Origin of the sequence: Modicisalibacter luteus DSM 23508 (genome assembly GCF_000378505.1) — a bacterium.
GTDB classification, from domain to species: Bacteria; Pseudomonadota; Gammaproteobacteria; order Pseudomonadales; family Halomonadaceae; genus Modicisalibacter; species Modicisalibacter luteus.
Window position 1 is genome coordinate 115,344 of the sequence record NZ_KB900000.1, and the last position, 56,311, is coordinate 171,654.

Annotated in this window: 57 protein-coding genes and 1 tRNA gene (2 of these 58 only partly in view); 17 read left to right on the forward strand and 41 right to left on the reverse strand. The window is 61.5% G+C overall.

Going from position 1 to position 56,311, the window contains the following annotated elements; genetic code table 11:
- A protein-coding gene (locus tag F568_RS0117135; protein WP_019019992.1) for a leucyl aminopeptidase crosses the window boundary here: on the reverse strand, positions 1–110 show its start. It extends 1,411 nt beyond the left edge of the window; only the first 110 of its 1,521 coding nucleotides appear in the window; it begins with the start codon at positions 108–110; its stop codon lies off the left edge, out of view.
- A 240-nt stretch (positions 111–350) separates the two neighbouring features.
- Here F568_RS0117135 and lptF point away from each other — a divergent pair, with 240 nt between their 5' ends.
- The 5 genes from lptF (at position 351) to bfr (ending at position 3,988) form a co-directional block, all read left to right on the forward strand.
- Positions 351–1,430: an LPS export ABC transporter permease LptF gene (gene lptF, locus F568_RS0117140; protein ID WP_019019993.1), complete on the forward strand. Its 1,080-nt coding sequence runs from the start codon at positions 351–353 to the stop codon at positions 1,428–1,430.
- Positions 1,430–2,494 carry an LPS export ABC transporter permease LptG gene (gene lptG / locus F568_RS0117145; protein ID WP_019019994.1) on the forward strand — a complete coding sequence of 355 codons (1,065 nt, stop codon included), beginning with the start codon at positions 1,430–1,432 and terminating at the stop codon, positions 2,492–2,494. Before lptF ends, lptG begins: the two co-directional genes overlap by 1 nt.
- Before the next feature lie 42 nt (positions 2,495–2,536).
- A complete protein-coding gene (locus F568_RS0117150; protein ID WP_019019995.1) occupies positions 2,537–2,995 on the forward strand; it encodes an RDD family protein in 459 nt (152 codons plus the stop codon).
- A 127-nt stretch (positions 2,996–3,122) separates the two neighbouring features.
- Positions 3,123–3,326 (forward strand): bacterioferritin-associated ferredoxin, encoded by a 204-nt coding sequence (locus tag F568_RS0117155; RefSeq protein WP_019019996.1) that lies wholly within the window; start codon positions 3,123–3,125, stop codon positions 3,324–3,326.
- 182 nt (positions 3,327–3,508) lie between these two features.
- Positions 3,509–3,988, forward strand: coding sequence for a bacterioferritin (bfr, locus tag F568_RS0117160; RefSeq protein WP_019019997.1), 480 nt, complete (start codon positions 3,509–3,511; stop codon positions 3,986–3,988).
- Positions 3,989–4,067: 79 nt separating this feature from the next.
- Here the strand turns inward: bfr and F568_RS0117165 are convergent, their stop codons facing one another.
- The 5 genes from F568_RS0117165 to F568_RS0117185 all read right to left on the reverse strand — a co-directional run bounded on the left by F568_RS0117165 (position 4,068) and on the right by F568_RS0117185 (position 7,669).
- The gene (locus F568_RS0117165; protein WP_019019998.1) at positions 4,068–5,159 is read right to left on the reverse strand and encodes a 5-(carboxyamino)imidazole ribonucleotide synthase; all 1,092 of its coding nucleotides are present in this window, start codon (positions 5,157–5,159) and stop codon (positions 4,068–4,070) included.
- A 2-nt stretch (positions 5,160–5,161) separates the two neighbouring features.
- Positions 5,162–5,668, reverse strand: coding sequence for a 5-(carboxyamino)imidazole ribonucleotide mutase (gene purE / locus F568_RS0117170; protein ID WP_019019999.1), 507 nt, complete (start codon positions 5,666–5,668; stop codon positions 5,162–5,164).
- A 124-nt stretch (positions 5,669–5,792) separates the two neighbouring features.
- The gene (locus tag F568_RS0117175; RefSeq protein WP_019020000.1) at positions 5,793–6,026 is read right to left on the reverse strand and encodes a DUF1653 domain-containing protein; all 234 of its coding nucleotides are present in this window, start codon (positions 6,024–6,026) and stop codon (positions 5,793–5,795) included.
- Positions 6,016–6,846 carry a tRNA cyclic N6-threonylcarbamoyladenosine(37) synthase TcdA gene (tcdA, locus tag F568_RS0117180; protein ID WP_156817479.1) on the reverse strand — a complete coding sequence of 277 codons (831 nt, stop codon included), beginning with the start codon at positions 6,844–6,846 and terminating at the stop codon, positions 6,016–6,018. The genes F568_RS0117175 and tcdA overlap by 11 nt, the downstream gene beginning before the upstream one ends.
- Before the next feature lie 10 nt (positions 6,847–6,856).
- On the reverse strand, positions 6,857–7,669 hold the full coding sequence (locus tag F568_RS0117185; protein ID WP_019020002.1) for a pseudouridine synthase: 813 nt from the start codon (positions 7,667–7,669) through the stop codon (positions 6,857–6,859).
- Between the two features lie 118 nt (positions 7,670–7,787).
- On the opposite strand from F568_RS0117185, the gene F568_RS0117190 reads away from it, so the two are divergent.
- The 3 genes from F568_RS0117190 to F568_RS0117205 all read left to right on the forward strand — a co-directional run bounded on the left by F568_RS0117190 (position 7,788) and on the right by F568_RS0117205 (position 10,500).
- Positions 7,788–8,513 carry an SIR2 family NAD-dependent protein deacylase gene (locus F568_RS0117190; RefSeq protein WP_019020003.1) on the forward strand — a complete coding sequence of 242 codons (726 nt, stop codon included), beginning with the start codon at positions 7,788–7,790 and terminating at the stop codon, positions 8,511–8,513.
- A gap of 137 nt (positions 8,514–8,650) precedes the next feature.
- On the forward strand, positions 8,651–9,601 hold the full coding sequence (locus tag F568_RS0117200) for a bile acid:sodium symporter family protein (protein ID WP_019020005.1): 951 nt from the start codon (positions 8,651–8,653) through the stop codon (positions 9,599–9,601).
- Between the two features lie 92 nt (positions 9,602–9,693).
- Positions 9,694–10,500 carry a tRNA-uridine aminocarboxypropyltransferase gene (locus F568_RS0117205; protein ID WP_019020006.1) on the forward strand — a complete coding sequence of 269 codons (807 nt, stop codon included), beginning with the start codon at positions 9,694–9,696 and terminating at the stop codon, positions 10,498–10,500.
- On the opposite strand, the gene F568_RS0117210 is transcribed toward F568_RS0117205, so the two are convergent.
- The 7 genes from F568_RS0117210 to def form a co-directional block, all read right to left on the reverse strand.
- Complete coding sequence (locus F568_RS0117210) at positions 10,492–11,712, reverse strand: TraB/GumN family protein (RefSeq protein ID WP_040476549.1); 1,221 nt, start codon at positions 11,710–11,712, stop codon at positions 10,492–10,494. The genes F568_RS0117205 and F568_RS0117210 overlap by 9 nt on opposite strands.
- Before the next feature lie 68 nt (positions 11,713–11,780).
- The gene (locus F568_RS0117215; protein ID WP_019020008.1) at positions 11,781–13,229 is read right to left on the reverse strand and encodes a TrkH family potassium uptake protein; all 1,449 of its coding nucleotides are present in this window, start codon (positions 13,227–13,229) and stop codon (positions 11,781–11,783) included.
- Between the two features lie 51 nt (positions 13,230–13,280).
- A complete protein-coding gene (gene trkA, locus F568_RS0117220; protein ID WP_019020009.1) occupies positions 13,281–14,654 on the reverse strand; it encodes a Trk system potassium transporter TrkA in 1,374 nt (457 codons plus the stop codon).
- A gap of 113 nt (positions 14,655–14,767) precedes the next feature.
- Positions 14,768–14,974 (reverse strand): dodecin, encoded by a 207-nt coding sequence (locus F568_RS0117225; RefSeq protein ID WP_019020010.1) that lies wholly within the window; start codon positions 14,972–14,974, stop codon positions 14,768–14,770.
- 94 nt (positions 14,975–15,068) lie between these two features.
- The gene (rsmB, locus tag F568_RS0117230) at positions 15,069–16,388 is read right to left on the reverse strand and encodes a 16S rRNA (cytosine(967)-C(5))-methyltransferase RsmB (protein WP_019020011.1); all 1,320 of its coding nucleotides are present in this window, start codon (positions 16,386–16,388) and stop codon (positions 15,069–15,071) included.
- Complete coding sequence (gene fmt / locus F568_RS0117235; protein WP_019020012.1) at positions 16,385–17,374, reverse strand: methionyl-tRNA formyltransferase; 990 nt, start codon at positions 17,372–17,374, stop codon at positions 16,385–16,387. Before fmt ends, rsmB begins: the two co-directional genes overlap by 4 nt.
- A 139-nt stretch (positions 17,375–17,513) precedes the next feature.
- Positions 17,514–18,023, reverse strand: a complete 510-nt coding sequence (gene def, locus F568_RS0117240; RefSeq protein WP_019020013.1) for a peptide deformylase — start codon at positions 18,021–18,023, stop codon at positions 17,514–17,516.
- Between the two features lie 235 nt (positions 18,024–18,258).
- Between def and F568_RS23125 the strand changes: the two genes are divergently transcribed.
- The 5 genes from F568_RS23125 (at position 18,259) to aroE (ending at position 22,909) form a co-directional block, all read left to right on the forward strand.
- Complete coding sequence (locus F568_RS23125) at positions 18,259–19,356, forward strand: LysM peptidoglycan-binding domain-containing protein (RefSeq protein ID WP_189459656.1); 1,098 nt, start codon at positions 18,259–18,261, stop codon at positions 19,354–19,356.
- Between the two features lie 3 nt (positions 19,357–19,359).
- Positions 19,360–20,463 carry a DNA-processing protein DprA gene (dprA, locus tag F568_RS0117250; protein WP_019020015.1) on the forward strand — a complete coding sequence of 368 codons (1,104 nt, stop codon included), beginning with the start codon at positions 19,360–19,362 and terminating at the stop codon, positions 20,461–20,463.
- A 58-nt stretch (positions 20,464–20,521) separates the two neighbouring features.
- The gene (gene tsaC / locus F568_RS0117255; RefSeq protein ID WP_019020016.1) at positions 20,522–21,079 is read left to right on the forward strand and encodes an L-threonylcarbamoyladenylate synthase type 1 TsaC; all 558 of its coding nucleotides are present in this window, start codon (positions 20,522–20,524) and stop codon (positions 21,077–21,079) included.
- A 68-nt stretch (positions 21,080–21,147) separates the two neighbouring features.
- On the forward strand, positions 21,148–22,086 hold the full coding sequence (gene hemF, locus F568_RS0117260) for an oxygen-dependent coproporphyrinogen oxidase (protein ID WP_019020017.1): 939 nt from the start codon (positions 21,148–21,150) through the stop codon (positions 22,084–22,086).
- A 10-nt stretch (positions 22,087–22,096) separates the two neighbouring features.
- A complete protein-coding gene (aroE, locus tag F568_RS0117265; protein ID WP_019020018.1) occupies positions 22,097–22,909 on the forward strand; it encodes a shikimate dehydrogenase in 813 nt (270 codons plus the stop codon).
- Between the two features lie 109 nt (positions 22,910–23,018).
- Here the strand turns inward: aroE and F568_RS0117270 are convergent, their stop codons facing one another.
- Positions 23,019–23,813, reverse strand: coding sequence for a M48 family metallopeptidase (locus tag F568_RS0117270; protein WP_019020019.1), 795 nt, complete (start codon positions 23,811–23,813; stop codon positions 23,019–23,021).
- Positions 23,814–23,922: 109 nt separating this feature from the next.
- On the opposite strand from F568_RS0117270, the gene F568_RS0117275 reads away from it, so the two are divergent.
- Entirely contained in the window at positions 23,923–24,831 is a 909-nt protein-coding gene (locus F568_RS0117275) for an ATP-binding protein (RefSeq protein ID WP_019020020.1), read from the forward strand.
- On the opposite strand, the gene F568_RS0117280 is transcribed toward F568_RS0117275, so the two are convergent.
- The 15 genes from F568_RS0117280 to F568_RS0117350 all read right to left on the reverse strand — a co-directional run bounded on the left by F568_RS0117280 (position 24,791) and on the right by F568_RS0117350 (position 39,193).
- The gene (locus F568_RS0117280) at positions 24,791–25,420 is read right to left on the reverse strand and encodes a hypothetical protein (RefSeq protein WP_019020021.1); all 630 of its coding nucleotides are present in this window, start codon (positions 25,418–25,420) and stop codon (positions 24,791–24,793) included. The two genes, F568_RS0117275 and F568_RS0117280, sit on opposite strands and share 41 nt — an antisense overlap.
- 123 nt (positions 25,421–25,543) lie before the next feature.
- A complete protein-coding gene (gene der, locus F568_RS0117285; RefSeq protein ID WP_019020022.1) occupies positions 25,544–26,947 on the reverse strand; it encodes a ribosome biogenesis GTPase Der in 1,404 nt (467 codons plus the stop codon).
- A gap of 148 nt (positions 26,948–27,095) precedes the next feature.
- Positions 27,096–28,250, reverse strand: coding sequence for an outer membrane protein assembly factor BamB (bamB, locus tag F568_RS0117290; RefSeq protein ID WP_019020023.1), 1,155 nt, complete (start codon positions 28,248–28,250; stop codon positions 27,096–27,098).
- Positions 28,247–28,906, reverse strand: a complete 660-nt coding sequence (locus F568_RS0117295) for a YfgM family protein (protein ID WP_019020024.1) — start codon at positions 28,904–28,906, stop codon at positions 28,247–28,249. Before F568_RS0117295 ends, bamB begins: the two co-directional genes overlap by 4 nt.
- A 75-nt stretch (positions 28,907–28,981) precedes the next feature.
- Positions 28,982–30,298: a histidine--tRNA ligase gene (gene hisS / locus F568_RS0117300; RefSeq protein WP_051087990.1), complete on the reverse strand. Its 1,317-nt coding sequence runs from the start codon at positions 30,296–30,298 to the stop codon at positions 28,982–28,984.
- Positions 30,299–30,325: 27 nt separating this feature from the next.
- Positions 30,326–31,438 (reverse strand): flavodoxin-dependent (E)-4-hydroxy-3-methylbut-2-enyl-diphosphate synthase, encoded by a 1,113-nt coding sequence (gene ispG / locus F568_RS0117305; protein ID WP_019020026.1) that lies wholly within the window; start codon positions 31,436–31,438, stop codon positions 30,326–30,328.
- Positions 31,439–31,446: 8 nt separating this feature from the next.
- Complete coding sequence (locus F568_RS0117310) at positions 31,447–32,553, reverse strand: RodZ domain-containing protein (RefSeq protein ID WP_019020027.1); 1,107 nt, start codon at positions 32,551–32,553, stop codon at positions 31,447–31,449.
- A gap of 28 nt (positions 32,554–32,581) precedes the next feature.
- Positions 32,582–33,331: a type IV pilus biogenesis/stability protein PilW gene (pilW, locus tag F568_RS0117315; protein ID WP_019020028.1), complete on the reverse strand. Its 750-nt coding sequence runs from the start codon at positions 33,329–33,331 to the stop codon at positions 32,582–32,584.
- Between the two features lie 120 nt (positions 33,332–33,451).
- A complete protein-coding gene (rlmN, locus tag F568_RS0117320; RefSeq protein WP_019020029.1) occupies positions 33,452–34,579 on the reverse strand; it encodes a dual-specificity RNA methyltransferase RlmN in 1,128 nt (375 codons plus the stop codon).
- A gap of 85 nt (positions 34,580–34,664) precedes the next feature.
- Positions 34,665–35,090, reverse strand: a complete 426-nt coding sequence (gene ndk / locus F568_RS0117325) for a nucleoside-diphosphate kinase (protein WP_019020030.1) — start codon at positions 35,088–35,090, stop codon at positions 34,665–34,667.
- Positions 35,091–35,263: 173 nt separating this feature from the next.
- Positions 35,264–35,590 (reverse strand): HesB/IscA family protein, encoded by a 327-nt coding sequence (locus F568_RS0117330; RefSeq protein WP_019020031.1) that lies wholly within the window; start codon positions 35,588–35,590, stop codon positions 35,264–35,266.
- A gap of 30 nt (positions 35,591–35,620) precedes the next feature.
- A complete protein-coding gene (locus F568_RS0117335) occupies positions 35,621–36,769 on the reverse strand; it encodes an aminotransferase class V-fold PLP-dependent enzyme (RefSeq protein WP_019020032.1) in 1,149 nt (382 codons plus the stop codon).
- Positions 36,770–36,806: 37 nt separating this feature from the next.
- Positions 36,807–37,277: a Fe-S cluster assembly transcriptional regulator IscR gene (gene iscR / locus F568_RS0117340; protein ID WP_019020033.1), complete on the reverse strand. Its 471-nt coding sequence runs from the start codon at positions 37,275–37,277 to the stop codon at positions 36,807–36,809.
- Between the two features lie 119 nt (positions 37,278–37,396).
- Positions 37,397–38,287, reverse strand: coding sequence for a serine O-acetyltransferase (cysE, locus tag F568_RS0117345; protein WP_019020034.1), 891 nt, complete (start codon positions 38,285–38,287; stop codon positions 37,397–37,399).
- A gap of 126 nt (positions 38,288–38,413) precedes the next feature.
- Entirely contained in the window at positions 38,414–39,193 is a 780-nt protein-coding gene (locus tag F568_RS0117350) for an RNA methyltransferase (protein ID WP_019020035.1), read from the reverse strand.
- 157 nt (positions 39,194–39,350) lie between these two features.
- On the opposite strand from F568_RS0117350, the gene F568_RS0117355 reads away from it, so the two are divergent.
- Entirely contained in the window at positions 39,351–40,151 is an 801-nt protein-coding gene (locus F568_RS0117355; protein WP_019020036.1) for an inositol monophosphatase family protein, read from the forward strand.
- Between the two features lie 65 nt (positions 40,152–40,216).
- Here F568_RS0117355 and F568_RS0117360 read toward each other — a convergent pair whose 3' ends face one another.
- The 6 genes from F568_RS0117360 to speB form a co-directional block, all read right to left on the reverse strand.
- Positions 40,217–41,665 carry an aldehyde dehydrogenase family protein gene (locus F568_RS0117360; RefSeq protein WP_040476554.1) on the reverse strand — a complete coding sequence of 483 codons (1,449 nt, stop codon included), beginning with the start codon at positions 41,663–41,665 and terminating at the stop codon, positions 40,217–40,219.
- A gap of 17 nt (positions 41,666–41,682) precedes the next feature.
- Positions 41,683–42,417 (reverse strand): MBL fold metallo-hydrolase, encoded by a 735-nt coding sequence (locus tag F568_RS0117365; RefSeq protein ID WP_019020038.1) that lies wholly within the window; start codon positions 42,415–42,417, stop codon positions 41,683–41,685.
- The gene (locus tag F568_RS0117370) at positions 42,414–43,733 is read right to left on the reverse strand and encodes a purine-cytosine permease family protein (RefSeq protein ID WP_019020039.1); all 1,320 of its coding nucleotides are present in this window, start codon (positions 43,731–43,733) and stop codon (positions 42,414–42,416) included. The genes F568_RS0117365 and F568_RS0117370 overlap by 4 nt, the downstream gene beginning before the upstream one ends.
- A 31-nt stretch (positions 43,734–43,764) precedes the next feature.
- Positions 43,765–45,375, reverse strand: coding sequence for a 5-guanidino-2-oxopentanoate decarboxylase (locus F568_RS0117375; RefSeq protein WP_019020040.1), 1,611 nt, complete (start codon positions 45,373–45,375; stop codon positions 43,765–43,767).
- Positions 45,376–45,387: 12 nt separating this feature from the next.
- Entirely contained in the window at positions 45,388–46,773 is a 1,386-nt protein-coding gene (locus F568_RS0117380) for a YjiH family protein (protein WP_019020041.1), read from the reverse strand.
- A gap of 61 nt (positions 46,774–46,834) precedes the next feature.
- Entirely contained in the window at positions 46,835–47,794 is a 960-nt protein-coding gene (gene speB / locus F568_RS0117385) for an agmatinase (protein WP_019020042.1), read from the reverse strand.
- Between the two features lie 188 nt (positions 47,795–47,982).
- On the opposite strand from speB, the gene F568_RS0117390 reads away from it, so the two are divergent.
- Positions 47,983–49,386, forward strand: coding sequence for a sigma-54 interaction domain-containing protein (locus tag F568_RS0117390; protein ID WP_019020043.1), 1,404 nt, complete (start codon positions 47,983–47,985; stop codon positions 49,384–49,386).
- Between the two features lie 56 nt (positions 49,387–49,442).
- Here the strand turns inward: F568_RS0117390 and secF are convergent, their stop codons facing one another.
- The 5 genes from secF to queA all read right to left on the reverse strand — a co-directional run bounded on the left by secF (position 49,443) and on the right by queA (position 54,896).
- A complete protein-coding gene (gene secF, locus F568_RS0117395; protein WP_019020044.1) occupies positions 49,443–50,351 on the reverse strand; it encodes a protein translocase subunit SecF in 909 nt (302 codons plus the stop codon).
- 12 nt (positions 50,352–50,363) lie between these two features.
- Positions 50,364–52,214, reverse strand: a complete 1,851-nt coding sequence (gene secD / locus F568_RS0117400; protein WP_019020045.1) for a protein translocase subunit SecD — start codon at positions 52,212–52,214, stop codon at positions 50,364–50,366.
- 67 nt (positions 52,215–52,281) lie between these two features.
- Positions 52,282–52,611: a preprotein translocase subunit YajC gene (gene yajC, locus F568_RS0117405; protein WP_019020046.1), complete on the reverse strand. Its 330-nt coding sequence runs from the start codon at positions 52,609–52,611 to the stop codon at positions 52,282–52,284.
- Positions 52,612–52,699: 88 nt separating this feature from the next.
- A complete protein-coding gene (tgt, locus tag F568_RS0117410; RefSeq protein ID WP_026300630.1) occupies positions 52,700–53,818 on the reverse strand; it encodes a tRNA guanosine(34) transglycosylase Tgt in 1,119 nt (372 codons plus the stop codon).
- A 31-nt stretch (positions 53,819–53,849) separates the two neighbouring features.
- The gene (gene queA, locus F568_RS0117415) at positions 53,850–54,896 is read right to left on the reverse strand and encodes a tRNA preQ1(34) S-adenosylmethionine ribosyltransferase-isomerase QueA (RefSeq protein WP_019020048.1); all 1,047 of its coding nucleotides are present in this window, start codon (positions 54,894–54,896) and stop codon (positions 53,850–53,852) included.
- 152 nt (positions 54,897–55,048) lie between these two features.
- Here queA and F568_RS0117420 point away from each other — a divergent pair.
- Positions 55,049–55,135, forward strand: a tRNA-Leu gene (locus F568_RS0117420).
- Positions 55,136–55,526: 391 nt separating this feature from the next.
- Here the strand turns inward: F568_RS0117420 and F568_RS0117430 are convergent.
- Positions 55,527–56,311, reverse strand: the 3' portion of a protein-coding gene (locus F568_RS0117430; RefSeq protein WP_019020050.1) for a M20/M25/M40 family metallo-hydrolase. The gene runs 472 nt beyond the window's last position; 785 of the gene's 1,257 nt are visible here — the last part of the coding sequence; its start codon lies beyond the right edge, outside the window; the stop codon is at positions 55,527–55,529.

Below are 56,311 nucleotides of genomic sequence, written 5' to 3' on the forward strand. Positions count from 1 at the left end.
TCGTCGAGCTTGGCCGCTGCCGGTAGCAGGTCACCCTCCTTGAACACCGGGACCACGAAGCAGGCCGTCTCGACCTTGGCCGGATTGACGGTGAGAACAGGAAATTCCATGTCGTCTCCACTGGACAAAGGGCTTCTCCTCCACAAGACAGAGGTCTCTTGACGAGACAAGGGTCTGGGGAATCTGGATAATGCCGGCACTAGGCCGAACTTCCCCCAGTGTACGCAAAGGCGAGCGCCATTGCATGGGCCACGACTCGGTACCGAACACGTTCATGGAAGGGCATATCGCACCGGTATCAGGCATTGTCGAGGTGCGGTGCGTGGAGCCAGCCACATCGGGAGACCGTCTTGCTCATCTTTCGTTACCTGACACGCGAAATCCTGGTCACCATGGCCGCCGTTGCCGGCGTGCTGTTGCTGGTGATCATGGGGAGTCGTTTTATCCGCTATTTCTCCAACGCGGCCGAAGGCGACATTCCAGCCAGTATTCTCGGCACCCTGATGCTCTTTCACCTGCCGGGCTTTCTGGAGCTGATCCTGCCCCTGGCGTTTTTCCTCGGCATCCTGCTGGCCTACGGGCAACTCTATCTCAATAGCGAAATTACCGTACTTGTCGCATGCGGCACGAGTCCCAATCGGCTTCTACAGGTCACTATGTTGCCTGCAGTGTTGGTAGCGTTCATGGTGGCATTGTGCAGCTTATGGCTGACGCCTGCCGGGGCGCGCCACAATGAGATCCTGCTCGAGGAGCAACAGAGCCGGCTGGATTTCTCGGCGCTTGCACCGGGGCGTTTCCAGGACATCGGCAATGGACGCACAGCCTATACCGAGCGTTTGAACGACGATCAGAGCCGCATGCAGGGCGTGTTCATCAGTGAGCGCCAGCGCCGCTCCGATGGTACGCCGCAAACGGTGGTTACGCGTGCCACCAGTGGCTATCAGACCGTCGATGCAGAGACCGGCAGCCGCTTCCTGGTACTGGCCGATGGAGAACGCTACAGCGTCGACCCGGGGCGTGCGATGGCCGAACGTCTCGAGTTCGACACCTATGCGGTTCGCCTGTCACGAGCCATGGAAAGTAGCGAACTCGACGATCCTGAATATGCGTCCACACAGTTGCTGCTCGAAACGGGAACCCCCGAGGCCTTGGCTCAGTTGCAATGGCGGATCAGCCTCCCATTGATGGTGCCGATCCTGACACTGCTGGCGTTGCCGCTGTCCCGCGTCAACCCGCGGCAGGGACGTTTCGCCAAACTGCTGCCGGCAATCTTTCTGCATATCAGCTACTTGAGTCTGCTATTGGCGGGGCTGGATGCCATCGCCGGTGGTGCGCTGCCGGCAGCGGTCGGTATGTGGCCGATCCACCTCATGTATTTGCTGCTGGGCGTGTGGATGACCCGGCGGGCGCAATTGGGAGGGGGGCGCTAATGTTGATCGACCGTCTCGACCGCTATATCGCGCGCAACGTCCTTGCCGCCATCGTGGTGGTGCAACTGGTGCTGCTGGGGCTCGACCTGGTCATCGCCTTCATTAACGATCTCAAGGATGTCGAGGGCGAGTACGGAGCACTCGACGTCCTGCTCTACTTGGGAATGCGCCTGCCGTGGCGTTTTTACCAGTATGCACCAGTAGCGGTGCTGATCGGGGCGCTGATCGGGCTGGGGGCAATGGCCTCGAGCAACGAACTTACCGTGATGCGGGCGGCGGGCCGTTCGCTGACCCGCATCCTGTGGGGTGTGATGAAGCCGATTGGCTTGGTTATCGTAGCCGTGCTGCTGATTGCCGAATTCGTCAGCCCGCGAACCGAGCAGTTTGCCGAGGCCTGGCGACTTGAGCAGATGGCTGGGGAGGGCGCCGTGTTGACCCAGCGCGGTGGCTGGCAGCGCGAAGGCGAAAACTTCTACCGTTTCGGCGCGATTCGTGCGGATGACACCGTCATCGACCTGACTCGCTATCAGTTCGATGGCCAGCGGCTGGTCGAAGCCACGCATGCGGCACGCGCTGTCTGGGTGGAGGATCAATGGGTGCTTGAAGACGCCGATGTCACCCGTTTTCTGGAGCAGCGCACCGAGTCAGAGCACCTCGAGCGCATGACTTGGGAGACGCAGCTGACACCGGCGCAGCTTAATCGCCTGCTGCGCGACGTCGATAGCCAAGCGCCCAGTGAGCTGTGGGCCTACGCCACCTATCTGCGCGAACAAGGGCAGGCTGCCACCCAGCCGTTACTGTACTTTTGGCAGAAGGTATTAATGCCGTTGACCATGGCCTCGCTGGTGCTGGTTGCTGCTTCGTTCGTGTTCGGCCCGCTGCGTAGTGTGGCGGCGGGCACTCGGGTCTTCTATGGCGTGATCGTGGGCCTCACCTTCAAATACCTTCAGGACCTGCTGGCGCCGGCCTCGACCGTGTTCGGCTTCTCCCCGGTATGGGCAGTGCTGGCACCAACGCTGGGCTGCGTGCTATTGGGGTTATATCTGCTACGCCGAAGCGGCTAGCGCCTGCCAGGGTGTCACTCGCCCCGATGATGGATATCTTTCATGCGCTCTTTTACCGACCTCGATAATGTCTGGCCGGCTGGGCTTCTGCGCCGCCTGATGGCCATGGTTTACGACGCCTTGGTACTGCTTGCGGTGTGGATGCTGGTGGGGTTCATTGCCGTTGCCCTGAACGGGGGCGAGGCGAACGAGTCGCCGCTGTTTCACAACATCCTGTTCGTGGTGACATTCGTCTTCTTTGCTTACTTCTGGATGCGGGCCGGCATGACCTTAGGCATGCAGGCTTGGCGGCTGCGCGTCCAGAGTCTCGAGGGCCGCCCCATCACGCTTCAACAGAGTCTGATCCGATTCGTCGTTGCCATCATCTCGTTTGCAGCCTTCGGACTAGGCTACTGGTGGATATTCTTCGATAGGGAACAGCGTAGCTGGTCCGATATTGCCTCTCGCTCTCGTGTCGTCGTCCTGCCCAACGCTGTACGGCGCAAGCGCAAGTCAGCGTAACGCCTTAATTTCTTGCCTTTTGTTGGTTGTATATTTCTATCGTAGCTATTGAGTTACACAATTCTGCTTGCGGTACATTATGCGAATCATTTACATTTGACTTCGCGATAGCAAGCGGGGTGATGCAATGTACGTATGTTTATGCAAGGGCGTATCCGACAAGGCAATCCGTCAGGCCGTGGAAGATGGGGCACGCAGCTGGCGTGAAGTACGCGAACAGACCGGTTGTGGCACCCAATGCGGTAAGTGCGCCTGCATGGGCAAGACCATCACTCGTGACGCCGTGGCACGGGAGCTCGTCTCCGGTGCGGACCTCGCTTACGCCGTCTGACAATTCGCAAGCCATGTCCGAGGTGGACATCAATTGGCATTCGTCAATTTTTCCCAAATGCGACTAAGATTCGTAACTCACTGGCGTAATTAGACTTTTTCTTGTCTATGGGCGATACTTTTCTGCACTTGAGCGAGCGGGCGTGACTCCTGCTCCCAAAAAGCATCTGTGAGGAGATCACCATGAAAGGCGACGCCAAGGTCATCGAACATCTTAATATTGCGCTCGGCAACGAACTGGTCGCGATCAACCAGTACTTTCTGCATGCGAAGATGTACAAGGACTGGGGCCTGATGAGACTGGCCAAGTGGGAATACGATGAGTCCATCGACGAGATGAATCATGCCGACAAGCTGATCGAGCGTATTCTTTTCCTGGAAGGGATCCCCAACCTGCAGGATCTCGGCAAGCTGCATATTGGCGAAAACACCCGCGAAATGCTCGAAGCCGACCTGGTAGCGGAGCACAAGGGGCGCAACGACCTGATCGAAGCCATCACCTATTGCGAGCAGGTACGTGACTACGTCAGCCGTGATCTCTTCCGCGATATCCTCGACGATGAGGAAGAACACATTGATGCGCTGGAAACCGAACTCAGCTTGATCGACAAGGTAGGGATAGAGAACTACCTGCAGAAGCAGATGCACCAAGACGGCGATTGAGTCGCTCTTGCATTCAAGCATCGCGATAACGCAAAAGGCGCCCTACGGGGCGCCTTTTGCATGTATGAGAAATTCTATGTCAGCCGAGGTCGTTGGCCAGCAGCCGCTCTACAGCGGTCAGGCGCTCCTGCAACTGCGCTTCGCTGTCTGCCAGTACGGTAATATGGCCTATCTTGCGCCCGGGGCGGGGTGCCTTACCGTAGTCGTGCCAGCGGGCGCCGGGGATCGCCAGCACGGTATCGCGGTCGGGCAGGGCGCCGATGACGTTGAGCATGGCGCAGGGCGCAAGTCGCGCTGTCGAACCCAGAGGCATCCCGCAGATGGCGCGCAAATGATTCTCGAACTGGCTGGTTTCAGCGCCCTCGATCGTCCAGTGGCCAGAGTTGTGGACTCGTGGTGCGATCTCGTTTGCCAGCAGGGTCTCGCCCTGAACGAAGAACTCGAAAGCCATGACGCCGACGTAATCGAGCTCGGCAAGGACCCGGTTGGCGTAGCTCTCGGCCTGTACTTGCAATGGATGGTCGGGTTGCGGCACTGAACAATGCAGCATGCCCTGGCGGTGTTCATTGCGCACCAATGGCCAGACTCGAGTCTCGCCATCTCGGCCACGGACCGCGACGACGGAGACCTCATGGTCGAAGTCGACGAAGCCCTCGAGCACCAAGGGGACGCCGCCCATCTCGGCGAAGGCGCCACTGACATTCTCAGTTCGGTGCAGCACTTTCTGGCCCTTGCCGTCGTAGCCCAGCGTGCGAGTCTTGAGCACGGCCGGCAGGCCGATCTCGGCCACTGCAGCGTCGAGATCAGCCTGGCTGTCGATCTTTGCTACCGGAGGCAGCGATATGTCCAGCGCCTGGAACAGGCTTTTCTCAAGCCAACGGTCACGGGCGGTTGCCAATGCTCTGGCCGGCGGATAGGCGGGACGCTGTTCGGCGAGCATGGCCACGACATCGGACGAAACGTTTTCGAATTCGAAGGTGATCACGTCGCTATGGACGAGTAGTTTCTCCAGGGCGGCAGCGTCATTCCAGTCGGCCTGGATATGCCGACCATGTACAGCGGCACACGCCGAATCCGATGGATCAAGAAAGGTGAAGCGGGCATCGAAGCCGGCCCCGGCCTCGGCCAGCATGCGACCGAGCTGGCCGCCTCCAATCACACCGATGCGCATGTTCAGGCCTCCTGATCGTCGGGTCGGCTGGGATCGGGCTGGTCGAGAACCTTGCGGGTCTGCTCGGCGCGGTAACGCTCCAGCGCCTGGCGAACCTCGGGATACTTGTTGCCTAGCATGGCGGCAGCCAGCAGGGCGGCATTGATTGCCCCGGCGCGGCCGATGGCCAAGGTGCCGGTGGGAATCCCCGCCGGCATCTGCACGATCGATAGTAGTGAGTCGACCCCGCTGAGCATGCTCGACTGGACCGGCACGCCGAGCACCGGCAGGCAGGTCTTGGCAGCCGCCATGCCGGGCAGGTGAGCGGCGCCCCCGGCTCCGGCGATGATGACTTCCAACCCGCGCTCGGCAGCCGTCTCGGCATATTCGAACAGCAGATCGGGCGTACGGTGGGCCGAGACGACCTTGACTTCATGGGCGATGCCCAGCTGCTCCAGGGTATCAGCCGTATGGCACATGGTCGCCCAGTCCGACTTCGACCCCATGATGACGCCTACCCGTGCGCTCATGCTTCCTCCGCTCGATTCGCTTACCGATGGCCGGCCTTACGCAGGCCCGTGTTGTCCCGTCCAAAACAAGCGCGGGAGTATATCATTCTCGCGGCAAGCATGCCTGCCTGCCGCGTAGTGGTCATTAGCGAAAAGGCGTCTCGAGCTCGAAACGTCGTACCGGCTCGCCCTGCACCTCGACCGTTTCGACAAACATGTCGAGTGGGCGCACCCACAGACCATAGTCGCCGTACAAGGCACGATAGACGACCAGCGGCTCCTCGGTTTCGCTGTGATGCGCCACGCCGAGTACTTCATAGGTCTGGCCTTTGTAATGCCGGTAGATGCCTGGCACGGGGCGGAGGTGGTCATGTGACATCGCTGGGCTCCTCGATAGCGTCGTGCTGGGCGCGACGGGCGGCCTCGCGCGCCAGACGGGCCAACACCCGGGAGGCAGCGACGAAGCCGAAGCTGCCGGTGACGAACGTGGCGGCGCCAAAACCGCTGGCACAATCGAGGCGGGTGGCCTCGGCCTGGCCGGGTTTCTGCAGACAAACTTCGCCGTCACTGCCGGGATAGACCAATTGCTCGTCAGAATAGACGCATTCCACGCTGTAGCGGCGCTTCGGATTGCGTGAGAAACCAAAATCGCGGCGCAGTCGCGAGCGCACCTTGGCGAGTAGTGGGTCATGCTCGGTACGTGTCAGGTCGGCAATTTTGATGCGGGTGGGGTCAGTCTGGCCGCCGGCGGCGCCGGTGACCGTCAGGCCCAGCTTGCGGCGCTTGCACCAGGCAATCAGCGCCGCCTTGGCAACTACGCTGTCGATGGCATCGATGACGTGGTCGGCATCATCGGGAATGCGCTCAGCCAAGTTGCTGGGCGTGACGAAGGCGGTATCGGCGACAACCTCAATACCGGGATGGATTGCCCGGCAGCGCTCGGCCAGAACATCGACCTTGGGGCGGCCGATGGTGCCGTCAAGGGCATGAAGCTGGCGATTGATGTTGGAGACGCAGACGTCGTCCAGGTCGATCAGGGTCAGCTTGCCGATGCCGGCGCGCGCCAAGGCCTCGACCGCCCAGCTGCCTACCCCTCCGACACCGACCACCACCACGTGGGCCTGTCGAAAGTGGCGAGCGGCACGGGCGCCGTAGAGGCGGCGGATTCCGCCAAAGCGAAACTCATAATCGTCAGTCATGGCATCCGGTTCAGAGAGGTTCATGGCTGTAGGTAATATGTGGCTCATGTTGCGGGTCGCCGCCGGAAGGCGGTAGCGCATCGTCCCAGTGAACGTCGTCATAGGGTAGATGCCCGACCCAGCCAAAGGACTCGAATAGATGGTGCATGTCGGCATCGACAGCAGCGGACAAGTGCAGCACCGCATCGTAGGTCGGGTGACGAAAGCTCAGCCCTACGGCGGCAAGCAGCAACCGACCGCAAGCCAACTGGTCACGGAAAAATCGGTTGTGTCTCCCTTTGCCGTGCTTGGCATCGCCGATGATCGGATAGCCTCGCTGTGACAGGTGGCGACGAATCTGATGGCGTCGCCCCGTAGCTGGGCGTGCCTCCATCAGCGAATAGCGTGCCTGCGGATAGCGGTCAACTTGTACCGGCAGCTCTACGCTGTCGAGTCGGCGTATCTCGGTGCACGCCGGTTGCGGCGGCATGTCCGCCTTGGGGCGCCGGCCATCTTCCTCGCGCAGTGGATTATCTATCCACTCATGCTCGGGACCGATGCCACGTACCACCGCCAGATAACGCTTGCGTACCTGTTGGGCAGTGAAGGCCTCGCCGAGAGACTTGGCCATCGATGGGGATAAGGCAAACAGCAATATTCCCGAGGTGGGTCGATCCAGACGGTGCACCGGATAGACGTGGCGCCCCAGTTGGTCACGCAGCATCTGTAGGGCGAATCGCGTCTCGCCGCGTGCCAGAGCCGTGCGATGCACGAGCAGGCCGGACGGCTTGCGGACAGCGACGAGGGTGTCGTCCTGATAAACGATGGGCAGGGCCTGGCACATGGAGCGTTCAGCAAGTCATGAGTAGGCCGCTATTGTCGCCGTCGGAATGCGCTGTGTCATCCTCGGGGCGGTGTCGGCTATCCTGTGTTCCGTGTTTTTCGGCAGCAGGCAATGTGACATGACCCATTCCCAACCGCGGCTAGTGGTGCTCACTGGCGCGGGCATCAGCGCAGAAAGCGGCTTGAAGACCTTTCGCGACGGCGATGGCCTATGGGAGAACTATGCCATCGAGGATGTGGCTACCCCCGAGGCCTGGGTTCGTGATCCTGAACTGGTCTTGCGCTTTTACGATGAACGCCGAGCCCAAGTGCGCCGGGCCAGGCCCAATCCGGCCCACCAGGCCCTGGCCGAGCTGGAGCAGGCCGGTTTCGATGTGCGTATCATCACCCAGAACATCGATGACCTGCACGAACGGGCTGGTTCACACGATGTGCTGCACCTGCACGGCGAAATTCTCAAGGCGCGTTCCAGCATCGACCCACGACTGCTCTATCCTCTACCGCGAGGCGGCATCAAGCTTGGCGACCTATGCGATAAAGGCAGTCAGTTGCGGCCGGATGTTGTCTGGTTTGGCGAGGCGGTGCCGACCTATCCGCATGCCTGCGACATCGTCGCCGAAGCCGACCTGCTGCTGGTGGTCGGTACCTCGCTGAGCGTCATGCCGGCAGCGATGCTGGTCGATCAAGCGCCGGTGGAATGCCCCTGTATCCTTGTCGACCCCAAGGCGACGCAGCTGTCGCCAAAATGGGTGAAGGCGCTCGATGCGCCGGCCAGCGAGGGCGTGCCGACACTGATCGGCGACTGGAAGCGGGAAAACCGGCTCTGGGTGCCGGAGTGGCTATAAGCCGATGATGTGACGAACGTTGCCTTCACCGAACGAGCGATATGGGGCAAGATAGCTCGCTCGGCCGGCCTGGCCGGCAAACCATAAGCGCCGCATCGAGCGGCCGATCTCCTGTTCCAACGCTATCAGGACACCTCATGTCGACTTTCGAACGCCTCAATCGCCTGTTCCCCGTATGGGCGATTCTTTTTGCCATCCTGGCAGCCTGGCAACCTGGCTGGTTTACCAGCCTGGCAGGGCAGATCAAGCTACTGCTGGCCATTATCATGTTCGCTATGGGCCTGACCCTCTCGCGGCACGACTTTCTTGGTGTGGTGCGGGCACCGCTGCCAGTGGCGGTTGGCGTGGTGCTGCAGTTTACGGTGATGCCCGTGGCTGCTCTGGCGGTCTCGTGGGTGCTGGGTCTGGATGCCGCATTAACTACCGGCATGGTGCTGGTCGGCGCCACCGCCGGTGGTACGGCGTCCAATGTCATGACCTGGCTGGCCGGCGGTCACGTCGCATTGTCGGTATCGATGACGCTGGTATCCACGTTGATTTCTGTGGTCGCTACGCCGCTGCTGGCCTGGTTGCTGGTCGGCCAGAGTGTCGATGTGCCGGTAGCGGGCATGTTCATGAGTATCGCCCAGTTGGTCATTGCACCCATCGCGCTGGGTGTGATCATCCATCATTTTCTGGGCCAGCAAATCCGCCGTGTCGAACCGTTGCTGGCAACCATCGCGATGGCCGCCATCGTGCTGATTATCGCCATCGTGGTGGGGCTCAATGCCGGCCGGCTGGCTACCTTGGGCCCGCTGGTCACCGTCGCTGTCATATTGCATAACGCCATTGGCCTGGCGGGTGGGTATGGTGTAGGTCGGCTGCTGGGCTTCGACCAGCGCGTCGCACGTACCATTGCTATCGAGGTTGGCATGCAGAATTCAGGGCTCGCCGTGGCCTTGGCCAACCAGTTCTTCAGTGCCACGGCGGCGTTGCCGGGTGCGTTGTTCTCAGTCTGGCACAATGTGTCGGGGTCGCTGCTGGCCGGATACTGGAAGCGTCGCCCGGTAACGGATGCCGAAGGCGGGGCGCGTCCGATCGCCGGCTGACCCCATCGCACACGGCAAGCGGGGCCGGGCATGCTAGAATGCCCGGCCCCGCTTTTTTAGCACTCTTTTTGGCAACTCCGGCAAGATCAATGATGAGCGATATTCGCGACGACGCGGACACGGCGACCTGCACTGACGTCCAACTATCCGGTGATGGCTTTTCGGGCGACAGCGCCTGGGAGCGTGATCCGGCCACCGGCCGGCCACGTCCGCCACGCAGGCCGTTTAAGGCACGGGGGAGTTTCGTCGAACGTTGCGAAGGTTGCCGTCTACCCGTACTCAACTGTCTATGCCCTTATCGGGTCGCAGCGCAGAGCCAATCCCGCTTCTGGTTGCTGACGCACCCGCTGGAACACAACAAGCCGACCAACACCGGGCGCCTGATCGGCGACATTCTAGAGTCCACTGAGGTATTCACCTGGTACCGGACGGCGCCGGACGCGACCCTGATAGCGCGTCTCGAGGATTCACGTTTCGCGCCTTTCATCATCTTTCCCGACGATCAGCCGGACTATGCCGAGCGAGTCGTGAATATCGACGCGGTAGGCGAGGCAGCCTGCACCGGCCGTATCCCGGTATTCATCATTCTTGACGGAACCTGGCGTCAGGCACGCCGAATGTTTCGCAAGAGTCCCTATCTCGATCACTTGCCGGTACTTCCGCTGCACAGCGACCGGCTGACTCGCTATCACCTGCGCAAGCCGGCTTCGGCGTCGCATCTATGTACTGCCGAGGTGGCCGCCGAGTTGTTGCGCCAGAGTGGCGACACTCACGCCGCAGCCACTCTCGACGACTATTTCGATGCGTTCAACGATAGCTATGCGGCCAGTCGCAAGCACCACCGGCTGGAATCCCCAACCTTGGCAATGTGCCGCCTGCTGGAACAGCGCTCAAAGTAACTGCTCGGCGATACGCAGCCCGGCGATCCAGGTGCCGGCAGCCGAACCAACGGTCGCGAGCAGAAACACCAGCAGCGTTCGCGAGACGCGATTGCGCCACCAGCCTTTGACCGAGGAAACGTCGTGCCGAAGCCGAGAGAAGTCGCGGACTTTTGGACGGCGCAGGCTGAGCTCCACCCCGGCGGCCACGAAGCCGGCCCCGATGGTGGGATTGAGTGAGGTCAGTGGAGCGGCGAAAAAGGTGGCGGCCACTGTCAGTGGGTGAGCCAGGGCAATGGCAGCACCGAGCCCCGACAGCACGCCGTTGATCAGGAACCATTCGCCGACCAGTTGCCAGCCGAGCTGGGTATCGCGAGAAAAGCCAATGGCGAAGCCGGCCAGCACCAGCGCAGTAATCAGCCAGGGCAAGGCCCTCCACCAGCGTGCCCGCGTTGGCGTCTCGTCCAACTGGCGGCGTTCGGCGGCAGGGTCGTCGGGTAGCGGTTGCGCTAAATGCTCGGCCAGCCCCTTGAGGTGCCCTGCGCCGATCACGACCAGTACATTGCGGTAGCGTCCGGGCGGGCTCTCCTCGGCCAGGCGCAGCGCCATGTAACGGTCGCGTTCGGCAATCAACGGGGTATACAGGCTTTCCGATTGTTCGGCGAACTCGCGGAATGTGGATTCCAGCACGTCACCCTGCTTTAGGCGCTCGATCTCCTCGCTGGAGACCTGCTGACGTGACAGCAGACTACCGAACAGGCCGCTGATCAGGCCCGCTCGCTGCCACCAGGGCACGTTGCCGTAGATGCGCTTGAGCGTAATGCCGACATCGCGGTCAACCAGGACCACCGGCAGGGCGGCGCGCTGGCTCTCCTTGATCGCCGCGCGCATCTCCGCGCCGGGCTCGATTCCCGACTGCTCGGCGACACGCTGCTGGAAGGCGCCGAGGGCCAGGCTGGCGGCGACCATGCCGGCCTTACCCTGCCGGAACACGTCGAACAGGTCCTGATTGGCTAGGCTGTCCGGCTCGGTGAGGCTCTTGTAGCGTGACTCGCATAGCTCGATAGCCACGGCATCGTACTCTCCGGAGCGAATCGACTCGCGAACCTCGTCGGCACTGGCACGGGAGACATGGGCGGTGCCCAGCAGGGTGTAGCGGGTATCGCCGCAATCGATCACCCGGCGTGGGCCCTCATGGGTGTCCTCGCGGGAAATGTCCTGGGTTTCGGTCATGGACGCTCGCTTGCAAATGAAATCGAGCATCCGATTATCCACGAAGGGTAGAAATAGACCAAACCCGCTCAGCGACGCCAGAAGGCGGGAGTGAAAAGCACGAGCACGGTGAAGATTTCCAGGCGACCCAGCACCATGGCTACCACCAGAATCCACTTCGCCGCTGCGGGTATATCGCCATAGTGGTTGGCGACCTCGCCGAGGCCGGGGCCGAGGTTATTGAGCGCTGAACCTACTGCCGACCAGGCGGTGACCTGGTCGAGTCCGGTGGCAAGCATGCCGATCAGCATCAGGAAGAACAGCATCACATAGACCGAGAAGAAGCCCCATACCGCTTGCGAGACGCTGTCCGGCACGCTGGTGCGGCCCACCTTGACGGCGATCACGGCGTTGGGGTGGATCAAGCGCAAAACCTCACGCATGCCCTGCTTGATAATCAGCAGGATGCGGATCACTTTCATCCCGCCACCGGCCGATCCCGAGCAGGCGCCGACGAAAGCGGCGACGAACAGCATGAACGGCAGCGCTCCGGGCCAAGCCGAAAAATCGGCCACGCCGAAGCCTGAGGTGGTAGCCACCGACACGGCTTCGAAGATTCCATGACGTACGCCCTTCAGGTCGTTGTAAGTATCGCTGACCAGCAGGATCAGTACACTGACGGCACTGAGCAGTGCCAGGAAAACGATGAAGAAGCGAAACTCGGGATCGCGAGCGTACTGGCCCAGACGCTTCTCGCGCCAGGCGGCAAAGTGCAGGCCGAAACTGATCGATGATAGCACCATGAACACGATGCAGATCGTCTCGATCATGGCACTATCGAAGTAACCGATACTGGCGTCGTAGGTCGAAAAGCCGCCGATGGCCACGGTCGAGAAGCTATGCCCGAGCGCATCGAACCAATTCATGCCGGCGGCCCAGAAGGCGAGGAAGCAGGACAAGGTCAGGGCGGCGTAGATGTACCACAGCGCCTTGGCGGTCTCGGTGATGCGTGGCGTCAGCTTGGAGTCTTTGAGCGGACCGGGAATTTCGGTGCGGTAGAGCTGCATGCCGCCGATGCCCAGGGTCGGCAGGATGGCGACCGCCAATACCACGATCCCCATGCCGCCCAGCCACTGCAATTGCTGCCGGTAATAGCGAATGGAATCGGGCAGCAAGTCGATGCCGGTGATCACCGTGGCGCCGGTGGTGGTAAGCCCCGAGAACGACTCGAAGACGGCATCGGTCCACGACAGTGCCGGATCGCTGGCCAGCATCAGCGGCAGCGACCCAAACAGACCCAGAACGCTCCAGAACAGCACGGTAATCAGGAAACCGTCCCGGGTACGCAGTTCCTTGCGGGCGTGCCGGTTAGGTAGATAGAGCGCCGCCCCGGTGACTGCAGTTATCGCCATGGCAATGGCAAAGGCATCCCATACGCTATCGTCGAGCAGCCAGGAGATCAGAATCGGGGGCAACAGGGTCAGGCTGAATAGCATCAGCAAGAGCCCAAGAATGCGCAGTGTCACGCGTGGGCTCATGGCGTGGTTTTTCCTGCGTTATGCATGTCTATCGTTGTCCTGTCCGGTCTATCAGAAGAAGGTCAGACCTACCTGGAACATACGTTCCACGTCACGAATGCGGCGTTTGTCGACGACGAACAGGATGACGTGATCACCGGATTCGACGACCACATCGTCGTGGGCGATGAGCACTTCCTGGCCGCGCACGATGGCGCCGATGGTCGTCCCTGCCGGCAAGGCGATCTCGTCGATGGTACGGCCGACGACCTTGGACGAGCGCGAATCGCCATGTGCGATGGCCTCGATGGCCTCGGCGGCACCGCGACGCAGCGAGTGTACGTTGACGATATCGCCGCGGCGCACATGGGTCAGCAAACCACCGATGGTGGCCTGCTGCGGCGATATCGCGATGTCGATCTCGCCGCCCTGGACCAGATCGACGTACGCGGCGTTGTTGATCAGGGTCAGCACCTTCTTGGCGCCCAGGCGCTTGGCCAGCATCGACGACATGATGTTGACCTCGTCATCGTTGGTCAGCGCGCAGAATATGTCGCAGTCTTCGATGTTCTCCTCGATCAGCAGGCGCTTACTGGTAGCGCTGCCATGCAGCACCACAGTGCGATCGAGTCGCTCGGAAAGTACCGTGCAGCGATCAAGATCATGTTCGATGATCTTGACCTGGTGACTGTGTTCGAGCTGTTCGGCCAGGCGCTGGCCGATGTTGCCGCCCCCGGCGATGATCACCCGTCGAAAGTCGCGTTCGACCTTGCGAAGCTCACTCATCACTGCGCGGATGTCCTTGCGCGCGGCAATGAAGAAGACTTCGTCGTCGGCCTCGATGACGGTGTCGCCCCGTGGGATGATCGGTCGGTTTCGCCGATAGATGGCGGCGACACGAGTGTCGACATTAGGCATGTGCCTGCGCAAAAACCCTAGTTCCTGTCCCACCAACGGGCCGCCGTAATAAGCCTTGACCGCTACCAACTGAGCCTGGCCACCGGCGAACTCGAGGACCTGCAAGGCGCCCGGATAGACGATCAGACGACGGATATGGTCAGTGACTACCTGCTCAGGACTGATCAGCACATCGATCGGCACTGCCTCGTTGGAGAACAGCCCCTTTCGCGTCAGGTAGGCGGCGGCACGCACCCGAGCGATCTTGGTCGGCGTGCGAAACAAGGTGTGCGCAACCTGACAGGCCACCATATTGACTTCATCGGAATTGGTCACCGCGATCAGCATGTCGGCATCCTCGCCGCCGGCCTGACGCAGCACCATGGGATAGGAGGCCGGACCGGTCACGGTGCGGATATCCAGCCGATTGTGCAGCTCACGCAAGCGTCCCGAGTCGGTATCGACCACGGTGATGTCGTTTTCTTCATGGGCCAAGTGTTCGGCTAGCGTACCGCCGACCTGACCGGCGCCCAGAATGATGATCTTCATCGATGAGGAATCCGCATACGGGGTGGTCCGTTGTGACGCGCTAGCATAAACCAGAGAAGGGCGCCGAGGACAGGGCCCGGCCAATCCGGACCCGAGTCTCTCGTCAGGTGGGCTCAGTTCAGTGTGAAACCGACCTTGACGGTAACCTGCCAGTGCGCGATGCGGCCATGTTCGATGTGGCCACGGGTATCGGTGACCTCGAACCAGCGCATGTCGTGCAGCGTCTCGTTGGCCTTGGCGATAGCTTGCTCGACGGCATCCTCGATACCCTTGGGTGAAGAGCCAGTGATCTCGATATGCTTGTAGACATGATTGGACATGCCAGTCCTCCTAGACCGTAGAACGTATTAGTCGGCACCGCCTGCGCAGTGCCGAATACCTTCGCCAGTATAGGTGCACCCTGCCGCCCGCTGTCTAACCGAGGTTCTTTTCCAGCAGGGCGTAGAAGAAGCCGTCGTGGCCGTCGATGCGGGGCATAAGCTGGCGTCCGGCCCCGGCGGGTCGGCCCCACTCAACGTCCACCGGTGTCAAGCTGCGGGCATCCGGCGTACGGGTCAGGAACGCGTCGACGACGTTGGCATTCTCTTCCGGCATTATCGAGCAAGTTGCATAAAGCAGCTGGCCGCCGGGCGCCAGCGTCTGCCACAGATTATCCAGCAGGCGTGCCTGCAGCGCGGCGAGGTCGCGAATGTCGCTGGGGCGACGCAACTGCTTGATATCCGGGTGGCGCCGAATGACGCCAGTGCCCGAGCAGGGCGCGTCCAGCAGAATCGCCTCAAACGGCTGGCCGTCCCACCAGTCGAGCCCCCCGGCGTCGGCGTGCTTGAGATGGGCCTTCTGCTTGAGACGTGCGAGTGTGCTTTCGACGCGCGCGAGGCGGGCTGCATCGCTGTCGATGGCGGTGAGCTCGATATCGAAGGCCTCGAGCAGATGGGCGGCCTTGCCGCCCGGGGCGCAGCAGGCATCCAGCACGCGCGCCCCGGGACGTTGTTGCAATACTGGCGCCAACAATGGCGCGGCCAATTGTGCAGCTTCATCCTGCACGCTGACCTCACCGCTGGCGAAACCAGGCAGTTCGCCGATATCGCAGGGGCTATCCAGAGTGATGCCATCCTCGGAGTAACGGCAGGGCGTAGCCGACTTGCCAGCCTGTTCGAGTTGCTGCAGGTAGGCGTCGCGCGTGGTCAGGCGCCGGTTGGTACGTAGCGTCATCGGGCCGGGGCGGTTGTTGGCTTCGGCTATGTCCTGCCAGTCATCGGGCCAGGCCTGACGCAGCGAGCGTATCAACCAGACAGGATGCAGAAGTGCTACGTGAGTGTCGCTGTCGACCCGCGCTTGTAATGCCTCGGATTCGCGCTGTAACCGGCGCAGGCAGCCATTGATTACTTTGGTAGCCCACTCCTTGTTGAGCAGGCGCGCGGCACCCGCGGTCTCGCCAACGGCGGCATGCGGCGGTACCCGTAGGTAGAGCAACTGGTGGATGCCCAGCAGCAGCAATGCCTTGACGTCGGCATCTCGTGCCTTGAATGGGCTGCGCAGCAATTCGGAGGCGAGCGCTTCGAGGCGCGGCAAGGTACGACAAACTCCATAGCAGAGTGCGCGCAGAAAGGCACGATCGCGCGCCGGCACTGTGCTGTCGTCGAGCGTGGCCAGCGATCCCTTGCCGGTCAGTACCGGGACCAGCGCGCGTGCTGCGGCAACGCGGACTCCCTGTCCACTGGACATGTCGTTCATGCCGTGTCCTCCTGATGCGAATGGCCTAAGCGAATACCGGGCGAGAAGCGCTCGGCACGTGAATTGAGCAGATCACGTGCCGCCAAGGGCTTGCCCCCGGGTAGCTGTGCCTGAGTTACACGCAATACATCTTGTCCGTCCGAGCCGCAGGCGATGCGTAGTGCATCGCTGGCCGGCTTGAGCAGGGTGCCGGGCAGTTGGGCTAGATCTTCGGTGGCCTCGGCTTCAGGCTCGGCCAGCCAGACACGCAGCGGCTGGCCGTCGAGCAAGGCCCAGGTTACCGGCCATGGGTTAAAGGCGCGGATGCGAGCGGCCAGTTCCTTGGCCGCTCGGGTAAAGTCGAGTTCAGCCTCGGCCTTGGAGAGCTTGCTGGCATAGGTGACGCCATCACTGGGTTGTGGCGTTGCCGTTAACTCGTCGGAGGTCAGGGCGTTTAGGGCCTCGGCAATAGCTTCGCCGCCGAGCTGAGCCAACTGATCATGCAATTCCCCGCCAGTGGTTGTGGCCTCGATGGGAATACGTCGGATCAGCAGCATGTCGCCGGTATCTAGCCCAGCATCCATCTGCATGATGGTGACCCCTGTTTCACTATCGCCAGCCTCGATAGCTCGCTGGATAGGTGCAGCGCCACGCCAGCGTGGTAACAGCGAGGCGTGGATGTTGAGGCAGCCCAGGCGAGGAATATCGAGTACGGCTTGAGGCAACAGCAGTCCGTAGGCGACGACAACCATGATGTCGGCGCCGAGTGCAGCCAGGGTCTGCTGGGCCTGGGCATCCTTGAGCGTCACGGGCTGATGGACATCGATGCCGTGTTCCTGGGCCAGCGCCTTGACCGGGCTAGGCGTCAGCTTGCGGCCGCGCCCGGCGGGACGATCCGGCTGTGTATAGACGGCAATGATGTCGTGATGGCTAGCAAGTAACGCCTTGAGACTTTCAGCGGCAAACGTCGGTGTACCGGCGAATACCACGCGCAAGGGTCGGGTCATGAAGGGCATCCGTGATGGAGAAGCATGAGAGGCATGATAGCGAAGGGGAGCGGAAGTCGAAAACGCTGGTGCCAAAACACCAGGACCGGACATGTGTCCGGTCCTGGTCATGTCAGCCGTTCGGCCGAAGGAGAGCTTACTAGCCCTGCATCTGCTTGTGGCGCTTCTCCATCTTCTTGCGCACACGGTCGCGCTTGAGAGGAGAGAGGTAATCCACGAACAGCACACCCTCGAGGTGGTCGTGCTCATGTTGAATGCAATGGGCGAGCAGGCCGTCGGCTTCCAGTTCGTAGGGCTGGCCGTCACGGTCGAGCGCCTTGAGATGGACACGTAAGGCGCGCGGCACTTCGGCATAATACTCGGGGATAGACAGGCAGCCTTCCTGCATCGGCTCGCGTTCGTCGCCGAGCGGCGTGTACTCCGGGTTGATCAGAACCAGCGGCTGCGATCGATCGTCACTCACGTCCATCACTATGACCCGGCGATGGACATCGACCTGCGTCGCCGCCAGGCCAATCCCGCGGGCGTCGTACATGGTTTCGAACATGTCGTCGACCAGGGTACGTACCTCATCGTCGACGACATCGACCGGCGCTGCCTTGGTGCGCAGGCGTTCGTCGGGAAATTCGAGGATGTCTAGCTTGGCCATGGCGTTTAAATTACCGTTGTGCAAAGTTGCGTGAACATTAGGCATATTGTAGTGCGCGCCGCCGAGTAACGGAACCTTTGGGGCGCCATTGCAGCAGTGGTTGGCTGTCGGTGCGATGGTTGAGCCGCCCCGGCACTATGGGCATGGCAAGCTCTCGTTTAGGGGCTGAAGCATTAACTCAGGAAAAGAAAAAGCCGGTTCTCGAGAAGAGCAGGCGTTCGATAAGGGGCAGGGGATGAGAAAGAGGTTGGACGGTGAAGTGCGCCGCCCGCATCTGATCGGCTGGTTGGGTGGAATGCTAGCTGGCGCTCTGTTAATGATGCCCGCTGCGGCGCTCGCCACCGAGCTACGCCAGGATGCGCCTGCGCGCTATACGGTGGTCAAGGGCGACACGCTATGGGATATCTCAGGTCGTTTCCTGCAATCTCCCTGGCAGTGGCCCGAGGTCTGGGACGTCAACCCCCAGATTCGTAATCCCCATCTTATTTACCCAGGCGACAGCATCTATCTGCATTACGAAAACGGTCAGCCACGGCTGGGGCTCGAGCGTGGCCAAGGCGGTGTCGTGCGGCTATCGCCCGAGGTGCGACGGATACCGCACCGTGAGGCTATACCGCCACTACCACTTAACACGGTGGAAAATTTCCTCGAGGGCAACCGCATCGTCGATCCGAGCATTATCGAGGGGGTGCCCTATGTGGTGGCCGGCGATGATCGGCGAATCATCAGCGGCGCCGGTGACCGGCTCTATGTCCGCGGAGACTTGCCTTCAATGCAGCGCTTCGGTCTCTATCGGCCGGGGCAACGCTATCAAGACCCCGACACCGGTGAGTTCCTTGGCTTGGAACTCCAGACTCTGGGAGAAGCACGTTTCGTACGCCAGCAGGGCGACATCGCCATGCTGGAAGTGGTGTCCTCGCGGCAGGAAATCCGTGATGCCGATCTAGTGCTCCCTCTCGAGTCGCTTTCGGTGACGCCTGAATTCCAGCCGCGTGCACCGGTTCGGCCGAGCGAAGGGCAGATCCTGTCGGTTCCCGGCGGAGTTCAGTTCATCGGCAGGCTGGACGTAGTGGCTCTCGATCTCGGCGAGCGTGATGGCCTCGAGCCCGGCCACGTACTTGCCGTGGAGCAGCAGGGTGAGTTGGTCACCGATCCCGTTACCCAGGAGCAGATTCGCTTGCCTGGCGAGGATGCCGGCTGGCTGATGGTGTTTCGCGTCTACGACCGGGTCAGCTACGCGTTGGTCATGCATGCCTCGCGAAGTCTAGCAGTCGGCGATCGCGTTCATTCCCCGCGGGCCGAAGAGCTGCTGACCGATGTTGGGGGTGCGTGACACATGGCCATGACTGCCAGGGAGTGGCTTGTATTGTCGCGATTACCGGGGCTCGGCGCGCGACGACTTGCCTCCTTCAGGGCTCGCCAGCCCGAGTGGCCTCACGGCTGGCTGGCGTTACTGCCAGGTCCCGCTCGTGACGCCCTGCGCTTATGGCTGGAGCATCCATCGCGCAGCCCGCTCCAGGCAGAAGTCGAGCGCGCCCTGGAATGGGAGGCCCGCGAGGCCTCTCATTGTCTGCTGACCCCGGCGCATGCCGCCTGGCCGGCCCTGCTCGACGAATTGCCGGATCCACCACCGCTGCTCTGGGCGCGAGGCAGCCTGGATGTGTTGAGCATGCCGGGGCTGGCCATTGTCGGCACACGTCGGCCAACACGTGAGGGGCTTGGCAATGCCGGCCGCTTTGCTGGTGAGCTCGCCAGGGCGGGCATGGCTGTAGTCAGTGGCATGGCCTTGGGAGTCGATGGCCAGGCCCACCATGCGGCGCTGGCCGCTGGCGGTGCCAGTATCGGGGTGCTGGGATGCGGCATCGACGTAATCTATCCCTCACGGCACTCAGGGCTTTACCGGCAGATGCTGGAGCATGGCGGACTGTTGCTTAGCGAACATGCACCAGGTACGCGTGCCAACCCGGCCTTCTTTCCGCGCCGCAATCGCATCATTACGGGTCTGTCACTGGGCGTACTAGTCGTCGAGGCGGCCGAAAAAAGCGGCTCTCTGATCAGTGCGCGACTGGCCATGGAGCAGAACCGGGACGTCTTTACCTTGCCGGGATCCATCAATAACCCTCAGGCGAAAGGCTGTCTTGCGCTGTTGCGCCAGGGCGCAGCACTGGTTACGTGCGTCGAGGATATCCTCACCGAGCTGACGCACTGGTCGCTGCCTGCGGCCACGCTACCCGCCCTGTCAGAGGGCGTGGGCAAGCCAGCTGAACCGACCCCCGAAGACCCGTTGCTGGCCCTGCTCAGCGATACGCCGACACCACTCGATCTGTTGATCGATCTATCCGGCCAGGGTTTTGGCCACTGCCAGCAGCGGCTGCTCGAGCTCGAACTCGAAGGCCGTGTGATTCAGGCGCCGGGCGGCTGGGTCCGGCTGCCCGCATAGCTGTTGACCGGTGGCGGGCATGCTAGAATCCCGCCCCAGTCTCTCAATCGAGCTGCAAATGATGACCGATTGCCACGCCCTAGATGATGCTGTCGCCGCCCTGCGCCAGGGCGGCATTCTCGCCTATCCGACCGAGGCCGTATGGGGGTTGGGTTGCGATCCCGATAACGCTGAGGCCTTGGCGGCCCTGATTCGACTCAAACAGCGTGATCCGGCCAAGGGATTGATCCTGATTGCCGGGCATATCGCGCAGTTGGAGCCTTGGCTGGCCGGGTTGCAGGCACAAGACCGGCAGCGCCTTGCCGCGAGCTGGCCAGGGCCGAATACTTGGCTGGTGCCGGATAACGGGCGTTCGCACCCCTTGCTGAGGGGGGAGCATTCCAGTGTGGCTCTGCGAGTCAGTGATCATCCACTGGTTGGTGAATTATGTGCCGCCTTCGGTGGGCCTGTCGTATCGACTTCAGCCAACAGCGCCGGTGAGTCGCCAGCACGGGATGCAGTCACCGTGCGCCGCCAATTCGGCGAGGCGGTCCATGTCCTGGATGGATCGCTCGGCGGCTACTCGCGTCCCAGCACCATCCGCGACCTGCGCAGCGGCTTAGTGCTGCGCGACTGAGCAAATGCTGCCTGCAGCCATACGCCGATATGGGTATGGCGCCACGAAAGCAATTCAAGGAGTAACGTGTGGCACACTCCCATCTCGATGACGTCAGACACTATCTTCTCGATCTGCAGGATCGCCTTTGCCAGGCACTTGCCGACGAAGACGGCGAGGCCAGTTTTCGGGAAGATGCCTGGGATCGTCCCGAGGGCGGTGGCGGCCGTTCACGGGTTATAGAAAACGGCGCCGTCTTCGAAAAGGGTGGCGTCAACTTCTCCCATGTTCATGGCGAGACTCTCCCGCCTTCCGCCACCGCTGCGCGTCCTGAGCTGGCGGGCCGCAGCTTTCATGCTGTAGGGGTTTCCTGGGTCATGCATCCTCATAACCCCCACGTGCCGACCAGCCACGGCAACGTGCGCTTCTTCATAGCCGAGAAGGCCGAAGAGGCCCCGGTATGGTGGTTTGGGGGCGGCTACGACCTGACGCCGTTCTATCCGGTCGAGGAGGACGTGATCCACTGGCATCGGGTGGCTCGTGATGCCTGCCAGCCGTTCGGTGAAGACATCTATGCCCGTTACAAGGCATGGTGCGACGAGTATTTCTACCTCAAGCATCGCAACGAGACCCGAGGGGTTGGGGGCTTGTTCTTCGACGACCTGAACGAGTGGGATTTCTCCCGCTGCTTTGCGTTCCAGCGCGCCGTGGGTGATAGCTATCTGGACGCCTACCTGCCCATCGTTCAGCGCCGTCGGCACGATACCTATGGCGAGCGTGAGCGTGCGTTCCAGTCATACCGTCGTGGACGTTACGTCGAGTTCAACCTGGTATGGGATCGCGGTACGCTATTCGGCCTGCAGAGCGGCGGTCGCACCGAGTCGATCCTGATGTCGATGCCGCCGGTCGCCGAATGGCACTACGGCTGGGCTCCGGAGCCGGGCAGTCGCGAGGAGGTTTTATATCGCGATTATCTGCATCCGCGTGACTGGCTGAACGATGCCGACTGCACCGCACCGCGAGCCTAGGAGTCGAGAGATGACAGATCGCTATTGCGTGTTCGGCCATCCGGTCGGCCACTCCAAGTCGCCCCGTATCCATACAGCCTTTGCCGAGCAGTTCGGTGACGATATCGCCTATGAGGCCATCGAAGCACCTCTGGATGGATTTGTGGATGCTTGGCGCGACTTCATCGCTCATGGCGGCAAGGGGGCTAACGTCACTGTGCCTTTCAAGGAAGATGCCTTTCGCCTGGCAGACGTGTTGAGTTCACGCGCGCAGCGTGCCGGTGCCGTGAATACGCTGGTGCTCGGCAAGCAAGGCGACATCTATGGCGACACCACGGACGGCGTTGGCTTGGTGCGTGACCTGCAGGCGCATGCCGCTCCCCTGGAAGGGGCGCGCATCCTGATTTTGGGCGCAGGAGGGGCCGTGCGCGGCGTTATTGAGCCTCTTTTGGCTGCGCAGCCGGCAGCACTCATGATTGCCAACCGCACCCCGGGCAAGGCACGCCAATTGGCCGAGGACTTCGCTGACCTGGGTGAAACCACCGGCGGTGGCTTCGACGAGATCGTGGGAGCGTTCGATCTGGTCATCAACGGCACCAGTGCCAGTCTAGGCGGAGATCTGCCGCCCCTTCCCGACGATCTATTCGCGGATGCTGCGTTGGCCTACGACATGATGTACGGCAACGAGCCGACCGTCTTCCTACGCTGGGCCGCCGAGCGTGGGGCACGTACCGTGGATGGTCTCGGTATGCTGATTGAACAGGCAGCGGAGTCCTACTTTTTGTGGCGAAATCATCGTCCCGAAACGGCACCTATCAGGGAGCTGCTGCGCGGCGAGATGTGACCCGTCACCCGGCCTCGGCCGGGTGACGCTTTTCTGGCGGCGACGAACGTACCAGCCCTAGCTACCCGTATCAGGCCGATCCGTTAGCAAAATGCTGTCCAACGTCGCACTAGTTCGGCCTCTGGCAGTTGGGTGTCTGGCCTGACGCCTTCGCCTGTTGATAAAGCGCGAGTGCTTCATCCATTTGTTCCTGCAGGCCTCCGATACGCTGGCCATGGCTGGGGTGGGTTGACATCCACACGGGCGGCTGTCCCTGGCTGTTGGCTGACATGTTCTGCCACAGGTCAATGCTTTCGCGTGGGTCGAAGCCGGCCCGGGCCATCAGGTTGAGGCCTACTACGTCAGCCTCGCCTTCCTGTTTGCGCGAAAAGGGCATGAGGATGCCGTACTGGGCGCCGGCACCGAGCAGGCCCATTAGCTGCTGCCCGCCAGCCCCTTCGAGGCCGGCCGCAGACTGCAACACCGACAGGCCGGTCTGGGTAGCGGCCTGCTGGGATACGCGCTCGTTGGCATGGTCGGCCATGACGTGGGCGATCTCGTGGCCGATGACCGCTGCCAACTGGTCCTGATTCTTGGCTACATTGAGCAGGCCGGTATTGACGCCGATGTAACCACCGGGCAGAGCGAAGGCGTTGGCCGACTCGTCCTGGAAGACCCTGACCTCCCAGGCTCCACCCGAGTTCAACTGGCTGGTGATGGCGGTCGCCACGCACTGCACGTATTTGCCGGCTTGTCCGCCGACAACCGGCAATTGCTGTTCGTACTGGGCGAAGCTCTGCGCCCCCATCTGGTTGAGTTGTTCTTCGGAAAACAGGGTCAGTTGCGAGCGGCCGGTCGGCGACTGACTGCAGGCGGCAAGGGTGACTATCAAGGCGCCGATGGCGCTACGCTTCATCCATTTCATGGGTTTCGTCTCCTGGCGTCCTATCCATCTGGACCGTGGTCGTGTTGGGCTTCAAGATACCCGGATGCCCTGCGGGGTCAACCACTGCTGACTTAGGAGCGTAGAAACGATGGATGCCGAGCTGTCCCAGCGTCTTTCTCGTCTGCTTGATCGCGTCGAGGCCTGGTTACCCGAAGAGCCACCCCAACTGGACTGGTCCCGGGATGTCGCTGCCCTGTGGCAGCGTCATGCGCTGGGCGGCCAGCTGTTGCCGGTGACCGTACGCGATGCCGTGACGCTGGATGACCTGCTCGGCGTAGAGCGCCAGAAACGCGCCCTGCTCGACAATACGCGCGCATTCCTGCGTGGTCTACCTGCCAACCACGCATTGCTATGGGGTGCGCGTGGCAGTGGCAAGTCCTCGTTGGTACGGGCATTGCTGAACACCCTATCCATTGAAGGGCTGCGTCTGATTCAGGTGGACCGCCATGACCTCGTCGGCCTGCCCATGCTGGTCCAACAGTTACGGGATCAGCCGCATCGTTTCGTGGTGTATTGCGACGATCTCTCCTTTGAAGGCAATGACGACGCGTACAAGGCGCTAAAGAGCGTCCTCGACGGTACCCTGACCGGCCCCCCCGAAAATGTGCTGCTCTATGCCACCTCAAATCGGCGTCACCTACTCCCAGAGTCGCTCAGCGACAATGCCGAGACCCGGCTGGTCGGTGACGAACTGCATCATGGCGATGCCGTGGAAGAAAAGATATCGCTGTCGGATCGCTTTGGGCTGTGGCTGGCCTTTCACCCCTTCAATCAAGGCACCTATCTCGAAACGTGCCGCCATTGGGTTCACCAACTCGGCGACATGCGGGGCTGGAACGACGAAGCCCGTGAGGAGGCCATCCGGTTCGCCACGCTGCGCGGTGGGCGCAGCGGGCGAGCCGCTTGGCAGTTTGCCTGCCACTGGGTCGGAAGCCAGGCCTTGAGCGTTGAGCTGATTACTGCTGAGGCTGCAGGTTGCCCTGGGGGCCGACAGTGAAACGCAGGGTTGGCATCCACAGGCCGGCCGGAAGCTTGACGCCCAATCCACTGACGTCGCCTGGATCGATACTCAGCTCGCTGCCTTCCGGTAATTCGCCTTGGTTAGCCAGTTGTTTGGCCAGCTGCACCATAGGCATCAGTTTCTGGCTATCGCCGAGCAGGTCGAAGCTTACCGGGAGACGCACATCGGCATCGTTGCCAGGCGTAAGAGCTACATTTTCGTCATAGTGACCGCTGACCGGTTCGGCACCGGGTACATCGAGGGTCCAGCCAAAGCCGTCAAGTTGCACTGGCGGCAGGCCGCTGGGCAAACCCAGACCCAGGGCCAGTGTCGCCTGAATCGGCAGGCTGCCGGTGCCCAAGGTCGAGGCGAGCAGAGAGGTAAGGTCGCTGGTGTTCAGGCCAGCTTGAATGTCATACGAGCCGACGCGAACGTTTTCGACCCCCAGCGAGGTGAGCGTCAGCCGCATGGCGAACAGGCCCGTTTGCGGCAGGGCCAAACAGCCGCCGAGCCACAGCGCCAGGCAGAAGGGAAGAACACGCAATCCACGCCAGGCGTGGCGGTAGTCGGAACGGAAAGAGGGCATGCAGCGCTCCCAAACGACAAGAAAGGTGGGGCGCCTGGCCGTATGAGGCCAGTACGCGCGCGCATTCTAGGGTCGCCCACCAGAGGGCGACAAGTAAATTAGAGAGACGCCAGTCGTCACGCTTCAGCGACGCTTGCGGCGTGCCTCTTTGGTACGGGCCAGTTGTCGGGCGCGAGCTTTCTCGCGATCGGTGGCGTCGGCGTTGCTGTCGTAGGGATTCTTGCCCGATCGGAACTCGAAGCGCATTGGTGTGCCCCGCACCTTGAGTACCTTGCGAAAGGTATTGGTCAGGTAACGCTTGTAGGCTTCCGGCAGCGCCTCGGTCTGGTTGCCGTGGACCACGATGATTGGCGGATTGCTACCACCCTGGTGGGCCATGCGCAGCTTGATGCGGCGGCCGTGCACCAAAGGCGGCTGATGCTCGCTAACTGCATCCTGCAAGATATTGGTGAGGCGGTTAGTGGACCAATGCGCGGTTGCTGCCTTGAAAGCACGCTCGATGGATGGGTATAGGTCGCCCACTGCGGTGCCGTGCAACGCCGAGATGAAGTGCAGGTCGGCGTAATCGGCGAAGCCCAGCCGGCGTTTGATGTCGGCGCGCATCTTCTCGCGCTGCTCGCTTTCCAGGCCATCCCATTTATTTACCGCCAGCACCAGGGCGCGCCCGGTACTGAGTACGTAATCAAGCAGATGCAGATCCTGCTCCACCAGGCCGCTGCGCGCATCCAGCACCATGACAGCGACATGGCATTCCTTGATCGCTTCCAGCGTCTTGATGATCGAGAATTTCTCGGCGGTCAAGCTGATATTCTTGCGGCGACGAACCCCGGCGGTATCAACCAGTACGTAGGGACGGCCGCGGCGTTCAAAGGGAATCTCTATGGCGTCGCGCGTGGTGCCGGCCTCGTCGAAGACCACCACGCGCTCTTCGCCAAGCAACCGGTTGACTAGCGTCGACTTGCCGACATTGGGCCGCCCGATCACGCCGATGCGAATGCCTTGATCAGTGGCCGGGGGTGGGGCGTGCTCCTCACGCTCGGGAAAAGGCGCCAGCACCTCATCGATCAGCGTAGTGACGTTACGTCCGTGAGCGGCAGCAATGGGGCGAGGGTCGCCCAGGCCGAGGGTCCAGAAGTCGGCCATGGCCGAATGCTCTTCCAGTCCGTCGGTCTTGTTGACGACCAGCCACGTTTTCTTCTGGTTGACACGCAGGTGGTTGGCAATGGCCTCGTCGGCGACATGCAGGCCGGCGCGGGCATCGACCAGGAATAGCACAATATCGGCCTCATCAATGGCCAGCAGGGATTGCTCGGCCATGGCGGCATCGATGCCTTCCTCGTCACCGCTGATACCGCCGGTATCGATGACGGTATAGGTCTTGTCGCCAAGCTGGCCATTGCCGTACTTGCGATCCCGGGTCAGACCGGGAAAGTCGGCGACCAGGGCATCACGCGAACGGGTGAGGCGATTGAAAAGGGTCGACTTGCCGACGTTGGGTCGGCCGACCAGGGCGATCACGGGATTCATGGTATTAGCGAGTCGAGTCAGGAGTCGGCAGAAACCGGCACGGTTTCTGTTGGATTGGGCGCGATTCTAGCATTACCAGCCAGGGTACGCCCATCAGTGAAAGTGGCATAACGTAAAGCGTGCAGGTGGGGTGCCTGCACGCAAGAGCTCAGTTATCGGTGTCAGACACGCCGAAGGCATTGAGTTCACCATCGTCGGTAATCACGTAGAGACGCTGGCCGTTGCCGATGGGTTCCAGGCTGATGCCGTCACCGACATCGCGTCGACCCACCAGTTCGCCGCTTTGGGCATCGAACAGATGGATATAACCTTCGTAATCGCCCACTGCGATGCGGCCGTTGACGAAGGTCGGTGAGGTCAGCCAGCGGCCTTCCAAGGCGTCAGACTCCCATATGACCCGGCCGGACAGCGCATCGAGGGCCAGCATATGACTGGCTTCGTTGACCGTGAACAGGGTGTCGCCAACCAGCATGGGGCTCAGGTAGCTAGACGACTCGCGCTCCCAGAGTGTTTCGCCACTAGTCGCTTCGAGGGCCAGCAGACGTCCGTTGTAGCTGGTGACATAGAGGCGTCCGTCACGGGTCAGCAGTGGCTGACCGTCGAGGTCGACCAGACGCTCGACTTCGCTGCGACCTTGCGGTACGGCGACACGCATGTCCCAGAGGGCTTGGCCACTGCGGTTGTCCAGGGTGACCAGGCGGCCGTTGGCGAAGCCGGCAAAGGTTACTTGGTCGATGACCTGGGGGGTGCCAGTGCCACGCAGGGTCAGCGCCGGTTCATTGCTGTTGTAGACCCACTGCTCCTCGCCAGTGGTCCGATCCAAGGCGGTAATGGCGCCATCCACACTTTGTACGACTAACAGCCGGCTGTTGGCCTGGGGCGGCGCGAGGACCTCACTGGAGACTCTGGAACGCCACAGCTCCTCACCGCTGGATTGATCCAGAGCCACGACCTCACCATTCCGGGTGCCCAGATAAACACGGCCGGCGACGGCACGCAGGCCGCTGGAGATGGGCGTACCGAGTTCGACCTGCCACTGGCGCTCGCCACTCTCGGCATCGATGGCACGGACCAGCCCGGACTGGTCGGCGGCGAATAGCACGCCACTATCGAGTGCCGGAGTGATTGGATAGCGAGCCACGCCCAAACCTTCACCGATACTCTGGTTCCAGTCCCGGTCGATGTCGACCTGGGGCTGGATAGCGGTCAGCTCGCGCGGCGCATACTCGGGCTCGACGGAGCCGGCACAGCCGGCCAGCAGAGCGACCAGAACTGCGGGAACGAAAAGCGAAGAAGTCTTCATAGCATGGCATCCTCTGCACCGAGATTGTCGAGCTTGAGCTGGACACCGGGCACCGGCTGGCCACCTTCCTGGGCCAGACGCAAGGCGTTACGGTAAGCCTCGCGGGCGTCGGCTTCACGATCCAGGGCAACAAATATATCGCCACGGGTATTGGCCAACTGGGCGGCGAGGGCATCGGGCACGCCGGCTTCGAGGGTCTTCAGTGCCGTGTCAGGGTTACCGTCGGCGAGCTGTACGCGAGCCAGGCGCAGGCGGGCGAGACCCTGCAGGTAAGGGCGCTGCGTCGTGTCGATCAGGCCCTGCAAGGCTTCCATGGCTGCCGCATGATCATTATCTGTGATTGCCAGGCGTGCCTGGAGGAGGGTGGCCAGGTCGGCATATAGCGTATCGCCATGCTCATCCTTGACCTCGCCGATAAGCTGCTGGGCCTGGGCCATCATGTCGGCATCAAGTTCATCCTGGCCGGCCAGCGACAACAGTTGCTGGTAGCGCATGGAGGCCGCTTCAGCCTGGTTGGCCTGGTAGCTTTGCCACGCTTTCCAGCCGAAGACACCGGCAGCGGCAATCACCACACCCGCGATCAGGGACGTGCCATTGGCCTTCCACCAGCGCTTGATGGCGTCAAGCTGTTCTTCTTCGGTTTGCAGTTCCGCCACGGGCGGTCTCCTTCAAGTCTGTCTGAAACTGGCTGTGCCTTGTTCAGGCGGCCTACAAGACAAATGGTTTGAATATCAATTCAGTAGGGCCGACAGTGCCTCGGCGACATCGTCGCGTGACAGGCTTGCCTGTTCGCGCTCCTCGCGAAGGAATTTGACTCCGACCGTTCCCTGTTCGACTTCGTCCTCGCCAAGGATCAGAGCCACACGAGCACCGCTCTTGTCGGCCTTCTTGATCTGGCTCTTGAAGCCGCCACCGCCACAGTGCAATTGCAGCGAGAGCGTCGGCAGGGCGTCGCGCAGGGTCTCACCGAGCAGCAGCGCTTCGCGCTCAGCCCGCTCTCCCATTGCCAATAGGTAGGCGTCCGGGCCACGTTGGCTATCCGCTGGCACCAGATCGAGCGTTTCGAGCAGCAGGATCAGGCGTTCAATACCCATGGCAAAACCCACGGCAGGAGCGGGCTTGCCACCGAGCTGTTCGACCAGGCCATCGTAACGGCCCCCGGCGCAAACGGTGCCTTGGCTACCCAGCGCGGTAGTGGTCCACTCGAACACGGTGCGCGAGTAATAGTCGAGTCCGCGGACCAGGCGCGGGTTGATGCGATACTCAATGCCCGCTGCATCGAGACGGGCGGTGAGTTGCTCGAAATGCACACGCGACTCGGTATCGAGATGGTCGAGTAGTTGCGGAGCACCGGCCAACATCTCGGCCATATCGGGATTCTTTGAATCGAGTATGCGCAGCGGGTTGCTCGATAGGCGGCGCTGGGAATCCTCGTCGAGGACGTCACGATGCTGTTCGAAATAGGCAACCAGCTTGTCGCGATAGGCCTGGCGAGCTTCAAGTGAGCCTAGCGAGTTGAGCTCAAGGGTGACGTGTTCATAAAGGCCGAGCTGTTTCCACAGACGCGCCGACAGCAGAATCACCTCGGCATCGATATCGGGGCCTTCCATGCCGAAGGCTTCGACGCCGACCTGATGGAACTGACGATAGCGACCCTTTTGGGGACGCTCATGACGGAACATGGGCCCCTGGTACCATAGCCGCTGGGTCTGGTTGTGCAGCAGGCCATGTTCCATGGCGGCGCGTACACACGCCGCTGTGCCTTCAGGGCGCAGCGTCAGGCTGTCGCCGTTGCGATCTTCGAAGGTATACATCTCCTTTTCGACGATGTCAGTGACCTCGCCGATGGAGCGGGCAAACAGCGCTGTCTGCTCCAAAATAGGGGTGCGTATCTCACGATAGCCGTAGCGCTGCATCAACGTTTCGACCTGATGCTCGAAGTACTGCCATAACGGCGATTGTTCAGGCAACAGGTCGTTCATGCCACGAATGGCCTGGATCTTCTTGCTCAAGGGTAACTCCTGGCATGCCGGGCAATGGGCTGGCATGCCCCAGTGCCCGGCCAAAAAGAAACCTTAGCTGCGAGCGATCATGTCCTGCTCGGCGGCTTGTTTTTCACGGACCTTCTCGCGGATCAAACGCTCCAGGTCATCGACGAGGTGATCGTTACGCAACTTGGTTGCCGGTTTGCCGTCGATGTAGACAAGATTGGCGGGGCTGCCGCCAGTCAGGCCGATGTCGCTCTCCTTAGCCTCGCCGGGACCATTGACCACACAGCCGATCACCGAAACATCGAGCGGTGTCATGATGTCCTCTAGACGCTCTTCGAGGGCGTTCATGGTGCCGATTACGTCGAAGTTCTGACGTGAGCAACTCGGACAGGCGACGAAATTGATACCCTTGGCGCGCAGCCGCAGGCTCTTGAGCATGTCGTAGCCGACCTTGATCTCCTCGACAGGATCGGCGGCGAGCGAGACGCGAATGGTGTCGCCGATACCGTCCATCAGCAACATGCCTAGCCCGATCGACGATTTGACGGTTCCCGAGCGCAGCCCGCCGGCTTCGGTGATTCCCAAGTGCAGGGGCTGTTCGATGCGTGTGGCCAAGTCGCGGTAGGCGGCGACCGCCATGAATACATCGGAGGCTTTGACGCTGACCTTGAAGTCGGGAAAGTCGAGCCGGTCGAGATGATCAATGTGGCGCATCGCGGACTCGACCAACGCGGCGGGCGTAGGCTCGCCATACTTCTTCTGCAAGTCCTTCTCCAGCGAACCGGCATTGACCCCAATGCGGATCGGAATGCCATTGTCGCGCGCTGCCTCGACCACGGCGCGAACACGATCCTCACGACCGATGTTGCCGGGGTTGATGCGCAGGCAGTCGACACCGAGTTCGGCGACCCGCAGCGCGATCTTGTAGTCGAAGTGAATATCGGCGACCAGCGGCACCTGGACCTGTCGCTTGATGCGTCCAAAGGCCTCGGCGGCGTCCATGGTCGGGACGGAAACACGCACGATGTCGGCTCCAGCGGCTTCCAGGCGTTGGATCTGTGCCACCGTGGCCTCGACATCGTTCGTGTCGGTGTTGGTCATGCTCTGTACGGAGATGGGGGCGCCGCCGCCCACCGCCACCGAGCCGACATGAATCTGGCGTGACTTGCGCCGTTGAATCGGAGACTGAGAGTGCATAGCCTGAATCATTCTCCCAAGGTGAAGCGGGCGACATTGTTGCCGCCGGCGCGAGCACGGAGATCGACCGGCTCGCCGCGATAACGTAGTTCGACACCACTGGCATTACCTATGGTCAGGCGGAACGGGGGATCGCCTTCCACGGTCGCTTCGGTGCCGGGTGATTGCAGACCGACCAGGATGCGCTGGCCATTGGCATCGTAAATCTCGGTCCATGACTGTTCGTTGAACGTGAACGCCAGACGACGGTTGTTGACGGCAGGGGCTTCGGCCTGTGTTGGCTCCTGAGCCTCGGCGGATGCTGCTGCCGTGGCCTCGGGTGTGGAGTCGCTCGCGTTGGTTGTCGCAGGCTGTGCCGCGTCGTCAGAAGGCGCTGATGGGTTGGACGCTGCCTCTGCATTGGATGCTGCCGCTTCGGCCGCTTCGCTGTCGGCTGTGGCGGGTGTAGGCTCAGGTGTGTCCGTATCAGGCTCGTCCGTAGAGGGCGTTGGCGCTTCGTCAGCGGTGGTGGCGCTTTCGTCGTCAACCAAGCCGAGCTCGTTATTCTCTTCGGGTAAAGGGGGGAGTGCACTACTTTCGGATTCGCCTGCTGCCGGCTCGGCTTGGGTGAGTGTGCCATTCGCTGTTTGCTCACCCATTGGGCTGACCTCGACCGAGTCGCTCAAGCCCAGGCCTTCCATCAGTTCGTTACCGTTGCGGCTTTGCCACCACAGCAGTGTCAGGCCGATCAGACCGAGAATGACCAGCAATGTGACCAGTTTGAATACCCAGGCACCGAGCTTTGACGGTGGCTTGGTCACGTTGACTGGCGTCACCTTGCGGTCGAGATCGCCTTGACCATACTGGCTGTTATAGGCCTCGACAATCTGGCGTTCGTCGATTCCCATCAGTCGGGCATAGGCGCGAAGATATCCACGGCGGTAGGCCGGGATTGGCACCTCGTCGTAACGGTCCTCTTCCAGACCGGCAACGACTGCCGGGCGAAGGTTGAGCTGAACGGCCACTTCCTCGAGTCCCAGCCCCTGGCGTTCACGCTCGCGTCTGAGCTGCTGACCGGGTGAGGTGTGACCGGTGGGGTCGAAGCTGGCTTCCTGTCGTTCTTGTGCTTCGCTCATGACTGAGCTTTCCTCTTAATGCGTGTGGTCAGGGGGCGCCTTCGTATTCGTCGAGCTGGCGTGTATAGAAAGCGGCGGTCACGGCATCCCCGCGGGCGCTAGCGATTCGTTGCGCCAGGCGAAGCCCTTCGGGGTTCATGCCGGCCAGCCGGATGAACGTTTGCAGCTGTTCCCAGGCGCGCTCGTCATTGCCCTGAGCGTGGTTGATCTGGGCCAGCGTCAAATAGGTGCGCGCGTTACGCGGGTCGATGGCCTGCGCACGCTCCAGGCTGGTACGTGCCGCCTGCAGATCACCCAGCTCACGCTGGCAAATGCCCAGATTGGTATACAACTGGGCACGGTTATCGTACTTGAGGTCCTGCGATGCGCGCTCGAGCTGCTGGCAGGAGGCCTCGATGCGGTCCTGAGCAAACAGGAACGCGGCATAGTTATTGCGGGCTCGAGTAAAACCCGGATCTTCGGCCAGGGCACGCTGGAAAAAGCGGTCGGCATGCGCCGTCTCACCCTGACGCTGATAAAGCAGGGCTTGGGCCTGAAGTGCATCTGGATCGTCGGGGGCGATTTCCAGGGCCCGGTCAAGCTTGTCTTGGGCACGACGCAAATTGCCCTGCTCCATGTACTCGATACCCATGGTGACATTGAGCTTGAGTGCCTGGTCCAGATCTGCCGTATGGGTTGGCTGCTCCAGCGCCGTGGTCGTGCAGCCAGATAGCCAGAATACGCCGAGCATAACGGCGGATAGTCTGGTCAGCGATGACGAACGACAGCGTCGGATCATGCACTCCTCGAGTGGATTCTTATGGTTGGGCCATACGGACAGGCCACCTTGATCGCGGTAAAGTATGAAGCGTACTCATCAAAGCGCCGTGACCAGTTGAAGTCAAGGACGGCCTTCCATTCAATCGGCGTCGAGCTGAATCGATTGAATATAACGCTCGTGTCGCCGAGTCCTGTCCTTCACCCGACCGACCAACTGGCCGCAGGCCGCATCGATGTCATCCCCGCGCGTGGTGCGGATCGGTGCGGTGTACCCCAACTCGTAGAGCCACTGCTGAAAGCGCATCGTCTGGTTGCGCGACGGCTTCTCGTAACCCGAGTGCGGAAATGGATTGAAGGGGATCAGGTTGATCTTGCAGGGCAGTTCCTTGAGCAGGGCCGCTAGCTGCTCGGCATGCTCTTGCTGATCGTTGACGTCCTTGATCAGCGTGTACTCGATGGTGACCAATCGAGTGTCGTCGCACTTCGCCAGGTAGCGCTGGCAGGCGTCGAGCAGATTGCGGATGTTGTACTTGCGGTTGATCGGTACCAGCTCGTTGCGCAACTCGTCGTTGGCGGCATGCAGCGAGATGGCCAGGCTAACGTCGATCTCGTCGCCGAGCCGGTCGATCATCGGCACGACGCCCGAGGTGGATAACGTGACGCGGCGTTTGGAGAGCCCGTAGCCGTTGTCGTCGAGCATGAGCTTCATTGCCGGCACGACATTATCGTAGTTGAGCAGCGGCTCGCCCATGCCCATCATCACCACGTTGGTCACCGGTCGGTTGGCAGTATCGCGACGCGGCCCGACACTGCGCTGGGCGACCCAAACCTGACCGATGATTTCGGCAGCAGTGAGGTTGCGCTGGAAACCCTGCTTGCCCGTAGAGCAAAAACTGCAATCCAGCGAGCAGCCAACCTGGGACGATACGCACAAGGTGCGGCGAGTGCCGTTATCAGACGGGATCAGTACCGTTTCCACATAACTGCCGTCCTCGACCTCGAGCACCCATTTGCGGGTACCGTCGTTGGATGTACCTTCGTAGACCACGCCCGGGCCACGAATCTCGGCAACCTCGGCCAGGCGCGTACGCAGCGCCTTGGACAGGTTGGTCATGGCCTCGAAGTCATCGCAGCCTTCATGGTGGATCCACTTCATGACCTGTGCGGCGCGAAACTTCTTTTCGCCGATGGAAACGAAAAAGGCTTCCATCCCTTCATGGGACAGGCCAAGCAGATTGGTACGTGAGGATTGGGTGATGGCAGTCATAGTCAGCTATCGGTAGGGCACGGAGCGAGAAAAGCTCGAAGGCGTGATGCGCGTCAGGCGGGGGCGCGCCCCCGCCATGCACGGATCAGCGCGGGCAGATCTCGTCACTGCTGAAGAAATAGGCGACTTCGCGCTCGGCGGATTCCGGCGAGTCGGAGCCATGAACGGCATTGGCGTCTATGGACTGGGCAAAGTCGGCGCGGATGGTGCCGGGCGCAGCTTCCTTGGGGTTGGTGGCGCCCATCAGTTCGCGGTTCTTGGCGATGGCGTCGTCCCCTTCCAGTACCTGGACCATAACCGGGCCGGACGTCATGAAGCCGACCAGCTCACCGAAGAAGCCGCGCTCCTTGTGCTCGGCGTAGAAGCCTTCGGCCTGCTCCTTGGAAAGATGCAGCATCTTGGCAGCAACGATCTTCAGGCCGGCCTTCTCGAAGCGGCTATAGATTTCGCCGATCACATTCTTGGCGACGGCATCGGGCTTGATAATGGAAAGGGTGCGCTGGTTAGCCATGCGAAGACTCCGTGAGTACGTTGAATGCAGTATGGATCAAAGACGGCTGCGCGCCGCTGGGGCGGCGCGCAGGATACGTTTCGGCAAACGGGTGGTCCGGCACCGAAAATCGCGACATTATAGCGGTTTGGCTGCCGTTACGCACCCTGCTGCGAGCTGGTGTGGCCTCGCGTTCAGACACTGAAGCTCTCGCCGCAACCACACTGATCCTTTACGTTGGGGTTGTTGAATCGGAAGAAGCGGTTGAGGCCCTCCGAGACGTAGTCCACTTCACTGCCATCAAGCATCGACAGAGCATCCGGTGCCACATAGACCTTGGCGCCATGTTCCTCGAAAGCAACGTCATCGTTGGCGGCTTCGTCGGCGAAATCGAGTACGTAGCTATAGCCGGAACAGCCGCTGGGCTTGACGCTTACCCGTAGACCTAGGCCGTGGCCGCGCTCGTCGAGGACCTGACGGATCTGATTGGCCGCTGCGGGAGTGATCGAAATTTGAGCCATGTGTTTCCTCCTCGATAATGAAGCGCCGCGTCAATGGTGCAGTGCCGTCAGCGCGTGCTGCAGTTCGGCAACGGCGGTGTCGATGTCTTCCTCGGTGGTGAAGCGACCGAAGCTGAACCGCAATGATGTAAGGGCGCGTGACCGGGGTACACCGATGCCTTTCAATACATAAGATGGCTCGACACTCGCCGAATTGCAGGCCGAACCGGTAGATACCGCAATGCCACGCAGCGCCATCAGCAGCGACTCGCCGTCCACCCCATCGAAGGCAAGGTTGATGATGTTGGGCACTGCCACCTCGACCGACGTGTTGCGATATACGCCAGGCAGATCGCTCAGGCCGTCGAGGAAGCGATGCGCCAACCGGGCGATACGGACCTGATCGTCCGGCCCTTCGCGTTCGGCCAGGGCAAAGGCTTCGCCCATGCCAGCGATCTGGTGGGTTGCCAGCGTTCCCGAGCGCATGCCGCGCTCGTGGCCACCGCCATGAATCAATGCCTCGACACGGATGTCGGGGCTGCGGCGAACGTAGAGGGCGCCAATCCCCTTGGGGCCGTAGACCTTATGGGCCGATAGCGACATCAGGTCGATACCCAGCTGGTTGACGTCCAGCGGAATACGGCCCGAGGCCTGGGCTGCGTCGACATGCAGGGCAGCGCCATGGGTGTGAGTGACCTCGGAAAGGGCTGCCAAGTCATGGATCGTGCCGAGCTCGTTATTCACTGCCATCAACGAGACCAGTACGGTGTCGTCGCGCATGGCCTCGGCCAGTTGCGTCGGCGACACGCGGCCATCGGGTCCTGGCGTCAGCCAGGTTACCTCGAAGCCTTCCGCTTCCAGCGCGCTGGCGGTATCCACGACGGCCTTGTGTTCGATGCTCGATGTTACCAAGTGACGTCCGCGAGCACGGTTGGCGCGCATGAAGCCGGTCAGGGCCAGGTTGTCGGCTTCGGTGGCGCCGGAGGTCCACACGATCTCTCTTGGGTCGGCTCCGATCAGGTCGGCCACTTGGCGGCGAGCATGCTCTACGGTCTGCTCGGCCTGCCAGCCAGGCATATGACTGCGTGACGCCGGATTGGCATAGATGCCATCCAGGGTCAGGTGCCGGCTCATGATGTCAGCGACACGAGGGTCGACCGGGGTGGTCGCGGCATAATCGAGATAAACAGGTCCGTTCATGACGTGTTGTCTACCGTTGAGCGAAATCGGGCCGCGATCAAGGTGAATCCACGGCAATGGTGTCACCGTCGACGCGTATTCGCTGACGAGCGGCAATGTTGCGTACCTCATGGCGCTTGACCAAATCAGCCAGGGTCACGCCATCGAGAAAGTCGTGAATCTCTCGTGTGAGCTCACACCACAGGTGATGGGTGAGGCAGGTGCTGCCTTGCTGGCAGTCCGACAGCCCCTGGCAGCGGGTCGCATCCACCGACTCGTTGACGGCATCGATCACGCAGGCCACCGATACAGCATCCAGCGAGACGGCCAGGAGATAGCCACCACCGGGGCCACGTACGCTTCTGACCAGCTTGGCCCGGCGTAACTTGGCGAAAAGCTGCTCGAGATACGACAGGGAAATTTCCTGACGGCGTGAGATGTCGGCCAGACAGACAGGAGTCTGATCGGCATGCAGGGCCAAGTCGAGCATGGCGGTGACGGCGTAGCGTCCCTTGGTGGTCAGGCGCATAGGGGGTCACACAGGCGTGTTGATGGCCAAAACGATGGCGGAACGCCGAAGGCATTCCGCTGAGTCGCAGCCATTATGGAAAAACCTAGTAGAACGGTCAACAATTATGCCCGTTGGCGTCAGCGCTCGCCCCCAGAGCGTTTGCGGGACGGCGAAGAGGCTGGCTGTGCCTCCTGCCGTTCGTCGTCCTGCGTCGTCAGCTTGTCATCAGGCAGCGAGCAGCAGCTCTCAACGTCGGCAAGGATCTCGGAGAAGTCTTCGTCGCGCAGTTGCGGCCACTGCCCGGCGCGGTAGCCCGCATCGAGCTTGCGTAGCGTTGCACACATCATGTCCATGCGCTGATCCACGGCGTGCATGTGATCGAGCATGGCCTGCATGGAGCGCGCTACCGGGTCGGGCATGTCCTGGCTGACCCCATAGGCATCGAAGCCGAACTTCTGACGAATCGCTTCGCGCCGCTCCGGATCGAACGCCGGCGCTTCCTCCACGTCGGGGTCGGCGCGCTTGACGATCTTGCCGGGAATGCCGACGACCGTGGCGCCGGCCGGTACCGCCTTGGTGATCACGGCATTGGAGCCGATCTTGGCGCCGGCCCCGACCGTGAACGGGCCCAGGATCTTGGCGCCGGCCCCGACGATGACCCCGTCTTCCAACGTGGGATGCCGCTTGCCCTTGTTCCAGCTGGTGCCGCCCAGTGTCACGCCCTGGTAGAGCGTGACGTCGTCGCCGACCTCGGCGGTCTCGCCGATCACCACGCCCATGCCGTGATCGATGAAGAAGCGCCGTCCGATTCGCGCGCCGGGGTGGATCTCGATGCCTGTCAGCCAGCGGAACAGCGTCGATACGCTGCGTGCCAGCCATTTCAGATTGCAGGTCCACAGCCAGTGGCTCAGGCGATGAGCGAGCAGGGCGTGCAGGCCCGGGTAGTTAGTCAGGACTTCGAGGAAGTTGCGCGCCGCGGGATCCCGGGCGAATACACTGTTTATGTCTTCACGCAGACGGCTGAACATGAAGCGATCCTTGTCACGGGCCAGGCCGATAGTCGACCGCAGCGATGAATCGTGGGGCAAATATTATTGGGGCGTGACCATCGCCCTGCAAGGTATGTGCAGGGCAGAAGTTACGCCGTGCTCTTGTCAGCGATTTCGGGCGCTTTTTTCCATGGCGGTGAGAATCCCGCGCAGGATGTTTATCTCCATACGGTCGGGGCGTGCACGTAGATAGAGACGGCGTAGCCGGGCCATCAACTGGCGAGGGTTGTCGGGATCGTGGAAGTCAATGGCGATCAGGGCGCGCTCCATATGCTCGAAAAAGCGCTCCAGGTCCGCGTGGTCGGCCAGTGGGCTGTCCCATTCAGTGCCGAAGGGGGCGTCGTCTTCGCGGTCGGTCCCGTTAGGGGCCGATGCCAGCCAGGCCTGGCGGCACTCATAAGCCAGCACTTGTACGGCGGCGGCCAGGTTTAGAGAGCTGAAATCGGGATTGGTGGGAATGTGTACATGACGATGGCAGCGCTGGAGCTCGGCGTTGGTCAGCCCGGTATCCTCGCGGCCGAATACCAGCGCCACGCGGGCACTTTCATGACCCATTTCCGCACTCAGCCCCTCGCCGAGCTGGCGCGGCGTGATCATCGGCCAGGGCAGGGTGCGTGAGCGAGCGCTGGCGCCCACCGCCAGGGTGGCATCGCCGAGCGCCGCGTCGAGCGTATCGTGGACCCGAGCTGCGGCAAGAATCTCGTCCGCGCCCGACGCCCGCGATATCGACTCGCTGCAATGCACGTCGCAGCGAGGCGTTACCAGAACCAGGTCGCTCAGACCCATGTTCTTCATGGCGCGAGCGGCACCACCGATGTTTCCGGGATGGCTGGTGCCGACGAGGACGATGCGCAGGCGGTCAAGGGAAAAGGTTGAAGCGGGCATGTCTGGGTGCAGTCCGGAGTCGTTGACGATGGACTCGACAGTCTACCATGTGACGTGACATGACGGCGGGACAGGGCGATTTTCATGGCCCATGATGCGGTTTTTTGCTAGTATGCCCGCCGTTCTTTAACAGTGACCGACTCCTCAAGGCCCGATCATGCATCCGATGGTCCAATTTGCGCTGCGCGCCGCGCGCAGCGCCGCCGAACAGTTCGTACGCATTCGTGAGCGTATCGAGACTGCCCATGAAGACCGTAACCTTGAAGGCCTGCTGGAAGATGCCGCCCGTAACGCCGAAACGCTGATTGTGCGTCAGCTGGCGCGCGGCTATCCCCAGCATGGCGTTTCTGGCCGCTTCACCCCGCACCGTGATGGTGAAGGCGAAGGCCGGGACATCGTCTGGAAGATCGAACCTTTCCATGGCTACTCCAACCTGGGTGTCGCCGGTAACGGGTTCGCCATTTCGCTGGTGTGCCTGGTCAAGGGGCGCCCGGAACATGCTGTGGTGATTTGTCCGTTCAGCGACGACGAATACCTGGCCAGTCGTGGACGCGGCGCCCAGCACAACGGCAAGCGCATCCGCGTGAGCAAGGCGACCAGCATCACGGGAATTCGTTTGGCGATGGGGCTGCCCGAGAGCTGGCTGCGTGCTCGCCATTTCCCCACCTATCTGCGTGTGCTTCAGCAGCTCGGCCCCCAGGTCGAGACTGTGATCGCCACGGGCTGTCCGCTGCTGGACATTGCCGAGATGGCCGCCGGTCGCGCCGATGCGGTGCTGGTGCTGGGCCTCGAGGAGCAGGACAGCCTGATCGGCTCGCTGTTGCTCAAGGAAGCCGGCGCACTGATGGGCGGTCCAGACGGGAGTCCCAATGTAGGCCCTGAAAGCGACCTGCTGGCTGCCGGCCCGCGTCTGTTCAAGGCGTTGTTACAGCGGCTCAAGCCGCATGTGTCGACCTGACGCTCGTTGCACCCAACCAGAAACCCCGCTGTGTCTCAGCGGGGTTTTTTATTGTCTGGACAGGCCTAGTTAGCGGGGCCGATGATGTGCTTTATCTCCTGATAGCTGGCCAATCCCCACGGGCCGAGTTCCCTGCCGATACCACTGCGCTTGAAGCCGCCCCAAGCCGTTTGCGGCAAAACTAGTTGCTCACTGTTATACCAGATACTGCCGGCCTGCAATTGGCGCCCGATGCGTTTGGCGCGTGCCGGGTCGCCGCTGACGACGGTTGCCGCCAGCCCATAATCGCTGTCATTGGCCAGGGCGATGGTGTCCTGTTCACTGGACACGCTGCGTCCGCAGAGTACCGGGCCGAAAATCTCCTCGCGCCATAGACGACTATCGACAGGCACGTCACGGTAGAGCGTGGGGGCGACGAAGTAGCCTTGTTGGGGCAGGGGACGGTCACGCGCATCGCGAACCGCTGTGAGGCCTTCCTGGTCTGCGATGCTGAGGTAATGCTCGACGGCCTCTTTTTGGCGAGCACTGGTCATGGGCCCTTGGGTCGTCGCTTCATCTAGCGGATCGCCCAGCACCAGCGAATCGATGCGCTGGCCCAGCGCCGCATAGAGCGCATCGGCCACGGCTTCATGGACGATCAGCCGCGAGGTGGCCGAACAGATCTGACCGGCATTGAAGTAGATGCCGGCCATGACATGATCGGCGGCCTCTTCGACATCCGCGTCGTCCATGACGATGATCGGTGACTTGCCGCCCAGCTCAAGGGAAATATTGCGGCTGCCATCGGCCGCGGCCCGCATCACCGCTTCACCGACGCGATTGCTGCCGGTAAACGACACCTTGTCGATGCCACGGTGCTGACTCAACGGCGCGCCGATACCCTCGCCATCCCCATGAAGCAAATTGAACACGCCTTCGGGCAGCCCGACTTCAAGGGCGATTTCAGCTAGCGCTTGTTCAGGGAGCGGGGTGACTTCGGAGGGCTTGAGTACCGCGGTACAGCCGGCGGCCAGGGCCGGCGCCAGCTTCCAGGCGCTGGTCACCAGGGGGAAGTTCCACGGCGTAATCAGCCCGACCACACCGACCGGATCGAAATAACAGCGGGCTTCAACGCCAACCATGTCCAGTTCCACCGGCTGGCCCTGACGGGAATCGAGCTTACGGGCCTGCTCGGCATAATAGCGATAGCAGGCAATGGCATCGTCAAGATCGATGCCGGCTTCCGCGAGCGCCTTGCCGTTATTGGTCGACGACAGGCGGATCAGCTCCTCACGACGGGCGGTCAGCGACTGAGCGAAGCCATCAAGGTACACGGCCCGCTGCTCGCCCGTCAGGGCTTGCCAGCCCGGGAGGGCGCGACGTGCGGCGACAACGGCGGCATCTACGTCCTTGGCATCGCCGGCAGTGACTTCGGTGATAGCCGTTTCCGTATAGGGATTGATTACCGGTAGGGTACGAGTGCTGTGCGAAGGCACCCATTGATTCGCAATGAACTGCTTGTCGAGGCGTTGCATGGCCATTCCTTTATCCTTCAAGCGTCATGGGTCCGCAGCCAGTCATCGATCATCGAATGCAGGTGGGCGCCCGAGAAACTGGGGAAATGCCCACCGTGAACGACACGCGCGGGCAAATGACGCAGCCGGCGCAGACTGGCGGCGTAATCGGTCAGATTGCTGTGCCAGGTGTCTTCGATAAGCGGGCCGTCGTAAATCACATCGCCTGAGATAAGCGTACCGGTAGTCGCTTCCCAAAGGGCGATACCGCCGGGAGAATGCCCCGGCGTGTGGATGACTTCGAAGCGCCGGTCACCGAGATCGATCAGTTCGCCATCCTCGAGGGTGACGATCTGGCAGGGTGGGGTGAGGCGATACGTATGGTATTCGAACGGTGTCGGAGGCAGGGCCTCGAACATGTCATCGTCGAGAAAGGCGGCGGCCAGAGTACGCTCACGGTCCGGCGAAGCGAGGATATCTGCCTCTTCGGCGTGAACATGGCAGGTGTCGAACTCGCAGGCCGCGCCGATGTGATCGAAGTGGGTATGGCTGGCCACCGCGATCAGATCACGCTCGGCAAGCCGAGGCACATGCCGGCGCAGCGGTACGGCGCCCAGGCCGAAGTCGACCAGCAGGTCGCGCTCACGCCCCCGCACATGCCACATGTTGCAGCGGTAGAAGGGGCGTATCCACGGCTCGTCGATCAAGGTAATGTCATCGCCGAGCGAGGTCGTGCGATACCAGCGCTCGGCATCGATACGGAGCAGGCTCATGCCGCGGCCCTGCCGACATGCCGCCGAACGTGGCTCGCCGAATAATAGAGAGCCCCGGTGATCACGAAGACCGGCAGCGAGGCGCCGAAATCGAGCGGCGACACCCAATTCCAGTAATAGGCCAGCGCCGCCCCGACGCCATAGCTGACGAAGGCGACCGGATTCACGGCGGGGAGAGTGCTGCCCTGGCCCATCAGGTGTGCAGCACTGTAACGCTCGCGGCCGAGCAGGAAGTAATCGACGATCATCAGCGAGAAAGCTGGAATAAATACGCTGCCAATGATCAGCAGGAAGGTCTGGAATTGGTCGAGGATACCCGGGATCAGTGAGCCAATCACCGAAACGACGCCGATCACCAGAGCCGGTTTCCAGAACGGCGTACGGGGCGCCGTGCTCATGTAGGAGAGCGTGGCACTGTAGACGCACATGACATTGGTGGTCAGCACCGAGAAGAAAATCACCAGTGCCGCCGGCAGGCCGAAGCCGAAGCTGCTCAACAGCTGGGTCGGGTCATAGGTCTGAGGGAAGCCGATGGCGATCGATAGGGCCGAGACACTCGCACCCAGGCCCGTCGCGATGAGCGTGGCGGTGACGTAACCGCTCCATGTGCCGACGACCGCAGCCCGCAGGCTCTTGCAGTGGCGGTTGTAATCCGCAGCCAATGGAATCCATGAGAAGGCGGTAGCGATGACAATATCGAAGGCCACGCCGGCGCCCAACCCCCCGCGCGCCTCCATTTCGACGATACTCGGCAGGTCGTAGTTGGAGGCCAGCGCGAACACCACGACGCCCGACAAGGCCAGCATCAACACCGCGGCGATCTTCTCGGCGGTCTCGATACCCAAGTGGCCGCGCAGGGCAATCAACACGACCAACCCCTCGCAGATCACCGTGAACAACGCGACGTTGGAATAGCCGGTCAGGCTCTGCACGGCATAATCCAGGCTCATGCCCGCCAGCAGCGCCTGTATCCAGCTCCAGGCGATCAGCGCCAGCAGATTGACCCAGGCGGGGAAGGTCGCTCCGAGCCTTCCGAAAGTGCCTCTCGCCAGCACCATGGTCGTCATGCCGGTCTGTTGCCCCATCACGCCAATCAACACTAGCGGGATGATACCAATGGCCGAGCCCAGGAAGACCAGGGTCATGGCATGAAGAAAGGACAGATCCGGCGCCAGGAACATGCCGGTGAGTATCGTCGTAACCACCACGTTGGCACCCAGCCACAGTGCAAACGTGCCTGGCATTCCCAGGCTACGCTCGTGGGTAACGGCATCCAGTGTGTCCTGGCCGAAGGCCGAGGGTTTGGAAGTAGCCATTGTTGTTTTTCCTGTGATGTTTAAAGACCCGTTAGGGTGCTACGCCCAGTGAGGATTGCCAGGCGAAAGCGTCGATTTCGATCAGGTACGGCGCGTCGCCCGGCCGCGAGGCAAGCGCGTCGGCCAGTTCACGAGGGCTGCCGACGCGGCGCGCCGCGCAGCCGAACCCGACGGAGAGCTGCTGGAAGTCGGGGGCACGGAGGTCGACGCCCAGACGGGGCACGCCATGCGCATCCATGTAGCGCCGAATCTCTTCGTAACCGGCGTTGTGCCAGAGCACGATCACTACCGGCAGGCGTTCCTCCACGGCGGTGGCCAGTTCCGACAAGGTAAACATCACGCCGCCATCACCGACCAGGGCAATTACGGGCAGGTCGGGCCGGGCCAGTTGCGCGCCGAGCGCTGCCGGCAGGCCATAGCCGAGTGTGCCGTACCCGGTTGAGGCATTGAAATAACGCCGCGGCTCGGGCTGCGAGACCAAGTGATTACCGGCATAGACCGGGGCGGTAGAATCGCCGACGAGGATGGCCTCGGGGAGAGTCTTCGCCAACGTGTCGTACAACGGCACGAACGTCGAGAAGGCGGGATCGCTTCCCAGCGCCAAGGCCTCGTGTGCAGCACGGGTACGTTGCGCGCCATCCCGCGATAAGGGCGCCTGAACCTGTGCGAGCAGCATTTTCAAGGCGCTGTCGGCATCCCCGACCAGACCCAGTGCGGTGGCCTGGTTGCGGACCAGTTGCTCCGGATCGATGTCGATGCGGATCAAGCGCCCGGTCAGGGTGAAACCGTCATCGAACACGACGTCGTAATCGGTTTCACCCAGCTCCGTGCCTACCGCCAGGATCACATCCGCATCGTGGGCCAATTGGCGCACGGCAGGCAATGCGGTGTTGGCGCCCAGGTCAAGAGGGTGGTCGCGCCCGAGCAGGCCCTTGGCATTGATGGTCGTAGCACATGGGGCATCCAGGCGTTCGACCAGCTGGCGCGCCGCCTCGGGGGCATCGACACAGCCTCCACCGAGCAGGACCAGCGGGCGCTTCGCATCGCGTAGCCATTCGGCCGCCTGAGCTATGCCGTCGAGATTCGGAGCGGGGCGGTACAGGCGCGGGGCCTGCCAGTTCGTAGGTGGCGTGACCGGTGCCGCGAACAGATCGATGGGGATCTCGATATGCACCGGCCCCGGTCGCGCCGAGGTGAACACCGCAAACGCACGCGCCAGCACTTCCGGTAGAGCGTCGGGGTCGAGCAGGGTATGGCTGAAGCGCGATACGCCGGACAGGGTCTGTTGCTGGCTGGGCAGTTCATGCAGGCGGCCCTGGCCGCGCCCCAGTGTGTCGCGGCGATTGACGCTGGAAATCACCAGCATCGGCACCGAATCGGCCAGCGCCTGGCCCATCGCGGTGGCGATGTTGGTCATGCCCGGTCCGGTGATGATCAGGCAGACTCCTGGCTTGCCGCTGGCGCGGGCGTAGCCGTCGGCCATGAAGCCGGCGCCCTGTTCGTGGCGCGGAGTGACATGACGAATGGCCTGGCCTTGCAGGCCGCGATACAGCTCGACGGTATGCACACCGGGGATGCCGAATAGGGTATCGACATCGTAGCGCTCGCGCAGTAGACGGATCAGCAGTTCGGCACAGGTCATTGAATGCGATCCTTAAAAGACGAATACATGGGCGATGAACGCGATGATCGGCAAAGTGATCGCCGTGCGTAGCAGGAAAATCACCACCAGTTCCCACAGCTTGAGCGGGATTTTGGATTTCAACAGCAGCGCGCCGATCTCCGACATGTAGATCAGCTGGGTCAGAGACAGGCAGGCAATCACGAAGCGGGTCAGTTCGCTCTCGATGTTGGTTGCCAGCACGGCCGGCAGGAACATGTCGGCAAAGCCCACCAAGGTGGCCGGTGCAGCGGCGGAAGCCTCGGGAATGCGCAGCCATTCGAGCACCGGCACCATCGGGTACGACAGCCAGGTGAACAGCGGTGTGAACTCGGCGAGAATCAAGGCCACGGTACCAATGGCGATGACCAGCGGCAGCAGGCCCAGAAAGATATCCGCCACGTTGAGCACGGCATGACGCAGCAACTGGCGCGGCCCGGGCGCCTGCTCGGCACGCGCGATGGCCTGATGAAGGCTGAACCGCAGCACGCCCATGTTGCCTGTGGTTTCTTCCTGCAACTGACAGCCTATCGGCTCATAGTAAGTATCCGGCTTGCGCGAAAGCGGTGGGATGCGCGGCACGATCACGGCGGCGATCAGACCAGCCACGACCACGGTGAGATAGAACGGAACGAACAGGTGGTTGATACCGATGAAGCTCGTGACCAGCAGCGCGAAGGCAATCGACACGATGGAGAAGTTCGTGGCGATGACCGAGGCTTCGCGGCGGTTGTAGTAACCCTGTTCATACTGCTGGGTCGTGATCAGCACGCCCACCGTGCCTGAGCCCATCCAGGATGCCGTGGCGTCGATGGCGCTGCGCCCCGGTAGGCCGAAGATCAAGCGGAAGGGCTTGCGCACCAGGCTGCCGATGAACTCCATGAAGCCGAAATCGACCAGAAACGGCAACAGCACGGCCGCAAAGAAGAAGAAGGTCAGCAGCACCGGCGCCAAGTCGTTGAGCATGACTCCGCCGGTAAAGTCGGCGGTAACGAACCCGGGGCCGATCTGGAAGTAGGTCATCAGTGCGAATAGTGCACCCAGAATGCGCATGCCGAACCATAGGGGGGCAACATCGAACAGTTCCTTCATGGCCCCCTGTTGAGCCCAGCGGGGGGTACCGAATTTCGCCCACGCTGTCAGCCCCACCGACAGGCACAACACGACGACGGCTATCGCCGGCAAGGCATCGCCCAGCAGCGCTTTCAAACCGTCGGCCAGCAGGCCCATGCCGATATTGATGGTATCGCCTATCTGGAACGGCACCAGGAACATGCCGATCCCGATCAGCGAGGGAATCAGGAACTTGAACAGCGCTCGGTAATTGAGCTTGCCGCCGTTGGTGTCGCGGCCCGTTGCCGCGTCGAGAGGAGAAGACATAAATCACCCGTTGTTGTTGTCAATCACGCCGGTCGGCCAGGACCGGCGTCGATGAAGCGAGTTACCGGCGCGTGACGCCCGGCAGAATGCACAGCATTTCGTACAGCAGCGTGGCGCCCATCAATGCGGTGTTGCCGCTGGGATCGTAGGGCGGCGAGACTTCGACCAGGTCGCCACCGACCACGTTCAGGCCCCAGGCGCCGCGCACGATTTCGAGCCCTTGCTGGGCGGTAAGCCCGCCCATCTCGACGGTGCCGGTGCCCGGCGCCACCGAGGGATCGAGGCCATCGATGTCGAACGAGATGTACACCGGGCGGTCGCCCATCTGCTCGCGGACCTCGGCCATCAGCGGCGCCAACGATTGATACCAGCACTGCTCGGCAGGCACCACCCGAAAGCCCTGTTCGCGGCACCAGTCGAAGTCATCGGCGGCGTAGCCGGTACCGCGCAGGCCGATCTGCACCACCCGCTGGCTGTCAAGCAGGCCCTCTTCCTGGGCACGGCGGAACGGGCAGCCATGGGCAATTTCCTCACCGAACATGTGCGGATTGACGTCGGCATGGGCGTCGATATGAATCAGCCCCACCGGGCCGTGCTTATTGGCCATGGCGCGAAGGATCGGCCAGGTCAGTGTGTGATCGCCGCCCAACGTCAGCGGCACGCAGTCCTGGGCGAGCACGTCATCGTAGAAGCCACTGATGATGTCGAGGTTCTTGGGCAGGTTAAAGGTGTTGATCGGCACGTCGCCGATATCGGCCACTTGCAGATTGTCGAACGGCGCAGCCCGGGTCGCCATGTTGTAGGGCCGCAGCATACGTGACTCGTCGCGGATCTGGCGCGGGCCGAGCCGAGTGCCGGGGCGGTTTGACGTGCCGATGTCCATGGGGATGCCGATGAAGGCAGCGTCCAGGCCTCGTGCTGTCTGCTGAGTGGGCAGGCGCATCATGGTGGCCGGACCCCCGAAGCGGGGCATCTCGTTGCCGCCGAGCGGCTGATTGAAGCGGGAGGGGCTGTTGGTCATAAGGGTTCCAGAAGGGTTGTTATAGAAAAAGCCTTCCTGTTCTCAAGCATAAAACGTGCCAAAAAATAACTTGCTGATATGTAAGGGGATATAAAATTAATGATTCATTAATGGATCAATTTGGCTAGGTAATTGATTCAATAATGTATCCTGATGCGATTCTGAATCGATGACTTGCCGGAGAGCATATGGATATCGATGCCGCGATCCTCAGGACGGTCGTCGACACGGCCCACGATCACTTGTTCATTGCAGCTGCCGATGGTCGGATACTGCATGTAAGTCCCGGGTGTGCAGCCGTCTACGGCTTGAGCCGGGAAGAGCTCAAATCCAGCACCGTTCACGATCTGGTGACTCAGGGTGTCTTACGTCCCTCGGTGACCGAGGAGGTGTTGCGTACCCATCGCCCGGCACAACTGATGCAGCAGACGGGGACCGGGCGCAGGGTCATTGCCGAGGCCTATCCGGTATTCGTCGAGGGGGAGCTGGTACGTGTGGTGTCGCGCTCGATGGACCTGACCGATGTGCAACTGTTGCAGGATGAATACACACTGCTTCAGCAGCGCTTCAGTGAACATCTGAAGCGCGGTGCCGAAGCCTCGCTAGACGATGAATTGTCTCTGGATTCGCTACAAGTACGCAGCGACGTGATGCGGGAAATCGCCCTACTGCTCAAGCGCGTTGCGCCCAGCGATGCCACCGTGCTGATGCTCGGCGAGTCGGGGGTTGGCAAGACGGCCTTCGCCCGACAGCTGCACCGCTGGAGCCGGCGTGGCCAAGGGCCGTTTATCGATGTCAATTGCGCGGCGATTCCCGAGTCGTTATTCGAATCCGAAATGTTCGGTTATCAACCCGGGGCATTTAGCGGCGCCGCCCGCCAAGGCAAGGCGGGAGTGCTGGAGATGGCTGACGGTGGCACGCTGTTTCTCGATGAGATTGCCGAACTGCCGCTGGTCATGCAGACCAAACTACTCAAGGTCATACAGGACGGCTACCTGACCCGGTTGGGTGATACCCAACCCCGGCGGGTCGACTTCCGGTTGGTGGTCGCTACGAACCAGAACCTGGCTCACCGTGTCGAGAGCGGAGAGTTCCGTCTCGACCTGTACTACCGGCTCAACGTGATTCCCGTCACGCTGCCCCCATTGCGGGAACGTCGCGAGGACATTCCCGCGCTCGTCGAGCTACAACTCGAACGGCTCAATCAGCGATATGACCAGACCAAGGTGCTTCATCCTTCTCTATGGGCCGAGCTGATGGGCCGCGACTGGCCTGGTAATGTGCGCGAACTCGAGAACTGGCTTGAGCGGGCCTGGTTGGCGGCGCCAGGTGGCGTCATTGGCGCGCCGGGTGAAGAGGGGCAGGCGACGTTGTCGACCCCTGCCAGTGTGAGTGTCGGTGGGGATAGTGCTGTGCTGGCCGAAGGCCAGACTCTGCGGCAAGCCATGGAGGCTTATGAAAGCCGTATTCTGGCCTCGTTGTGCCTGACGGCAAGAAGCACCTACGAGATCGCCCAGCGCTTGGGAATCAGCCAGCCCAGTGTGGTTCGTAAGCTGCGCAGGCATGGCTTGCGTTGCGAAGGCAAACACTAGGTGCAAACGAAAGACACCCCGCCAGGGCGGGGTGTCTATGTCAGACGCCTGCCCGATCAGGGCAATTCTTCCTCCTCGACATTTTCCTTCTTCGCCGGGATCAGGTCCTCGCGTTGCAACTTGAGCACGATAAGCAGTGCTGAAGCGACGTAGACGGAAGAGAAGGTCCCGATGCCCACCCCGATGATCAAGGCCAGGGCGAAGTTGTGGATCATGTCGCCACCCAGCAGCAGGAGGGCGAGCAAAACCAGCAATGTGGTGCCGGAGGTTGCCAGGGTGCGTGCCAGCGTCTGATTGATGGCGTCGTTGAAAATTGCCGCCATGTCATCGGTGCGCGACTTGCGAATGTTCTCGCGAATCCGGTCGTAGACGATGATGGTGTCGTTCAACGAGTAGCCGATGACCGCCAGGATCGCCGCCAGTACCGTAAGGTCGAAGTCGAGCTGGAACAGCGAGAAAACACCGAGCACGATAATTACATCGTGAACTAGGGCCAGCAGGGCGCCGAAGGCGAACTTGTACTGGAAGCGAAAGGCCACGTAGAGCATCACCACGCCAAGCGCCACCAGCATGCCCAGGCCGCTCTGGTCACGCAGCTGGTCGCCGACCTGGGCGCCGACGAACTCGGCACGTACCAGGTCGACGCTCTCACCGGTCTGGCGCAGAATCTGCGTGACCTGCTCGCCCACGCCAGGATCGAAGGCCTGCTGCAATCGCACCAGTACCTCGTTGGCACTGCCGAAAGTCTGTACCGAGACATCCTGAAAACCGGCGCTTTCCAGCGTCTGGCGTACGACATCCAGCGCCGGGGCTGTGGCATAGCGGACTTCCACCAGCGTGCCCCCGGTGAAATCCAAGCCCAGATTCAGCTGCTGTAGGAACAGCGTGATAAGGGAGATGAGCAGCAGCACGCCTGAGCCGATGAAGGCCAGGCGGCGTTTGCCCATGAAGTCGAACTGTCGCATCGCGTTGCCCCTTCAGATCCAGAGTTTCTTCACCGGCTTGCCGCCGACTGACAGGTTGACGATGGCGCGCGACACCATGATGGCCGTGAACATCGACGTCAGGATGCCCAACGACAGAGTCACAGCGAAGCCTTTCACCGGGCCCGTGCCGATCGAGAACAGTATCACCGCAACCAGCAGGGTCGTGAGGTTACCGTCGATGATCGAGGTGAACGCGCGTTCGTAGCCGGCATGAATGGCCTGCTGAATGGGCATCTTGGCACGTATCTCCTCGCGTATGCGCTCGAAAATCAGCACGTTGGCGTCCACCGCCATGCCCAGGGTCAGTACGATACCGGCAATGCCCGGTAGCGTCAGTGTGGCACCCAGCATGGACAGAGCAGCGAGCAGCAGAATCAGGTTGGTCGCCAGGGCCAGGTTGGCCACAATACCGAACGCCTTGTAGCGCACCAGCATGAACAGCACTATCAGCAACATGCCGATCTCTACCGAGAGGATGCCCTGCTCGATGTTGGCCTTGCCCAGGCTGGGGCCGATGGTGCGCTCGGCGACGAAGTAGATCGGCGCTGCCAGCGACCCGGAGCGCAGCAGCAGGGCCAGTTCCTCGGCTTCGGTGGGCGAGTCCAGGCCAGTGATGCGGAAGCTGTTCCCCAAGGCGCTCTGGATAGTGGCCAGGCTGATGATGCCGCGCTCGGTATAGGGCACGCGCTGCTCGACCATCTCACCATCCTGCATGACCATTCGGGTGCGCGTCTGGTTGTCGATGTAGATCACCGCCATGCCACGCCCGATGTTGCTACGCGTCGCACGGTTCATCAGTGTGCCGCCGGTCCCGTCAAGGTTGATGTTAACCTGCGGACGCCCGTTCTCGTCGAAGCTGCGGCTGGCACTGGAAACGCTGTCGCCAGTGATAATGACGTCGCGCATCACCTCGGCGGTACGGTTATCGCTGTTGCGGAACGCAATGGTTTCGGTCTCGTTGGCCGGGGTATCGGGGCGTGCGGCGAGACGGAATTCCAGGTTGGCGGTGGCGCCTACCACGCGCTTGGCTGCGGCAGTGTCCTGCACGCCAGGCAGCTCGACAACGATGCGGTTGGGCCCCTGGCGCTGAACCAGTGGCTCGGCCACGCCGAGCTCATTGACGCGGTTGCGCAGTGTGGTCAGGTTCTGGTTGATCGCGTAGTCCTGGATCTCGTTGACCTGCTGTTCGGTCAAGGTCATCGCCAACACGGCACCACGACCGCCGTCACGGTTCTCGTATTGGAAATTCGGAAATTCTCGACTGATGACTGCTCGAGCCTGGCTGCGATCTTCCTCATTGGCCAAAGTAATCGTCAGGGTCCGGCCATCTACCGTGGTGTCACGGTAACGGATACGCTCATCGCGCAAGCTTTCGCGGATTGCACTGGCGTTGACTTCGAGACGCTGGGTGAGAGCAGCCTCCATGTCGACTTCCAGAGCGAAGTGCACGCCGCCGCGCAGGTCTAGGCCCAGGTTCATTGGCGAGGCACCGAGGCTCTCGAGCCAGCCCGGGGTCGACTCGGCGAGGTTGAGCGCAACGGTGTAGTTTTCGCCCAGCGCCTGGTTGACGATATCGCGAGCGGCAAGCTGTTGCTCGGCGTCCTGCAGGCGAATCAGCGTGCTGCTGGCCTCCTGCTCGATGCGCTGGACCTCGATGCCGGCCTCGTCGAGTGCGCTGCGCAGGCGTTCGAGCTGTCGTTCGTCCAGGGATACGTCGCTACGGGCGCTGCTGATCTGGACTGCCGGATCTTCAGGGAATAGGTTGGGTAATGCGTAGATCAGGCCGATGAGGAGAACGATAAGTATCAGCAGATACTTCCACAGGGGATAACGGTTGAGCATGGAAGCCCTGTCCTTGTTGCTGATGCAGAAAAGACGCTGCCGGCAAGGGAGCCCGGCAGCGAGGGGATCAGATGGACTTCAATGTGCCTTTGGGCAGGACCGCAGCGACGGCATTCTTCTGCACGTTGACTTCGGTGCCTTCGGCGATTTCCATGGCGATGAACTCATCGTTCACCTTGGTAACGCGGCCGATCAGGCCACCGCCGATGACTATTTCGTCGCCCTTGGTCAGACCGTTGATCAACTGCTTATGCTGCTTGGCACGCTTGGACTGCGGACGCCACAGCAGGAAATAGAAGATCAGCACGAAGCCGACCAGCATGATGATCTGGGCCATGCCGCCACCCGCGGGCGCGCCGCCTTCGGCATGCGCCTGGGAAATGAAGAAATCCAGCATTTGTTGTCGTCTCCCGGACAAGTGAGAAAGTTGCAGAGATTTGGCTGGGCGTCATGCGTCCAGCCGGTAAACGGGTCTTCCTGACCGTTCAGCGGGGCTCGTCGGGTACCGGCAAGCCGCGTTGTGCATAGAACGTTTCCACGAAGTTCGCCAATGTACCCGCTTCGATAGCACCGCGCAAACCGGCCATGACACGCTGGTAGTAGCGCAGGTTATGGATGGTGTTGAGCATCGAACCGAGCATTTCACCGCAGCGGTCGAGATGGTGCAGATAGCTGCGCGAGAAGTGCTGGCAGGTATAACAGTCGCAGCCTTCCTCGAGGGGGCGAGTGTCATGACGGTGCTTGGCGTTACGGATCTTGACCGTACCCTCGGCAGTAAAGAGGTGGCCGTTTCTGGCGTTGCGGGTCGGCATCACGCAGTCGAACATGTCGACGCCACGGCGTACCCCCTCGACCAGGTCCTCGGGCTTGCCGACTCCCATCAGGTAGCGCGGTTTATCTTCCGGCATCCAGGTCGGCAGGTAGTCGAGTACCTTGATCATTTCCTCCTTGGGTTCGCCCACTGACAGGCCACCTATGGCCAGGCCATCGAAGCCGATTTCTTCCAGGCCTTCCAGGGAGCGCTTACGCAACTCAGGGTACATGCCGCCCTGGATGATGCCGAACAGCGCCGAAGGCGAGTCGCCATGGGCGATGCGTGAGCGGTTGGCCCAACGCAGCGAGAGCTCCATGGAGCGACGTGCCTCGTCTTCGGTGGCAGGGTAGGGCGTGCACTCGTCAAAGATCATGACGATATCCGAGCCCAGTGAGCGCTGAACAGCCATCGACTCCTCGGGTCCCATGAACACCTTCGCGCCGTCGACCGGTGAGCGGAAGTGCACTCCCTCTTCGGTGATCTTGCGCATTGCGCCCAGCGAAAACACCTGAAAACCGCCGGAGTCGGTGAGGATCGGCTTGTCCCACTGGGCAAAGTCGTGCAGATCACCGTGGGCTTCGATCACATCTGTGCCGGGACGCAGCCATAAGTGGAACGTGTTGCCGAGAATGATTTCGGCGCCGATCTCCTTGACGCTCTGCGGCGTCATGCCCTTGACGGTGCCGTAAGTGCCTACCGGCATGAACGCTGGGGTTTCCACCGTACCACGGGGAAAAGACAGTCGGCCGCGACGGGCGCGCCCGTCATCGGCCAGACGCTCGAACTTCATGAAGCATTCGTTGCGCATCGGATTCTCGAACTCAGGAAATCGTGGGCATGCGAGTCAGGAACATCGCATCGCCGTAACTGAAGAAGCGGTAGCGCTCGGCGACGGCCTCGCGATAGGCGCGCATTACCGTGTCGTAGCCGGCAAACGATGACACCAGCATCAGAAGGGTCGACTCCGGCAGGTGGAAGTTAGTGATCAAGGCGTCCACACAGCGCCATTCATAGCCGGGATAGATGAAGATATCAGTCTCGCCGCGGTAGGGGGCGATCTCGCCGTCATTGCTCTTCAAACAGGCACTTTCGAGACAGCGCACACTGGTAGTGCCCACGGCAACGATCCGGTTGCCACGGGCGCGGGCGGCACGTACCTGCGCGCTGACGGTCTCGTCGACCTCAAGCCATTCGCTGTGCATTTGGTGTTCGCGAATGTCGTCGACCCGTACTGGCTGGAAAGTGCCGGCACCAACGTGCAGGGTGACGAAGGCCGTCTCGATGCCGCGCTCGCGCATGGCTTCCAACAGAGGCTCGTCGAAGTGAAGCCCGGCGGTAGGCGCTGCTACCGCACCGTCGCGGCGTGCATAGACAGTCTGATAGCGCTCGCGGTCGGCCAGCTCATCTTCGCGCGTGATGTAAGGGGGCAGCGGCATGTGCCCATGGCGCTCGAGCAGTTCGATCAGCGGGGTCTCGCCAAGAAAGCGCAGCTCGAACAGGGCATCCCGGCGTCCTTCGACAACAGCATGGACATTCCCTTCGAAAATCAGCTCGGTTCCTGGCTTAGGTGACTTGCTGGCGCGTATATGGGCGAGGCCACGGTGGGCATCCAACGGCCGCTCAAGCAGCATCTCCACTCGGCCACCGCTGGCCTTCTGGCCGTGCAGCCGTGCAGGGATGACCCGCGTATCGTTGAACACCACCAGGTCACCGGGTGCGAGCAGATCTAACAGGTCAGGAAAACGGCGGTGGGCGAGTTCGCCGTTGCTACCATTCACGCACAATAGACGGCAATCGCTGCGCTGTTCGCTGGGGTAGCGGGCAATCAGCTCATCGGGGAGATCGAAATAGAAGTCGGCACGCTGCATGGATGAAGAAAGGCCAGAGCTTATGAATGAGGCATTGACGGTCCTGCGCTCGGCTGAACCGTTTGGACAGGGCGACTATAATAGCCGAGCAGGACGATGAAGTCAGTCCGCCATTGACGTTACGATTCAGCTCCGTATAATGCGATTCCGCTGCCGGTGTGGCGGAATTGGTAGACGCAGCGGATTCAAAATCCGCCGCTAGCGATAGCGTGTCGGTTCGAGTCCGACCACCGGCACCACTTCCAAAATAGATTTATAGCTTCGTTCTCCTCCTCTCGTTTCAGCCTTGTTGTTGCTTGGCCGCAGAAGGCCATGTTTAGACTTGGTAGCTGAACCCATATTTATCTAGGCCCGCATCGAGCATGTGAGTGTGGCGACTCGTCACGATCAGGCTCGAATGGTTCAGTAGATCCTTGGCCGTCGTCATGCTTTCTCTGGCTTGAGTCAGCAGACGCGCATAGCTGTGCCGCAAGGCGATTACCTTCTCTTCGATGCTATGCCTGCCGATCAGGGATTGCCTGGAGTAGCTCGCCCAGTTTTAGGACGGCTTCCAAGCTAGCTCCCCTTCACATTGTTGAGGTTAACCGCTGCACTGGAAGCCGCTGTATTAACGGTCGGTTCGAATTGTTGTTAGCGTTCCGGTTTCTCCTTTTCGGGACTGACCGATCCCTGATGACCAAGCGGATCGGCCTGGTCCAGACGCGGATGGTTGTCGAGAAATTCCCGGTGCGGATCCGGCAGGGCGTCTAGCGCCTGGATAGTGCGGGTCAGGCCATGTATGGCTGCTAGTAGATCCTGCGTGTTACCTGTCTCAGAGATCGTATGCATGTTGCGGATAGGGAAGCCAATGGACGTGGCGGCACAGTCTACGGCGGCCAGCACGCCGGCCATGCCGTCGGTGCCCGTGTCCGCTCCCACAATATCGCGCTGCATAGGGATGCCATGCTTCTTCGCAGTACTCGCGATGATTCGGTTCAACTGCTCGCTGGCGATGGCGCCAACCGACATGGTGAAACCCTTGCCCATTTCCAGCGGCTGCATACGTCTATCGCCGATGCCCGGCGCTGCCACGTAGTCGTGGTTCACGTCCACGCCGATTAGCACATCGGGCTTGAGTTCACCGGCCAGTACCCGGCTGCCGAAACGGCCGATTTCTTCATAGCTGGCGATGGCATAAAGCACGCGTACCTGCCGGGTGCCGCCTGCCTCGGCGATCAGTCGTGCGACTTCGGCCGTGACAAAGCAGCCCAGGCCGTTATCCAGATAGGCGCCATAAAAGGTGTTGGGGCTGAAACCGGGGCGGATGGGTCGGTTCAGGAGGATAGAATCACCGGGGCGTACGCCCAGATTCAGCACCTGCTGTTTTTTGTTCTCGCCATGGATCTGCAAATCCAGATATATCTGCTCCTTACTAA

Coding starts and splice junctions, on each gene's coding strand:
- dprA (WP_019020015.1), top strand. CDS start 19,360: ATGGCCATGACTGCCAGGGAGTGGCTTGTATTGTCGCGATTACCGGGG.
- F568_RS0117215 (WP_019020008.1), bottom strand. CDS start 13,229: ATGAGCCCACGCGTGACACTGCGCATTCTTGGGCTCTTGCTGATGCTA.
- F568_RS0117150 (WP_019019995.1), top strand. CDS start 2,537: ATGCGCTCTTTTACCGACCTCGATAATGTCTGGCCGGCTGGGCTTCTG.
- purE (WP_019019999.1), bottom strand. CDS start 5,668: ATGAGCGCACGGGTAGGCGTCATCATGGGGTCGAAGTCGGACTGGGCG.
- F568_RS0117185 (WP_019020002.1), bottom strand. CDS start 7,669: ATGTGCCAGGCCCTGCCCATCGTTTATCAGGACGACACCCTCGTCGCT.
- bfr (WP_019019997.1), top strand. CDS start 3,509: ATGAAAGGCGACGCCAAGGTCATCGAACATCTTAATATTGCGCTCGGC.
- F568_RS0117155 (WP_019019996.1), top strand. CDS start 3,123: ATGTACGTATGTTTATGCAAGGGCGTATCCGACAAGGCAATCCGTCAG.
- F568_RS0117225 (WP_019020010.1), bottom strand. CDS start 14,974: ATGTCCAATCATGTCTACAAGCATATCGAGATCACTGGCTCTTCACCC.
- aroE (WP_019020018.1), top strand. CDS start 22,097: ATGACAGATCGCTATTGCGTGTTCGGCCATCCGGTCGGCCACTCCAAG.
- secD (WP_019020045.1), bottom strand. CDS start 52,214: ATGCTCAACCGTTATCCCCTGTGGAAGTATCTGCTGATACTTATCGTT.
- F568_RS0117360 (WP_040476554.1), bottom strand. CDS start 41,665: ATGCAACGCCTCGACAAGCAGTTCATTGCGAATCAATGGGTGCCTTCG.
- cysE (WP_019020034.1), bottom strand. CDS start 38,287: ATGTTCAGCCGTCTGCGTGAAGACATAAACAGTGTATTCGCCCGGGAT.
- F568_RS0117270 (WP_019020019.1), bottom strand. CDS start 23,813: ATGAAATGGATGAAGCGTAGCGCCATCGGCGCCTTGATAGTCACCCTT.
- hisS (WP_051087990.1), bottom strand. CDS start 30,298: ATGCCAGCCCATTGCCCGGCATGCCAGGAGTTACCCTTGAGCAAGAAG.
- F568_RS0117365 (WP_019020038.1), bottom strand. CDS start 42,417: ATGAGCCTGCTCCGTATCGATGCCGAGCGCTGGTATCGCACGACCTCG.
- rlmN (WP_019020029.1), bottom strand. CDS start 34,579: ATGACTGCCATCACCCAATCCTCACGTACCAATCTGCTTGGCCTGTCC.
- ndk (WP_019020030.1), bottom strand. CDS start 35,090: ATGGCTAACCAGCGCACCCTTTCCATTATCAAGCCCGATGCCGTCGCC.
- F568_RS0117330 (WP_019020031.1), bottom strand. CDS start 35,590: ATGGCTCAAATTTCGATCACTCCCGCAGCGGCCAATCAGATCCGTCAG.
- speB (WP_019020042.1), bottom strand. CDS start 47,794: ATGACCAACAGCCCCTCCCGCTTCAATCAGCCGCTCGGCGGCAACGAG.
- trkA (WP_019020009.1), bottom strand. CDS start 14,654: ATGAAGATCATCATTCTGGGCGCCGGTCAGGTCGGCGGTACGCTAGCC.
- iscR (WP_019020033.1), bottom strand. CDS start 37,277: ATGCGCCTGACCACCAAGGGACGCTACGCCGTCACCGCCATGCTCGAC.
- der (WP_019020022.1), bottom strand. CDS start 26,947: ATGAATCCCGTGATCGCCCTGGTCGGCCGACCCAACGTCGGCAAGTCG.
- bamB (WP_019020023.1), bottom strand. CDS start 28,250: ATGAAGACTTCTTCGCTTTTCGTTCCCGCAGTTCTGGTCGCTCTGCTG.
- F568_RS0117165 (WP_019019998.1), bottom strand. CDS start 5,159: ATGCGCATCGGTGTGATTGGAGGCGGCCAGCTCGGTCGCATGCTGGCC.
- F568_RS0117380 (WP_019020041.1), bottom strand. CDS start 46,773: ATGTCTTCTCCTCTCGACGCGGCAACGGGCCGCGACACCAACGGCGGC.
- F568_RS0117350 (WP_019020035.1), bottom strand. CDS start 39,193: ATGCCCGCTTCAACCTTTTCCCTTGACCGCCTGCGCATCGTCCTCGTC.
- F568_RS0117175 (WP_019020000.1), bottom strand. CDS start 6,026: ATGTCACATGACCACCTCCGCCCCGTGCCAGGCATCTACCGGCATTAC.
- F568_RS0117390 (WP_019020043.1), top strand. CDS start 47,983: ATGGATATCGATGCCGCGATCCTCAGGACGGTCGTCGACACGGCCCAC.
- tgt (WP_026300630.1), bottom strand. CDS start 53,818: ATGAAGTTCGAGCGTCTGGCCGATGACGGGCGCGCCCGTCGCGGCCGA.
- tsaC (WP_019020016.1), top strand. CDS start 20,522: ATGATGACCGATTGCCACGCCCTAGATGATGCTGTCGCCGCCCTGCGC.
- queA (WP_019020048.1), bottom strand. CDS start 54,896: ATGCAGCGTGCCGACTTCTATTTCGATCTCCCCGATGAGCTGATTGCC.
- F568_RS0117355 (WP_019020036.1), top strand. CDS start 39,351: ATGCATCCGATGGTCCAATTTGCGCTGCGCGCCGCGCGCAGCGCCGCC.
- F568_RS0117375 (WP_019020040.1), bottom strand. CDS start 45,375: ATGACCTGTGCCGAACTGCTGATCCGTCTACTGCGCGAGCGCTACGAT.
- rsmB (WP_019020011.1), bottom strand. CDS start 16,388: ATGAACGACATGTCCAGTGGACAGGGAGTCCGCGTTGCCGCAGCACGC.
- pilW (WP_019020028.1), bottom strand. CDS start 33,331: ATGATCCGACGCTGTCGTTCGTCATCGCTGACCAGACTATCCGCCGTT.
- F568_RS0117190 (WP_019020003.1), top strand. CDS start 7,788: ATGACCCATTCCCAACCGCGGCTAGTGGTGCTCACTGGCGCGGGCATC.
- F568_RS0117205 (WP_019020006.1), top strand. CDS start 9,694: ATGAGCGATATTCGCGACGACGCGGACACGGCGACCTGCACTGACGTC.
- fmt (WP_019020012.1), bottom strand. CDS start 17,374: ATGACCCGACCCTTGCGCGTGGTATTCGCCGGTACACCGACGTTTGCC.
- lptG (WP_019019994.1), top strand. CDS start 1,430: ATGTTGATCGACCGTCTCGACCGCTATATCGCGCGCAACGTCCTTGCC.
- F568_RS23125 (WP_189459656.1), top strand. CDS start 18,259: ATGAGAAAGAGGTTGGACGGTGAAGTGCGCCGCCCGCATCTGATCGGC.
- F568_RS0117275 (WP_019020020.1), top strand. CDS start 23,923: ATGGATGCCGAGCTGTCCCAGCGTCTTTCTCGTCTGCTTGATCGCGTC.
- F568_RS0117210 (WP_040476549.1), bottom strand. CDS start 11,712: ATGACCGAAACCCAGGACATTTCCCGCGAGGACACCCATGAGGGCCCA.
- tcdA (WP_156817479.1), bottom strand. CDS start 6,846: ATGACTGACGATTATGAGTTTCGCTTTGGCGGAATCCGCCGCCTCTAC.
- F568_RS0117370 (WP_019020039.1), bottom strand. CDS start 43,733: ATGGCTACTTCCAAACCCTCGGCCTTCGGCCAGGACACACTGGATGCC.
- F568_RS0117335 (WP_019020032.1), bottom strand. CDS start 36,769: ATGAACGGACCTGTTTATCTCGATTATGCCGCGACCACCCCGGTCGAC.
- secF (WP_019020044.1), bottom strand. CDS start 50,351: ATGCGACAGTTCGACTTCATGGGCAAACGCCGCCTGGCCTTCATCGGC.
- ispG (WP_019020026.1), bottom strand. CDS start 31,438: ATGCACTCTCAGTCTCCGATTCAACGGCGCAAGTCACGCCAGATTCAT.
- F568_RS0117280 (WP_019020021.1), bottom strand. CDS start 25,420: ATGCCCTCTTTCCGTTCCGACTACCGCCACGCCTGGCGTGGATTGCGT.
- F568_RS0117200 (WP_019020005.1), top strand. CDS start 8,651: ATGTCGACTTTCGAACGCCTCAATCGCCTGTTCCCCGTATGGGCGATT.
- yajC (WP_019020046.1), bottom strand. CDS start 52,611: ATGCTGGATTTCTTCATTTCCCAGGCGCATGCCGAAGGCGGCGCGCCC.
- def (WP_019020013.1), bottom strand. CDS start 18,023: ATGGCCAAGCTAGACATCCTCGAATTTCCCGACGAACGCCTGCGCACC.
- F568_RS0117310 (WP_019020027.1), bottom strand. CDS start 32,553: ATGAGCGAAGCACAAGAACGACAGGAAGCCAGCTTCGACCCCACCGGT.